Consider the following 42,484-nt stretch of genomic DNA (forward strand, 5'->3'; position numbering starts at 1 on the left):
AATTCGGTTCGGTCAAACTAACTTCTAAAAGCCGAAACGCCCTATTTTTCGTTCTCACTCTTCCTTGTCTACTGGTCTACCTGTCTTCCTTGTCTTGCCTAAACCCCCATCTTAAAAAACCTACCCTTGTGAGGCTCCCCCGGCTCCCCCAGCTCCCCCATCTCCCCATCAAACACTCACATCAGCAACCGATTTAAACCGAGCAGTCTCGGCTAAAGCTGGGTTTACTCCAAACCAACGACCCAAGTCATCGCGGTATTCATAGACAAACATACTGCGTAGCAGAGTTTGATATTCTTTTTCCCCGCGAATGGACTGCTGCTGAACCACCTGAAAGAGTAACTGCCATTCCGCATCCTCAACCGCTAACGCCAGATCGTCCCGGTATCCCTTAATCACACTCTCTAAGCATTCGCGAGAAAAGGGTGGATCTTCTTGTTGCAGGCAGTTATACAGCAGTCCCAACAAGTTGCGAATGTGACCCCCACTAATCCGACAGATGCGATCCAGAGTTTCGGGACTGTCAAAAACCTCTGGGATTAAATTTAAGCGATCTTCCGGAGCAACCTGGGGAAACGCACGGGCTAAAACCAGTTGTCGGAGTAAAGCCATTCCTTGAGGGAATTCACGACCATCTCGATACCAGATTGGTACCATAGGCAACACTTTGGGAGCAACACCCCCGCCCAAGCGATTCTTCAGAGTTTCATACTCGTTAGAGAACATCAGCGCTAAGGGGATGGTATAAACCAGATGACAGCGTAAGCGTCGCAATTGAGAGCCGCGATCGATAAACAGATACTCAGGCTGCGATCGCCCCGCATGAACGGGTCGGGGATCAACGCGATCCAAGTTGTCTATAATTACGACTAATCCTTGTTTACCTCGTTGTTTGAGCTTTTTAATCGCAGGTTCAATGATTTCAGTATTAATCGCCTGCAAAATCCCTTGAGTACGAGGCTCTAGGTGCTGTCTAAGCTGTTCGCGCAATTGAGGACTATCTTTGGTTCTGGCTGTTACCTTGGCAATACCGACGGACAGTTCAGCCGCTACATCCACATCGATAGGCGTCTGTAAAAAATCATTAATCTCATTGAAGAGTTTGTTAAAGTACCGGGGTTGGAGACGAATCCCGATCGCTTCGAGATTTTCACTCACCGAGCGAGCGATACTGAGCAAAATATCGCTAATATCAACATCTGCCATGTCCAAGTCTTGAGAGGACTCAAAATAGACAACGTGAAATTGTTCCGCCTCTAACTGAGCCTTCAAGCGAAACAATTCTGTAGACTTACCACAGCCAATATGTCCGGTAAAAAGCTGACAGGTAGGTTCATCCGGCGAAAGTCGTGCGATCGTGCGTCCTAAGGCTTCAATAATTTTGCCGCCCCGCACAGACGAAAAATTAATATAGTACTGACGATCCTCTGGATTGCCCATCACTAGAGTTCTAGCTGGGTTACAAGCTTTGAAAAAAGTAGGTAGATGCAGTTTCATAAAGCAAGACTCTTGAGTCACCTGATTCAAGTAGAGCGTAAATCATTGACCGAACCCTTATACGTAGGGGTAATACCCCCTTTAGGGTCTAATAGCTTGGATTTGATCCCTCAGGTAGAGTAGAGGGTGAGAGAGATGGGGAAGGTGAGGGAGATGGGGAAGGTGAGGGAGATGGGGAAGGTGAGGGAGATGGGGAAGATGGGGAAGATAGGGAAGATGGGGGAGATGGGGAGGTTTTTCCCCCTTGTCTACTTTCCTTACTTATCCTCCTTGTCTTGTCCCCACCCTAAAATAAAAAACCTACACCTGTCAGGAATTGTAGGGGCGGGTTTCACTATTATCGTTGGAAATGGTGCGTTACGCTTCGCTAACGCACCCTACACCCGCCCCGACTGTACGTAGCTTGCTTCTCAAGGGAGCGAGTATGACGAATGACATAAGACAAATGACGAATGACGAATAACATTGCATCAGTTTCCCAAGCCCAAATCAGTAATCGGCGACAACAGCTAAAACGTGCCCGCCGAGTTAAATTTTTTCAGGCGCTGTGGCGATCGCTTATGGTAGGCGGTATGGCTAGCGGTTTGATTTGGGCGATTACCTTACCCGATTGGGTAATTCGCCAACCGGAACAAATTGACATTGAGGGCAATCAATTTCTCTCAACTCAGGCGATTCGATCGCTGCTCCCCTTATCCTATCCTCAATCACTCTGGCGAGTGGAACCCCAAGCGATCGCAGAGTCTCTCGAAGATGCTGCACCCATTGCTGAAGCGACAGTAACTCGTCAACTTATGCCTCCGGGGTTGATCATTCAAGTCCAAGAACGCCAACCTGTTGCGATCGCCCAAGGGCAAACTCAGACAACCTCAGAACCGGGTTTTTTGGATGAACGAGGCGTCTGGATGCCCCAGAGTAGCTATCGTTCTCTCAAAGCCAATGTCGAGTTACCCACGCTGCAAGTGCGGGGTCAGAATGAACACTATCGTCCATACTGGTCGCAAGTGTATCCAGTTGTCCATCACTCTCCCGTTAAAGTCCTAGAGATTGATTGGCGCAACCCAGCCAATTTAATCTTGAAAACCGAATTAGGAAATGTGCATCTAGGATCGGATAGTTCCCAATTGGCGGAACAACTGGCAGTTTTGGATCGCATGAGACAATTACCCACTCAGCTTCAACCTAGTCAAATCGCCTATATTGATCTCAAAAACCCAGACCGTCCGGTGATTCAGATGAATACGGCAAGTGAAACCCCTAAACCGGATCATGACTAACCCTAGCGGTAATAGTGGTATAAAAGAAAATTCAGCGATGCCCATTTTGGCAACTCTTGAGGAGAGTACCCTTCAAGAGTATTTACAACAAACCGGGGTGTTCGTTGGTTTTTCAATCGACTTACCCTATAGTTGACTCAGATTGTTACATATAACTGATAAAGTTGATTATCAACCCTGACCTATTCCAATGACGCTTAATAGTAAACTAGGGCTTGTCCATCAAAGCTCTCCGATAACGCTGAATACCGATCTTTCAGTTGGAGCGGAGAATACCCATCCCTTCAGCAACTCTGGGTTGCAGTTTAGTCAACCCCATGATTATGATTCCAAAGGGATTCCCAGGGAAGACGCGAGGAGCGACAACATTTTGCCAGGTAATGTTGCCAGAATTAAAGTGGTTGGTGTTGGTGGTGGCGGCGGCAATGCCGTCAACCGCATGATTGCCAGTGAAGTGGCTGGGATCGAGTTTTGGTCAATTAATACCGATTCTCAAGCCCTTTCTCAAAACTCCGCCGCCAAACGCTTGCAGGTGGGTCAGAAGTTGACACGGGGACTCGGTGCGGGGGGAAATCCTGCCATTGGTCAAAAAGCAGCAGAAGAATCTCGCGATGAAATTGCCCAAGCCCTAGCCGAGTCTGATTTGGTTTTTATTACAGCCGGGATGGGCGGCGGTACAGGAACGGGTGCGGCACCAATTGTGGCAGAAATCGCCAAAGAAATGGGCGCGTTAACGGTGGGCGTAGTCACTCGTCCGTTTACCTTTGAAGGACGCCGCCGCACGTCTCAAGCGGAGGAAGGGATTGCCGCACTGCAAAGTCGCGTCGATACTCTGATCGTGATTCCCAATAATAAGCTGTTGTCGGTGATTTCTGAACAAACACCCGTTCAAGATGCGTTTAGAGTTGCCGATGATATCCTGCGTCAAGGTGTACAAGGGATTTCAGATATTATCACCGTTCCAGGGTTAGTGAATGTCGATTTTGCTGATGTGCGAGCTGTTATGGCAGACGCGGGTTCAGCGTTAATGGGAATTGGTGTAGGTTCCGGTAAATCCCGCGCTAGAGAAGCGGCGGTGGCAGCGATTTCATCGCCCCTGCTGGAGTCGTCGGTGGAAGGCGCTAGAGGGGTAGTTTTTAATATTACCGGGGGTAGTGATCTGACGCTACACGAAGTTAATGCGGCGGCGGAAACAATTTACGAGGTGGTTGATCCCAACGCTAATATTATTTTTGGTGCTGTGATTGATGACAGGCTTCAAGGTGAAATTAGAATTACGGTGATTGCCACGGGATTTAGTGGTGAAGTTCCACCGCCCCCACCTGTAGATGAAGTTCCCCGTTATACACGACCGATCACACCGAGACCTAATCCGCCAAACCCTGCACCAGAACCGAAAAGCCGACCGGGACTAGATATTCCCGAATTTTTGCAACGGCGTCGTTTTCCCAGAAGCTAGTACGAGAAGGGAGGGGAGCTGAGGGAGCAGGGGAAGCTGAGGGAGCAGGGGAAGCTGGGGGAGCTGGGGAAGCGAAGTATCAAACCTCAAAACCCATAACTCAAAACTCATAACTGATGCAAGTACCAGTAGCGCTGACAATAGCCGGATCAGATAGCGGCGGTGGGGCAGGAATTCAGGCAGACTTGAAAACCTATGCCTTTCACCGGGTTCATGGTGCGAGTGTCCTGACTTGTGTCACCGCCCAGAATACTCAAGGGGTCAACCGCGTTGATGCTTTGCCAGTCGCCGCCGTTGTTGCTCAAATTGAGGCAGTGGTGGGCGATATGGGGACTCAGGCGACCAAAACAGGCATGTTACTCAACGCCGAGATTATTAATGCTGTAGTGTCTCAGGTTAAGAGTTTCCAGCTTGACCCCCTGGTGGTTGATCCGGTGATGGTATCCCGCACAGGAGACCAACTGATTGATGATCAGGCGGTAACGTCTTTGCGAGAGGGTTTGATTCCTCTGGCAACGATAGTGACACCCAATCGTTATGAAGCTCAATTACTTAGTGGTTTAGAGATTCATACCCTTGATGATATGCGATCAGCTGCCCAACGTATTTATCAACTGGGAGCAAACGCTGTCTTAGTTAAAGGCGGTGCGATGAAGGGTGATCTGTGTGGGGTCGATGTCTGGTTTGATGGTTCTCAGTTCTACACCCTGAAAACGACGTTAATTGAAACCAAGAATAATCACGGCACAGGCTGTACACTCAGTAGTGCGATCGCGGCGAATTTGGCGATGGGCAAAAACCCACTCACCGCCGTGCAGAAGGCAAAGGAATATGTGACAACAGCACTCCAATACGCCCCTACCTAGATCGTTCACTACCCCACCTATGCTCATTCCATAAAAGGTATCCAGTCGCGAATTAAGATGTATTCTAATTCCCCAATTAATCCTTCTATGCAAAATCCGCCAACCGACCGTTATACCCCGTCAACCGCTGCCAATAATTATTGCCCTTCAGTGCCAATCTCTGTATACCGGGAACTGGCGGCTGAGTTACAAGCAGCCCAAGCGATGTTGGATTCCCTCAATGGTCAAAATAAGCAGTTGGTCAAACAAAATCAAAAACTGCGCCAAGAAGTGGAAAAAGTGCTGCAATCGAGCCAACATCTCCAGCAGGTAGTGGATTCATTGACACCCGTCACCGGGGTAGAAATTCCTCGACGCCAATCGATTCCCTCAGAATCCCATCCCATGCCGTCAATCCCTAAATCACCTAAATCACCTAAATCAGCTCCCTCTAGGGTAGGGGTTGAGGTTCCCCCTCCTCATCCCCAGTTAGACCCCCTTTCCTCGCCTTACAGAGAAAGTTTCGTCATTGAACAGGAAGACTCTCGTTCCCGGCGTACATCCGCCTCTGAGGGTCACAGAGAGGTCAATGGTTGGTTTTTAGTCTTAGCCATCGTGTTGATTGTACTCAGTGCCTTTGGTGCAGGTTTTCTGATTGTACGACCCTTATTAAATAACAATCGTTAATTGTCCAATGACATAAGACGAATGACGTAGCTTGCTTCTCGCGAAGCGAGTATGACAAATGACGAATGACGAATTAAAGATTCGTAGAAATTGCCTGAACCGGACAAGTGGGGATACACTGCTCACAGACAATACAACGCGATCGCGTAAAGTTGAGTCGAAAGTCATCGGGATTGAGGGTTAAGGCTTCTGTGGGACACACACCCGTACACAATCCACAATCGACACAACTGGTTTCGTCAATCAAGATTTCCCGGTCAATCAGGGATACATTGATATCGTGCGATCGCATCCACTCAATGGCAGCATCAAGCTGATCGATATCTCCTGAGAGTTCCACCACGAGTTTGCCAATTTGATTGGGGGCAACTTGAGCGCGGATAATATTGGCGGCGACATTGAAATCCTTTGCCAGTCGGTAGGTTACTGGCATTTGGACTGTGCGTTTTGGAAAGGTGAGGGTTAGCCGTTTTTTCATGGTCTTGTTAGCCTATGGACAGCATCATTTTGATGAAAATTGACAAGTTGTAACTTAAATTACGTTAAACATGACCGCGAATTCCCCAGACTCCGGCTCTCCATCTCCCCAGACACCTAAAGCAAGTCTCAGCTCTCGGCTGAGAAATTTTATAATTGCCCTAGTCGCCATCATTCTTGGCGTTGCCCTATTCTTAGGATTACAAACACAGACGGGTTCGGCTTCTCTCGATGCCCAAGCTGAGGAATCCACGCCCCTAGAAGTTGCCATGAGTAATGGCAAGCCAACCTTAATGGAGTTCTATGCTAACTGGTGTACTACTTGTCAAGCCATGGCGCAAGACTTGGGGGAATTGAAACAACAGTACACCGACTCGGTTAATTTTGTGATGCTGAATGTGGATAACAGCAAGTGGTTACCCGAAATTCTCAACTATCGAGTCGATGGTATCCCCCATTTTGTGTTTTTAGACGCCCAAGGCGAAGCCATTGCCCAAACGATTGGGGAACAACCTCGCCCAGTTTTAGAGGCGAACTTAGAAGCATTGGTCGCTGACCTACCATTACCCTATACTCAAGGCGATGGACAAGTCTCTACATTTAAAGCGCCTGTGTCATCGTCAAAGGCGTCTCCAGATGATCCTCGAAGTCATGGCAGTCAGGTTAATTAGTCAGCACCGTTTAACGTGAACGGTTAGGAGCATCATTTGTCCTTTGCCTTATGTCTTATGTAGGAGTTTGAGGGAAACCCTTTCCAAAAAAAAAATCTACCAATAGTAAAGTTTTCGTTACAGAGTTTTGGAGGCAGAGGCTTCACTCTATTATCTTGGAGATGGGAGAGCTATTAGGCTACTAGGAGGATAAGAATGGCAGATCAACACTCCCCAGCCAATTACACCAGCGCAGACTTAGAGAAGGCGGCACTCAGCCGATTTCGTTCTCTTATATCGTTTTTACCTAAAAATTGTAAATTATTTCGAGAACTCTGGAACCGTTCCACAGTATTATGCTTAGACTTTGAAAATTGCCCTAAGCTTCTTGATCAGGTTATGGGTCAATCTTTTTTACTACTACTCGTCGCCCATTACTTAGGATTAGCTGACTCTGTACTTTTCCGAAGAGGTAAAAAGGTAATGGGATGGATGACTATGATGACCTAGCGCATTCATTCAATAAGCCCAGTTAGGAGGTCACGCTGTTGATTAGCAAATCAAGCGTTATGTCAAGATTGGGCAAATTATAACCCTTACACAGGATAAATGGCAAAGGATGTAGCTTGCTTCTTGTCGAGAGCGAGTATGACGATTCCAGTTTGAACTTTAATTGTGTTTTAATTGTGTCCACTGACTTGGGTAATTGCAGAACCTGTAACGATTGCTACTGTGCTGCCTATAAGTTTAATGAACCATAGACTTGAGTTATTTCTGCTGTAGTTTTATGACGCTGATACTTTGGTCAATAACGTTACTCATTGCCTTAATAGCCTTCTACCTCAGCATTAAAGTTACTGAAGAAATAGAACGAGTTGCTGCTGTACTCACTGCATTAATCTGCCTGATATTTTGCTTATTTTTTGCTCCGTTGCCGAATTACCTGGTACTGTTAATGATAATATTGACGTGACGTAAATTAGGTAAAACGTTCAGGAGAAATCATGAATAAGAAGAATCTGCTTCGCAATATTCTCATCGGTACAGGTGTGGCTGCGGTTGGTGGTATTGGGACGAAAATGGCGGTTGATTATTTACGCAACCGAGACCAAGAAGAAGTGGTTGATGAAAGTCAAGAAGAAGCAGAACCTGCATCTGAAGAAGAAGTTGCTTATGCGACAGTCGCCACGGATTCGGTACAAAGTTTTCTCGATGCTAGCTTTGGTGATGAAGGTCGTTATACGCCCACTCGTCCGCCTAAGGTTTTTGAGTATCAGGGACAACAATATATGGTGATTTGGGCTTACGACAATCAGAAAGATAAAAATCAAATGTTGGCGTTTGCTTACACCGATGAAGGGCGGAAAATGATTGCTAGTGTGGGGTATACAGCCGATACGACGGATTATAACGTAAACTTAGAAGATACGCCATTCTGTGTTGATGTAAATGGAGAACAAGTTACATCAGGACAAGGTGAAACCTCTGGCACTGAAGATGTGGATTTTGTTTTAGCTTAAGCTAAATTGAATTGAGTCTAATATTACCAGTTGTGGTAGGATGAGGTGGTTTAAACAACCACCTTATTTAATTTATTTGTCGTTATCCTAAAAATCGAATGACCAGTGATTTACAACCTACCTTAAACGTACAAGCTGCTATTGAACAACGTCGTGCGGCGCGTTCTTTTCGTCCGGATACGATTCCGGAGGCTATTTTAGCAGAAATATTTCGCTTAGGCGTGCGATCGCCCTCCGGTTACAACTTGCAACCCTGGCGATTTGTAGTGGTGCGGGAAGCAGTGAATCGGGAAAAACTCAAAGCCTGTGCCTTTAATCAGCGTCAGGTGGGAGAAGCTCCGGTAATATTAATTTGTTGTGGCGATCGCCGCATCAACCAAAAGGAGTATATTGAGTCTGTGATTCAATTGGGACAAGAAGCTGGTGCAATGAATGACGCCTATGCTGATACACTGCGATCGGCGGTTCCTCAGTTATTTGAAAATAAACCCTGTTTTGACTCTATAGAAGCCTGGACAAATCGTCATACAATGTTAGCTGTGGCGCATTTAATGATTGTGGCAAAAAGTTTTGGCGTCGATACCTGTCCCATGGAAGGATTTACCACTGCACAAGTAAAGGAAGCGTTTAATATTCCGGCAGATGTGGATGTTTGCTGTTTGTTGGCGATGGGATATGCGGCTGAACCGTTTAAAGAATACGGCGGACGCTTTGATGTTAATCAGGTTTTTTATCAAGAAAGTTTTGGCGAATCATAAGTAGTTATTTCTGTCCGGTTAACTAAGTTTCCGAGGGCAGAGGGGGAAAGATAAGATAGTAACAATGGATATAAGAATTCAGTCTCAATCCCTCCCGATTCAAGGAGCAACCATTCATTATCGAGACGCGGGCAATCCGACAGCGCCTTCAGTGCTATTTTTGCATGGCGCAAGTTTTAGTTCCCAGACGTGGCAAGACATTGGCAGTTTAAAATTATTGGCGGAAAACGGATATCGGGCTGTAGCGATTGATTTGCCCGGTTATGGTCAATCTCAGGGAATATCTGGTTCTCCTGAAGTGTTTTTACGGGAATTCATTGAGCAATTAAACCTGCAAAAGCCAATTCTTATTTCTCCTTCCATGAGTGGCAACTATAGCCTGCCATTTCTTGGCAAGCATCCGGACATGTTAAAAGGATTTGTTGCTGTTGCGCCTGTGGGGATTTCTCGATTGAGTTCTCAATTACAACGAATAGAAGTCCCTATCCTAGCAATTTGGGGAAGTAATGATAACATTGTACCCCTGGCACAAGCCGATAAATTACTGCAAGCCATGCCCACTGGAGAAAAAGTTATTTTAGCTGAGGCGGATCATGCTTGTTATATGAACAAAACCGATGAATTTCATCACCATTTGCTTGAGTTTATTCGGGCTAATAGTTAGTGATTCATCGGTAATTACTCTCTGGAAGTCAATGCCTATTTTGAATAAATTACTCGAAATCGAAACGGAGTCAGGAATTACCATCTGTAATGTGACGCCTCACATTGAGAAGCTTTTAGCACAAACCTCTATTCACAATGGACAAATGCTTGTCTTTTCTCGCCATACAACCACAGCTTTAGCGATTAATGAAAATGAACAACGATTGTTAGAGGATATTAAGGTTTATCTGAGAAAATTAGCGCCAGACTCTGACCGCTATTTACATAATGATTTACACCTAAGAGATGTGCCAGACAATGAGCCGATGAATGCTCATTCGCATCTTATGGCAATGACACTGAGTACCAGTGAGGTAATTCCGATTGTTGATGGCAAGTTAGCACTGGGAACCTGGCAATCGGTCTTGTTTTTTGATTTAGATGGTCCGCGAAAACGGACACTATTTGTGCAAATTACTGGGGAGAGGGGATAAGAGTGTTGACTCTTCACGACCTGATATCATCCTCGCTAAGTAGTCGGACAAAAGATAACGACACTGTATTAAGTTTTGTAAATAGCCCTCCAACCTTTACGAAGGACGTAGCTTGCTTCTCAAGGGCAGCGAGTTCTCCACCGTTAGCTTTTATGGTGTCCACCTACTTACCACAACGGGAATCAGCACAGGGCAGTTTGTGTTTATCGGCGGGACAGGGCGTTTCCAGCAAGCGCAAGGTAGTGCAAACTATACAGTGAACCAGGACTCGATTCAGGAGCTTTTGACGTTGTTGCTCAAGGTAGCATCGATTATTAGCTCTTCCGACTACCCATAAGTCTCTGTGACCTAGAGAAATGATATTGTAGAGACGTTGCCTGTAATGTCTCTACTCTCAGAGAGGAAACTTATGCTGACTAAACTACAAACGCGCAAACTGACTAAATTTTTCAGTATGCACGACGCCAAGTTTGATGGCGCTTTAGCTTATCAAGATTTTGAAAATATTATAAAAAAGTTAGCCGCATTAAGACACTGGGGTTCACGCTCCCCTAGGTATCAAATTTTACTAAATAACTGTAATCGCAACTGGGAAGAATTGAAACGAGATGCAGATATAACCCACAATAAAAAAGTTAGCTTAGAAGAATGGTTATCTTATTATTCTATTATTTTAAATGATGAAGAGAAATACCTGCACAACATCCATTTCTTTATGGAATTAGTTTTCGAGGTGTTTGACAAAGATGAAGATGGAAAAATTAGCCAAGCAGAGTGGGCAGGGATTTTAAGTGTTTACAATGTGTCGCCTGTTTATGCTCCACGAGTATTTCCTAAATTAGATACTAATCAGGATGGTTTTTTAAGCAAAGAGGAAGTCCTGCAACTCATTCGTGAGTTTTTCTACAGCGACAATCCAGACATTCCAGCTAACGAGATGTTTGGACCTTATTGATGTAGAGGTGCGGGGGAACAGGGGAGCAAAAGTTTATTGCTGGTACGTAATTGTTTCAGCCGTTAAATCTCTCCTAAACTTTATGACGACAGCTATAATTCAAACTTAAAAACACAGACGTAGCCTGCTACGTCTGTACTTAATTTGTCTATTTTGCCTATCTATCCTAGACAGCGCCGGGTCCTCGACCACGCTCATCTTTTTCCATAGTCAACTCGCCTTGGCGTTCTTCATCGAGTTGTTGCAGTTCTTGGCGGCGTTTAGCCGTCTCTTGTTCTTCTTTTTGGCGCAAGTCACCCGGTTCGTTGACATACATTTCGGGTTCAACGGCAAAGTTATTCACTAAGCCTTCGTTGTCTACGGTATATCCCTCAGTGGTGTTGATACTATCAGGATTAGTTTGCTTTTCTCCCGTAATCTTGGTCTTATAGTTATCTCCTTCCCGTTCATGACGAGCAGCTATTTCCGCCGGAACCAGGTTTCTGTCGTAGTTTTCGTATTTAATTTGCTCTTTTGTTTTAGCTTGGCGATCTGAAGGATTGGTCTGAGTCATAATAAGTCCTCGAAAATCATCAATATGTATGTATTCCACTTTCCAACTTACAGAAGAATTAATTGACGTACATCCCTCTGGCGAGTTAAATTGATTCCACTTTAGAGGTGTTTAGCACAAATGCATCCCTCTATGGGCTTAAACTTTAAACAGTATCGCTTCTTTTCTAGAGATGAGAGAGATGAGTAGAGACGTGCCACGGCACGTCTGGGAGATGGGAGTGGGTTGAGTAACATCAGGCTCAATGACCAATCAGCAGAAACGTGGGGCAATTGGTGATAAAAGTTACAATAGTCCAAAGAGTCGGTCAAAAATAAGGGTTGACGTATCGGACAAGATGTGTGTAAGTAAAAACAACACTTTATTTGCTCTGCCATCCCCGTTTTGACTTATTACTTATTACTTATTACTTGCTCGTAGTTATGTCATCATCTCGAAAGCCGCCTTATATGAGAGACTTTGCTCAGTTTGAGCAACATGTGGCAACGATTTTTCAGAACGAGGGGTGGACTGTTACCACTCCCGACCCCAAGCCGCCAGAGTATGATTTAGTGGTTAGCAAAGAGGGTCAAACGGGTGCGGTTCATCTGAAATGGTTGATCAGTAATGTCCAAAAACCCCAAATCCTACGGTTTTTAGGCTTTTTAGAATCGAAAGCGGGTCAAGACTTAAACTGTGGTTTTTTTATCACGACTAAAGGCTATGGTGCGCCCGCCAATGCTTTAATTCGCTCTTGGGGGTCAGACGCTAAAATCCAATGTGGAATTGCAGCAGACACCCAAATTCTCTGGGTGAATGAGGATGAATTACCGCCGCCCGAACCCCCGAAACCGGGTAAGATTTATGTTGGCGTTTTTACCTGCAAAGGTGGCGTCGGCAAAACGACCGTATCTGCTCATTTAGCGGGTGCATTTGCCCTAGAGGGATTTAATGTGGCGCTCGTCGATTTAGACCCAGAACAAAACCTGCAAAAGCTACTAGGCGATGGGGTGGATGTTCCCCGACCTAGAGGTGTTGGCGCGAGTACCTACATCGCCGTCTATGACTGGCGTGAGTGGCATGAAGATGCCGCGCGGGATTGTAAAGTGGTCGTTTGTGATTGTTCCCCTGCCTTAGAACGTAACCCGAAAGAGCTGGTGAGTCAATTTGACTATTGCATTATTCCCACCACCTTAAATCCCTTGGGACTGAACAAACATGGTCAAGTGATTAAGGATACGGTAAGAGGAATCCGAGAACTTAATCAACAAGCTCACCTATTTGTGCTAGTCAATAATTTCAAATATCCCGGCTCTAAACGGCGATTGCGGTTGCTCCGAGATACGTTTTTGAATACGTATAATGAGGTCAAAGCCATCGATCATAAGTTTCACTGCATTGATCCCAAATACGCTTGTATTCGCTCTAGTGATCAATTGTATTATTGGGGGATTCATTTACTGGAAAATCCCGACGAAGCCCGCAGCGAGTTAGCGTTTAAACTGGTGGGCGGAATTTGTTATCCCCGCGATGATTTTATTAACCTTGCCGATTATATTGAACGGGAAGCGGGGTTAGGGATTCTCCGGAATTAAGAGCAGGGGGGGCAATGTAGAGACGTAGCATGCTACGTCTGAGAGCAGGGGAAGCAGAGGTAGCAGGGGGAGAGAATTTACCAAAGACGAATGACAAATGACGAATGACAAATGACGAATGACATTTGCTGTCAACGCAAAGAAAGACTACAGAGAGTAGCCGAGCGATCGCATAACCTGGTAAATCTGTACTCAACCCTATTTGGGGTTTAGCTGTAAATTTATAAGATTGCGATGACGACTAACGCGAAATACGTCCTAGCCCTTGATCTCGGTACCACGGGGAACCGAGCCATTCTATTTGACAAACAAGGTGCGATCGCGGGACAAGTTTATCAGGAATTCACCCAGCATTACCCCCAACCCGGTTGGTTGGAACATGATCCCCAGGAAATTTGGCGGGATACTCGCGACTGTATGCAGCAAGTCTTAAAGGATAAGGGGGTGTCAGCTTCAGAGATTGCGGCGATTGGTTTAACCGTACAGCGCGAAACCTGTTTACTCTGGGATAAAACCACAGGGGAACCCTTGCATAATGCGATCGTTTGGCAGGATCGACGCACGGCGACTCGATGTCGGGATTTAACCCAACAGGGGCATGATGCGGATATTCAAGAACGCACGGGATTAGTCCTAGATGCCTATTTCTCAGCCACGAAGTTAGAATGGCTGCTGAATTGGGTGCGCCAGGAAAAACCGGATACGAATTTCGATAATGTTTTAGCAGGCACCATTGATACCTGGATTCTCTGGAATCTCACCGGGGGCAAAGTCCACGTTACGGATCACAGTAATGCCAGCCGCACCATGCTGATGAATCTCGCTAATCAGGATTGGGATCACAGCCTTCTGGATTTATTTGGCATTCCGGCTCAGATTTTGCCCAAAATTCAACCCAGTATGGGACTGTTTGGCAAAACGGAACCCAGTTTGTTAGGGGAAGAAATTCCGATTATGGCGATTTTCGGTGACCAACAAGCGGCGCTGTTTGCCCACGGTTGCGATCGCCCGGGTATGCTCAAATGTACTTATGGTACAGGTTGCTTCTTGATTTCCTATACGGGCAAAGAACTGACGCGATCAGGCAATCGACTCCTTTCCACCGTCGCCTGGACAAATGCGGCAAATGGCAGTGGCACTGATGTAGCTTTTGCCCTAGAAGGGGCAATGTTCACCACCGGGGCTTGTATTCAGTGGCTGCGAGATGGTTTACAACTGATTGAGTCGGCTGCCGAAACTGAACCCCTAGCCCGTCAAGTCGAGGATACCAATGGCATCTATTTTGTGCCCGCCCTCAGTGGTTTGGGTGCCCCCCACTGGGATATGAGTGCCAGAGGTGCATTCCTCGGTATTACAGGCGGTGTCAAGCGGGAACACATGGTACGGGCGGTATTGGAATCAATCGCCTATCAAGTCCGAGAAGTCGTTGATGCCATGAACAAAGATGGCGACACCCCCATCGAACTCCTGAAAGTAGACGGTGGTGCGTCTCAGAATGACTTCTTAATGCAGTTTCAAGCCGATGTCCTCAACATTCCCGTCGAACGCCCCGCCGTTCTTGATGCGACAGCGCAAGGTGCGGCATTTGGTGCAGGGTTAACCGTTGGGTTCTGGGATGATTACCATAAGCTCGTTACCCAAACCGCCATCGAACGGACATTTGAACCGGGAGAAGGGGCAAAAGCTGCCCAGAATAATTTTATCGATTGGCAGAAAGCCGTTGAACGCGCCAAGAATTGGGTGGAGTGACATCTTCCCACAGCGGAATCTCTGATTCACCTGAGGGGGTGACAAGGGACTTGAGGGTACTACTGGGTGTAGGGTGTAGGGTGTAGGGTGTAGGGTGTAGGGTGTAGGGTGTAGGGTGTAGGGAAAAATTGGCGCTTCGACTCCGCGAGGGCATCAACACCGAATTTCGACAGGCTCAATTGCCGCGGAGTCGAGGTGTTGAACTTTACTCAGGAAGTCACCAAAATTGTTTATTCGTTGGCTCGCTTGGAGAGCGCTCGCTCCTTACCCTATCTCATCTTAGGGGCTTTTCTTTTGTGTTTCTCTACGATTTTCCCCACACCCCACACCCCACACCCCATACCCCACACCCTGCCTACCTTTGACGCGAGCTTGTCACCCCTTCAACTGATTCAACTTACTTAGGCTTCCCCGCCCTCACAGTCGGCGGGGTGGTTCATGTCTAAGTACAAATCATCGAACTTAATTATAAATATAACTAATGCTGATTGATCAGGGGTTTAATCCGTCAATAGCTCTAATCAAAAATCCGGTAAACCCTTGTCAACACCGTCATTGACTGGGATAATCATGCCGCACATATCTGGACACTAACGGCTTGATGGACATATAAGAATAACTGATTTAATATTCAATTAACACTTTCATTCCTAATCCTGTTTAAACTTTTTAACTTTTTTTCGTAGTATCAGAAGTGAAGCAGAAAAAGTTGCTCCAACCCGCTTAGGCTAGTTGGAGTATACTACAGCACAATTTATTCTGCTGTTTCAGACTAATAGAGAGGAACACAAATGGCAAGTTACAAAGTCACCTTAAAGAGCGAAGCTGAAGGTTTGGATACAACTATTGAAGTACCTGATGACGAGTACATTCTCGATGTGGCGGAAGAACAGGGTATTGATTTGCCCTATTCTTGCCGTGCTGGTGCTTGTTCGACCTGCGCTGGTAAACTCGTCAATGGTGAAATTGATCAGTCTGACCAGTCTTTCTTAGATGATGATCAGATTGAAGCTGGATATATTTTGACCTGTGTAGCTTATCCTAAATCTGACTGCACCATCGTCACTCACCAAGAAGAAGAACTGTACTAATTCTGTCAATATTGTTCAGGCGTTAACTCAATCGCCTAATCCATCAATAAGCCTGCTAACTATGTTAGTAGGGAAAGCAGGAACACAAAAAAACGGTGTTCCTGCTTAAAGTATATATAGCGTTTTCATTTGCGATGTGGAACTCACGATAGTAGACAAAGGGAATAGGGAATAGGAAACAGAAAACAGTCAGAAAGAGGGACAGGTGTTTTTTTATTGAGAAATTAGCATTGGATTCCATAAATGATTTGGAATTACTCTAGAAGAAGACACCACTTTCCCCTACATGAGGTGAGGATAAAAACCGTATTATTTTCGCTGTCAGCCAGACTTAGGTCAAGCTGTAGAGAGACTAAAACATCTCCAAACAGCCACCCATGAACCATCAACAATGAACAATTGTTTACCCTCCCAGTTGTAACTGTGTTTCTGTTCTGGAATGAGGTATTGCTTGAGGAATTGGTAACTCCAGGCTTCTCGGTGATTTCTTCTTAAGTTGCTGGAGTTGTTTTCGACTCGCTTTATCTTTGTTAATAAAACGGTTATTGAGAGTTTGAATCTCCTGGAATTCACTGTCGGCGGACTTAAATAACCACTTATCATCCGAGTCAAAGTCAAACATCGAGGTTAAGTGACATTGAGTAGGATGACTATATCGCATACATCCGCTATCAGAAGAGTTGACATCGCAAAAAGGGCATTGAATTTGGGAACACGTATTCATAGTAGGCTGTGACATAGGTGAATTTTTCTTCAACCTCAACAGGCACGGAAATCAAGACATTTCATCCTTACCTTAACATTTCTAGACTCATTAAGTGAGGCTTAGGTTCCGATGTCCTCAAGTCTGCTGCCATAGACTTCCCCTAGGGGGGATAGCCGTAAATCACTTATTCTATAAAAATTTCATGAACATCCCCCCGGTTGGGGTGTGCCTATAAGGGCTTGTAATCCCTTGCCTTCATGGAAGATTCACAGAATTTTACCGTTATTTTTACTCAGGCTTTAAATAAATTTTTACAGTCAATTATTCTTCTGAGCAATTAAATTAAAATGCCTCAATTATTCTCTCAAGCTATTAAATTAACTGGGAAAACTTGATGTTCAATTAAAAGCCTTAATCATTTTCTTTTGTGACTATAAACTCTAAAAAAGTAACAAGGGCTACCGAATACTCCCCATTATAACTCTTACTTTTAACAAAAATTGGCTGAATAAAGGTGAGGAAGATGGCAAAATTCGGGAAGCAGTCAATTGATCCTCCTCATTTAGAGGTTAAAAAGTTATGAGAACACTGTTCCCTGTTCTCTTCCCTCACCACAATAGTGATTCAGCAACCCCTAAGCTAAAAAACTGGATAAACTAGGTACATCTACCCAACTGTTCTCTTGATGCGATTGATGGGTTAAATCCATTAATAATTGGGAATAGACGCCTTCCGCTAGCGAAGGACTTTGATGTTTATCCGCATCAATACTTTGTACCCACTGATCCACAACCCGAATAAAGGGTGCTAAACGTCCATCCGGGTAAACTTGGGGAAATGCTAGTCGTTTAGGAATGTCTACTTCTGACAGCGATTCTCCAGCCGAGGCTGCCCAAAGCTGAAATCCATGGACATAATCGTTTTGGTTGGAACTGCCCAAAACTAACGTTCCGCGATCGCCATAGACTTCGACAAAATGCCCCCGCCCATTATAAGTAACGGAACTGATGCAAAGTTGGCAAGGTGTACCATCGGCTAATTCCAGCATCAGCAGACAGGTATCATCGGCGTCCACGGGTTTCAGTTTCCCTCCTTCACTGGGATCAGGACGTTCTGGAATTGCCGTACTCATTTGGGCGCACAACCGACGCACCGAACCAAACAACCAATTAATGTAATCAAACGAATGAGACGCCACAGCACCTAATGCACCGCCGCCCTTTTCTTTTTGGGCGTACCAGTTCCAAGCCCGTTGCGCGTTGGCACGGCTGGAGACTAACCAGTCAATTTTAATCAGACGCTTCTGACCAACATAGCCGGATTCTAAGTGTTCTGCCAAGAGTTGCCATGGGGGAACAAAGCGAAACTCAAAATCTGGCATAGCTACAACCCCTTGCTTCTTGGCGAGGTGATAGAGATCTCGCGTCTCGGTGGCTGAGAGGGTCATTGGTTTTTCCAATAACAGATGTTTTCCGGCTTGCAACACCTGCTGCGCCATGTCGTAGTGGAGAAAGGGTGGTGTAGAAATGCTCACCGCTTGGACCTCTGGCATCGCTAGTATATCCTCCAGGCGATCGCTCGCTTGGGGAATATTATGAGATTCAGCTACCGCCTTGGCTTTATCCAAATGCGGATTATAAACCGCTACCACCTGTGTGCGAGGGTGAATCTGAAAACCTGGGATATGAATTTTCTGTCCAAATCCGGTACCGATTACAGCAACTCCAATTTGATTTGTCATTTGTTGTTCGTCTTATGTCATTCGTCTTATGTCATTCGTCTTATGTCATTCGTCTTATGTCATTCGTCTTATGTCCTCAGACAAGCAAGAAAGAGGGAATGCAAATGATCGGTGATCACTCATATATTACGAGTTCCTTGGGTTTTCAACCCAGGCAATCACGTCTTTGCCTAAGCACGTACCATTAAGTTGGTCAATCTCACGGATACCCGTGGGACTGGTAACATTCACCTCGGTGAGATAGCCACCAATGACATCGATTCCCACAAAATACAAACCATCTTGTTGCAACTGTGGCTTGAGTAAAGCGCAAATTTTTTGCTCTTGCGGTGTAATTTCTGTCGCTGCCACTCGACCCCCAACTGCCATGTTGCCGCGAAATTCGCTGCCTGTAGGAATGCAATTGACTGCCCCAATCGGGTCACCATTGAGGAGGATGATCCGCTTGTCTCCCTCTTTAGCCGCCGGAAGATAAGTTTGCACCATGACGGGTTCATATCCCCATTTAGTGCTAATTTCGACTAGGGAATTAAAGTTGCGATCGCCTGCTTCTAGAAACAAAATCCCTTCCCCAGCTTTACCGCCCAAGGGTTTAAGCACGGCTGCTCCTTGTTTCTCGACGAATTTCTGGATGGTCAACTTATCCTGGCTAACAATAGTTTCAGGAATCACTTCCTTAAACTGTAGGGCATACATTTTCTCGTTCGCCCGTCGCAAACCCGTTGGCGTATTGATAACCTGAGTCTTTTTGGGGTTGATGTAATCAAGAATGTACGTCGCATAGAGGTAGGGAATTGTCACGGGGGGGTCAGTCCGCATAAAAACGGCATCCATATCCTCTAATGGAAGGGACACCGTATCCGAGATAGCGTACCAGCGTTCACTGACCACCCAACGCCCCTCAACGAGTTCGGCTGGGGTTAGCTGGACTTTCTCCAGATTTGCCCACGCTTGATTATTGACAACTGTTAGCTTTTGAGCCTGAGTAATCCAAACGTCATGACCTAAGGCTTGAGCAGCTTCCATGAGTGCCACACTCGTATCATGACTGGGATTAAGCTTTGAGAGCGGGTCAATGATAAACGCAAATTTCACGCTGGAATCCTACCTCGGTGATTAATAATCAAGTTGCGGCTAATAGTACCATTTTGGGGTTTGTAGGGGCGGGTTTAGGGACTTTCGTTTCACTATTGACGATAACGTTGGTTCAAAACCCGCCCCCAGCTTCCCCAGCTCCCCCAGCTTCCCCAGCTCCCCCAGCTTCCCCAGCTCCCCCAGCTCCCAGAACTCCCCTATCAATGACTCGCCCCTGCTCCGTCTTGCAGTAAGGTATCTAGTTCACCTTGTAGTTCTAACCCATACAGGTCGTCGCAACCCCCAATATGGTGGTCATTGATAAAAATTTGTGGCAAAGAACGGCGTCCATTTGCCCGTTGTGCCATTTGCTCTCGCGCCTGTTCATCACCATCGATACAATATTCGGTAAAGTTAATGCCCTTTTCATTGAGCAACCCTTTAGCCCGCATACAATAGGGGCAGCGGCTCCAGGTATAAATTTCGACCTTGGGTTCCATTCTCTTTTCTCAACGTCAGCAACATTTCTTAAATTTTAGCTTTCTTCGCCGGAACGTCTGCACAAAGTCATTAAGTCATTCAAGCTCAACTTGAGCTAAAACGTGATCAAAATCACATATTGGTGTTGCCTCAAATGCCTAACAAGTTTAGCTAAACTTGTTAGGCTGTGGAAAACAGTAGGTATAAACTAGAGGTAAAGCATCTCAGACCTGATGCTAATCCGTGAGGAGCTAGCATCAGATATAGTAGCTAGACCCCTTAACCTAAAAAGGAACTGGATCGCTCCCGTGCAACTACCTCCCTCAGACCACTACTGCTGAATAGCCTCGAATGTTCACCAACCTTGCCCTAAAAGGGACAAGGATTGACCAAGCCAGTTTGGACAACGTAAGAGGTGAATAGCTTTTTGAGCCTAGTCCTGGCACAGACTTCCGAATACTTCCCTAGTTCGGACTATCTCTAAGCCTAATTGGTTAGGCGTTGGGTAATGCCAAGACATCTTGGACTAGGTGAGCGAAGGGACTTATTACAGGTTTTGCTGGTTCCTGGGATTATATCCATTTAAAAACCAGCATTTAATTGTAAAGCTGTCTTATAAAGACAGGGTTTCAGACCCAAAAGAGTTTCGATGAGCGGTGTGAGCAACTCAAAAGCGTCGGGAACGGATTTATCGCGATCGCGGAAGTTATTCCCTGGTGATAAATTCCGCAGACGTTACATGTTACTTGACGTCCCTAAGCTCATCCATCCACAATCAAAACAACTGGTTCAAATCAGCTTAAACAAAAAAACTCCTAAATTACCATGACTATTCTATTTAAATCTCTCCGGGAGTTTTATTGGGTTGCCTACCGCTAGCAAGGATATGTTGATGATTACTCCGGGTCGGTGGAGATGTTAAGACTGTGGAAATTGGATGAAAAAGACTCCTCATCAACCTGAAAACACTAACAAATGGACTGTCTGAAAAAGCCTGCAAGGAAAAATTATGTCTAGTCAGCACAACGGATTCACAATTCACTTTTGGGGCGTTAGAGGAAGTATTGCCTGTCCGGGTCCAGAAACGGTTCGCTATGGCGGAAATACTCCTTGTGTGGAAATGCGAGTGGGTAGAGAACGATTAATTTTTGATGGGGGTACAGGCTTGCGGGTGTTGGGACAGTCCATGCTGTCACAAATGCCAGTGGAGGCTCATCTGTTTTTCACCCACTCCCACTGGGATCATATTCAAGGGTTTCCGTTTTTTGTGCCCGCGTTTATCAAAAGCAATCGTTTCCGTATCTATGGAGCGATCGCGCCCAATGGTTCCACGATTAAGCAACGCCTCACCGACCAAATGCTCCATCCCAATTTTCCTGTCCCGTTGCAAGTCATGCAAGCTGATTTGCAGTTCTATGACCTAGAGGTTGGTGAAAGCGTTGAGCTGGGCGAGATTACCGTCGAAAATACCCTGCTCAATCATCCCGGTGAAGCGGTGGGATATCGGGTGAATTGGCGGGGACATGCAGCCGCCTACATTACCGATACCGAACATAGACCTAGTGGTTTAGATGAAAATATCTTAAAACTGATTCAAGATGTGGATGTGCTGATCTACGACGCCACCTACACGGATACCGAATATTATTCTCCGGCAACTAGCAAAGTGGGGTGGGGTCATTCGACTTGGCAAGAAGGGATTAAGTTAGCCAAAGCCGCTAACGTGAAAACTCTGGTTATCTTTCACCACGATCCGTTACACAACGATGATTTCTTGGATCGAATTGGGGAAGAAGCCATTCAACACTTTCGCAATACCGTTATGGCTCGTGAAGGCTTGTCCATTTCTTTGGTGGAGTCGGCTGTCTCCGATCCAGTACCTCTGCAACAAGAGGCAAAAGCTTCGATTCGATAATATCCCCGACTTTATCCCTCCTACCCGATCCCTGACGTCTTGAAGAAGTTGGGGATCTAATTTAACTCGAAGCCAACGAATTGGTCAAGATCTAGCCACGACTCCGAGAATGTGTAAAAATGTAAAGCGTGTGGGTTACTTCTTCTCTTGCCACTGCTTTAACACCAACTGCTGTTGCCCTAGGAAACTTTGACGGCATTCACCGAGGGCATCAACAGGTCATTCATCCTATTTTGCAGCACTCTAGCCTTTTACCCGGTCAGTCTGAGCCGATAAATCCTCAAGAGAGGGTTAATCAGGAAGGAAAGCATATTTATCCGACTTTGGCAACCTTTTATCCCCATCCCCGTGAATTTTTTTCCGGTCAACCGTGGAAGCTATTGACACCCAAGCCCGAAAAAGTAGATCAGTTGCAGCGCTTGGGCATTGAACAACTGGTACTACTGCCCTTTGACCGAGAATTGGCAGCATTAAGTCCAGAACAATTCGTGGACAAGATTTTAATTGAACAATTGCGAGCCACCCATGTCAGTGTGGGAGAGGATTTTCGCTTCGGATATCGCCGGACTGGAACCGCGAAAGACTTGCAGGCGATCGCAGCCACTTATGGGGTTCAGGTTACCATTGTTACTATCCAAACCTGTCAAGGTGAACGAATCAGTAGTTCCTTAATTCGCCAATCCCTAGAAGAAGGAGATATCCTCAAAGCTAATCGCTTATTGGGTCGTCCGTACAGCATTATGGGTCAAGTGGTCAAAGGGCAGCAATTAGGCAGAACCCTAGGCTTTCCCACCGCCAATCTGGAATGGTTCCCCGACAAATTTTTACCCCGCAATGGGGTTTACTGTGTGCGAGTCAGTCGTCCCTCATTCCCGGATCAATGGGGTGTAATGAATATAGGAGAACGTCCTACCGTCAAAGGAACCTGCTTGACAGTTGAGATTCACCTGCTAAATTGGTCTGGTGATTTATACGGACAGACGATAACCGTGAGCCTAGAGCAGTTTTTGCGATCGGAACAAAAATTTGCCTCCCTAGATGACCTAAGGACGCAAATCCAGGCTGACTGTGCGGCGACGATAACTTTTTTTGAATCTCAGCAATAGGGAATGGGGAAACGGTAATGAGAGAACGGATTGAGCAACTCAAAGAAAATCTGGCTCAGACAATTGTCGGGAAAGCCGATGCCATTCGTTTAGTCCTGGTTGCTTTGCTCTCAGGCGGTCATGCTTTGCTAGAGGATGTACCTGGGGTGGGTAAAACTCTGCTGGCAAAATCCTTAGCACGTTCCATTGATGGGCGATTTCAGCGAATTCAATGTACACCCGACCTCTTACCTGCGGATATCACCGGGACAAATATCTGGAATCCCAGTAGCCGTGAATTTGAATTTCTCGCCGGTCCAGTCTTTGCCAATATTCTACTGACGGATGAAATTAACCGGGCAACCCCGCGCACGCAGTCAGCCTTACTGGAGGTGATGCAAGAACGGCAAGTGACGGTGGATGGGGAATCTCGTAACGTTCCCCAACCCTTTTTTGTGATTGCCACTCAAAATCCGATTGAGTATCATGGGACGTTTCCCTTGCCAGAGGCGCAAATGGATCGATTTACCCTATCTTTATCCCTGGGTTATCCGACGCCTGAGGAAGAACTGCAAATGCTGCAACTGCATCAGGGAGGAATGGAACTTTCAGAGCTTAAACCCTGTATTTCAACTGAGGATGTTTTGGAATTACAGCGTCTTTGTCAGCAGGTGCAAGTTGAACGAGAGTTACAGCAGTATATTCTTAACTTAGTACGGGCATCTCGTGAGGCGGAAGATGTGGTTTTGGGAGTCAGTCCACGGGGTACTGTGGCATTACAACGGGCGGCGCAAGCCTTCGCATTTTTGGACGGGCGAAGTTACGCGATTCCCGATGATGTGAAGATGCTGGCACCTCATGTTCTGTCCCATCGTCTCATGGCAGCAGGGGGGCGACAGGCGAAGCCGATTGTTGAACAGTTATTGCGTTCGGTGGCAATTCCGTAAGAGGAACTTGTGGAAAATTGTCATAAAAGCGACAAAATTATCTTGGTTAGGATGAAGGGTGGGTTTTGCTGTTCCATTATCGGTGGGGAAGAGGGGCGTTTTTGTTGATTTAGTTGATTTATCGGTGAGGAGTGCGGGTTTTGTTGAACATTTATTGGTGGATATCTGAATTAAGTCCCTAAACCCGCCCCTACGATTTGTCCCTAAAGGGAATTCCTAAAATTGACTTATTATTTCTGATCATTCCTAGCTAGATCTTATGTTTCCGATCAAATACCCTGTTCCTCAAAGTGATCCACCCAAATCGCCGAGGGAAACCCTACCGACGATGTATGATCTGCCTAGTGAAAATCCGGAGGAACCGGGTTTGCCTGATGAGTTCCATGATTGGCAGGCACAATTGTTGAGCCTCACGTTCTGTCCGCCCCATTATCCGGTGGAGGAGGTGTTTTGTGCTAGTGACATGAACCTTTACTATGATGTGCGTCATGCTCTATGGTACAAACGACCTGATTGGTTTGGTGTGGTGGGTGTACCACGACTTTATGATCAAGTCGATATGCGCCTTTCTTACGTGGTTTGGCAAGAGGGTATCAATCCGTTTGTGGTGGTGGAGTTACTGTCTCCTGGTAAGGAAAAAGAAGATTTAGGGGAATTGGCAGCGGATACGTTACCACCTGCGCCAAGTTCGCTGGAGGGTAATGGACAAACTATTGAGCCTCCGTCTAAGGACAAACTGCCGCGAAAATGGGAGGTTTATGAACAGATTTTACGGATTCCTTACTATATCGTTTTTAGTCGTTATACCAATCAGTTCCGAGTCTTTAAACTAGAGGGGGCGCGTTACCAAGAATTAGAGTTACCTGAATCGCGAGTATGGATAAGGGAGTTAGGATTAGGTTTGGGATTATGGCAGGGTGAGTTTCAAGGCGTTGAGCGCTTGTGGTTACGTTGGTATGATCCAGAGGGCAACTGGATTCTGACTGAGGCGGAACAAGAGCGACAGCGAGCTGAGGATGCTGAATCTAGGGCTGAGGAAGCAGAAACTAGGTTAGAATCAGTGCTTCAGCGACTGCGGGAATCCGGAATTGACCCTGATACATTTTTGGAGGGTCAAAGCTGAGGCTTAAACCCCCCTTTTGAAGGAGGGTTTGGGGGGATCTCCCAATGTTCAAGAAAAACTTCCGGTGTTCGAGTTAGGGTAAAGCCTGTGGGGTTAAAAATTCGGCAACATAAAAATCTGCGATCGCAAGCCGTTCTGTTTGGGCTGGTACTGGCTTGGAGTATCCTCCTCGGCGGCGGTATGGCAGGGGTTTTAAAGGCAACAGAAACACCCAAACCACTGAATTCAGAAACACTGGTGGCGATTGGCACCATTGACCCAATTCCAGAGCGCTATCAAACTGGATTAAAACTGTACCTGGAAAACTGTAGCAGTTGTCATGTTGCTTTACCCCCAGAAGTCATGCCAACTCAAACCTGGGAAACTCTGCTATTAGAACCCGAACAGCATTATGGACAACGGTTAGAGCAGATTCCGCGCCCGTTTATCTTCATTGTCTGGAATTATTTACGAACGTTTTCTCGTCCGTTAGGGGAAGATGAGAAAACGCCCTTTCGTGTGACTGAATCACGATATTTTAAAGCACTTCATCCGCGTGTTGATTTACCTCCAACATTGACGGCGGCTGGGTGCATCAGTTGTCATCCGGGAGCAAGAGATTATAACTATCGGCGTTTAACCCCAGAGTGGGATGATTCACCGTAGGGATGTGGAAATATTATGGATTTGATGGTCATTTTTACACTGATAGAGCCTCTGATACCAAATACACTTTGAAAACCCCTTTTTGTCTTTTTGTTGTTAAGTTATATCTCTCCCCCCAGTTCGCGTATAAATTTATTTATCTTCCTTTCAGTTTCAGCAAGTTCAGTATCTAATTTAAGAAGCTTATTACCCAAACGTTTAATCTCAGCATCAAAATTAATCACAACTTCTGAGGGTAGCACATAGCGGCTGATATTGAGAGTGTAGTCATTGGCAGCTATTTCGTCAATAGAAACAACTTTGGAGTACTCTTCTTCATCTCGAAAGTCTCGGTATACGGTAACGATATGGTCAAGATGTTGATCGCTTAAATTATTTTTAGGTCTATCCTTTTGAAATTCATTTTTGGCATCAACAAATAATATTTTGCCTTTACGGTTTGCTGATTTATTTCGGTTGAAAATCACAATGGAACAAGGAATACCAGTGCTATAAAATAAGTTAGGGGCAAGACCAATAACCGCTTCGATCAAGTCATCTTCAATAATTCCTTTGCGGATTGAGCCTTCAGAGCCTCCACGGAATAGTACCCCAGGCGCTACTACTATCCCTGCCCGACCAGTGCTGTTCAGCGTGAAAAGGATATGCTGAATGAAAGCAAAATCACCACTGCTTTTGGGGGGAATTCCATAATGAAAACGTTCGTCAAAAAATTTAGCATTTTCATAGCCCCAGTTTTTAATATTGAACGGAGGATTAGCAATTACTCGATCAAATTGCATCAACTTCCCATTCTGTATCAGTTGAGGCTCGTTGATAACATCTCCTAGGCGGATATCAAACTCAAAAATGTCGTGCAACAGTAGATTGATTTTGGCAATGACCCAGGTTTCATAATTTGCCTCTTGCCCGTAGAGCAATAGGTTATTAGGATTATCTTTCTGCTGCTTTAGTTGACTTACACATTCGACTAGGAAACCTGCCGTGCCACACACTGGATCACAAATGCTCATTTTTTCTTGTGGTTTAAGCAAGCGCACTAATAATTTTTTTACCTGACTTGGAGTATAAAACTCTCCACCTCTTTTTCCTGCATCAGCAGCATCTTTTTCTATCAGATCTTCACAAAGTTCACCTAATGCTCCTTTTTTCAGGTTACTGTTACGAAAGCTTAACCTTGAAATATGCTGAATTAACTCAACCAAATAGTAGGATGCATTCCTAGAATTTCTGGCGGCATTTTTTTGAAAGGCATCTTCAAAATTAACACTAGTAAAAACTCCTTCAAGTTCTGAGTTGTAACCTTCAATGCTTCGAGCCACTTTATTAATTTCATTGCCAATATCATATCCATTTAGATGCTGTAAGTAAGACCAGCGTGAATTCTTAGGAACGAAAAAGCGATGTATACTCGGTTCGTTCCAAGCTAAGTCGTGATCAGCCGTTTCTCGTTCAATTCTCTCAGCCTCTTCTTCAAATACGTCAGACAACCGCTTAAGGAGTAATAGTCTAAACAAATACTTCTTGTAGTCACGAACGCCAAAAGCGCCGCGTAGTAGATCAGTAGCACTCTCAATTGCGCGTTCTAAATCTTCCATTTCAATCATGACTGTCTTCCTAAAATTTTAGAGAGGATAAATTCCGTTTGCTTTTGCCGAGTCTCTATTTTTTCTAAGGTTATTCGATTGGCGCGTTCGGTGGATAGAAAAAGTTGAGCTAGTTTATCCTGAGTTGCCAAGTCAGGTAGCGGAATTTTGAGCTTGCGTAGTTGAGTGAGCTTGATCAATTGCGTACCAATAGATGGTGCGTAATATTTTTTAAGTGATCGTGCAAGCCATTCTGAACGCATCACCACTGCTAAGTACACAGGATTAACTTTCTCCTGCCTAAGACGCAAGACAGCTAGGTTTTGACCTGCTACACTACCTTGTAATTGCTCTGTAACTACTGAAGCCTTTAACGGCGTACCTCGTATCGCAATGACCACATCACCAGTATTGAGCTTATGTTTATACAGGTTAGGTACGCTAAGCTGTTCTACGCTGAGGTCTTCCGTAACGTATAGCTGCTCAAGATTGCGTAAATTAACAATTCGTTCAGGTGAACCTTTCTCATCTCGGTAGCGGCTGAGCGCAATCCCTTGGAATAGCTGCTCTGCCAGACTATCGAGAGGCATAGATGCATCACTTAGCCCTAGGTGTGTCCTAATAGGTTGTCTAGGTTGTCCCATTTTTCATAAGTATTGCTATACTATCCATAGTATAGCAATACTTTGTTACTATGGATATTTTGGAGAAGGCGAGACATAACAAGGACTTAAGCGGTCGCAATCTTAGCGGTCACGACTTCAAGGATGGCGACCTTAGAAACTTCAAACTTAGAGGCACTCAGTTTAAGGGCAGCGATTTAAGTTACGCTGATCTGGATGGCGCAGAACTGTTTGATGCTCAGCTTTGTGATGCAACGTTAATAGGAGTAAAGTTGCGCGGCGCTCTATTGTCTGATGCTAATTTAAATGGTGCTGACCTAAAACGCGCTGACTTGAGGGGTGCTGACCTGAGCCGTGCTGACTTGAGTAGTGCTAATTTGAGTGGTGCTAATTTGAGTGGGGCAAAGGTGCATGGTGCTAAATTTGGGGGTTGCATTGGGTTAACTGATGATAGGAAGCGTGACCTGGAGAAGCGAGGCGGAATTTTTCAGGATTCTGAAACTGGAGGCAATTCTCTATTGAAGAAAAATAAAAAATGGTTAATGGAGCGCGTAATTGTACCACTTATCATTACTTCTATAGGTAGCGGCGGCTTAGTCGCTATTTATAATGGTATAAAGCATGAACCCCCTTCAGTGCCAACGCCTGTCTCTCCTGCCAAGCCCACCACTCCAGGAACTTCATCACCAAAACCCACGCCTACAACCCAACCTATGACTCCAGTAAATAGCCCATTGCGCTAATCTCGACAGCAACGAATTTTGAATCTTGATCAAAACAAACCAGAGAGTCGCTTTTGTGACTCTCTCGATTATCAGGGTGCATTCACTAATACTGCGTTATCAAGCTGAAGAAATTGGCGAATAGTTAGCAACTGGAGTTGAGATGATGAAATATTGACTTAACTATCGTCACAAGCTGAGAAAGACTAACACATATCCCAAAAATTCGATTTACTGATTTTCTATCGCGGGTAAAGCGTAAAAGCCTAAGTGATTGGCAACTGGACGTTCAACCATGGGAAGTTTGGTATGAATTGGCGCATTTACTCCCATTCCGGCATAAAACTATGGAACTAAAATCTAGTAATGATAAGAATTTCAGCCATTAACAGTACCTAATCTTATAGTGGGAAGGGAGTAGTACGGGGTGGGCGTAAGCTAATCAGCCGACTATAAAGTATTAGTGGGATGGCTAAGATACCCATACCCGCAATGATGAAAAATTGCTTCCAGTTAATCCCATTTCGGTGATTCATCGTTCTCGATTCATGATTCATTCGCACCCACTAAACTTGACTAACCAAGACTTGCGAAACCGCTCTTTTAAAGGTCAAAACCTCAACGGTGCAGACTTTAGCGGTTCAGATATTCGAGGTTGTGATTTTAGCTATGCTTCCTTAAAAGGAGCCAATTTTGAGCGAGTCAAGGTGGGTCAAACACTCAGACAGATCATCTTGGTACTAGGAGTGGCGATGATAAGCTGTTCGGCATTTAAACCTTAATATCAATAATGGGGAAATCTTTGTAGTGCGAGCATCTTGCTCGCTACTAATACCCAATTTAAATGCATGACAGCTTAGTGGCATTATTAGCAGCCGATGCGATCGCGCATACAATTTTTGGGGCTTTGGGTCAGATTCCGGGAGGTTCAACTTGGGCTTATATTCTAGCCTTATATATTAGTTTGGGAATTGCTGGGGCGGGTTCGGGAGTTAGGGAGATTACGGGTACAAAGTCTAGCGTCGGACAGATCGCCACCGTGATATCGGGAACAGCATCTGGTGCTTTGCTGAGTTTCTTCTACGCCGGAACCACCACTGACAACAACTCCCAAATCGCTACGGCGGCGGCGGTGTTGGGAGGAATAGTAGCAGCGATTGCGAGTTTCAAAGTGAGAAGTCGATTCGTCGCCATTGCGATCACAGTGGCGGGAACTCTCGCGGGGTATGGGTTTGCCTTTCTGGTGGGAACGAGTGCGATCGCGTATTTAAGCGTGCAAAAGCTAACTTTGGGAGTTGTCTGGAGTTGTTTATCGGTGAGTTTTCTCTGGCTGACGATGCACTCCCTGATCCTCGCGATTCGAGAAATTAAAGAGTTTTCGGGGACATGCTTTAGAGGTACTAACTTGACGAATGCTGTATTTGAGCCAAGTCTTAGAGAAAGTGCGATCGCTCCCCCCTTTCTAACTTCCGCTAGAATATTTAGGGGTAACAATAGCGAATGTCGATGAACGTGCAACTGGTCAATTCATTGGTGCAAATTATTGAATCCCTCACCCCAGAAGAACGCCGTTTGCTCCTTGAACAACTTAGTAACCAGCGAATTCAGGTGACAGCAGGGGTATGTGGTGGACACCCGTGCATTCACAACACGCGCATCCCCGTATGGACATTGGTGGCTTTTCGCCAGCAAGGGGCGGATGATCAGGAACTTCTGCGAAATTATCCGACATTGACGCAAGACGATCTGACGGCGGCTTGGGCATATTATAAACAGCATCCAGAAGAATGCGATCGCGTGATCGCGACGGTTGATCAGGATGGGGATGGTTAAGTTTTACTCGAATGAGAATTTTCCCCTGGATATTGTCCAGGAACTCCGCCAATTGGGTTATGATGTTCTCACCTCTTATGATGCAGGGCAAGCGAATCAAGGTATCCCAGATGACGAGGTTCTTGCCTTTGCCATCCAACACGAACGAGCCGTGATTACGCTCAACCGGGATGATTTTATTGAGTTACACCGTAGCGGTATTCCTCACCACGGTATCATTATCTGTAAAACGGATCGAGATTATCGCGGACAGGCACAAGCGTTACATAGTTACCTGCAAGAAGAACTAAACAACAACCCGGTGGGAACGTTGCGCGATCGCTTAATTCGAGTGAAAAAACAGAACCAGCCTAAATCCAGCCGTCAAGTGTTTGTGATCCAAGAATATACCCGGTGAGTCTTCCTCATCGCGACGATGCATTCTACTCTGCTACTCTTTATTCCTCTCTCCCTGGTAATTGGGTTACTTACCCTAACCCCTCCCTAACCCCTGGCTATGCTACCCAGTATCAACCCCCTTCGGATAGATTCTCCGCACGTCGGATCAGGTAATCGGCGTGGGTAAGTTTACCGGAGTACCGGGGGATGGGTTTTTTACCCCAATTGCACCCCCTATCTCTCTTGATGGAGGTTGTCATCTGATTCCCCGACTATCCTAAGCAGTATCTCAGGGTAAATCCCTGTTCATTAAACATCTTTGAGGCTTTAGTTGTAATTCATGCAATATCGAACAACAATAGGGTGGTCGCTTCTTACTTCGGGAATCGTAACCCTCTTGCTCAAGAGTTTCCCAGGTAACTCCCTTTGGTGGGGAATTGGCTTTCTCGTTATCGGAACTGTTATACTCTTGGCGCGAAAAGCCGTTTAGTGTTCCCGAAACCTCGCATTATTAGGCAAGATAACATCATTTTACTTGACCACCAGCGACAAGGGAATCGACCTGACAACGACAACATCCCGGAACTGTTTCTAAGTCCGGGATAAGGCGATCGCATCAGCCGAAAACTCAATTTAAAATTAAACCTCAGGCTGACACAGCCGCTAAACTGGCTGGAATTTTTCGCCCGACGGCGGCGGCGACGGGATGTAAGCTGTGAACTAATTGCACCATATCGTCTAACGATAACGCTTGACGGGCATCCGATACGGATTTTTCCGGTTCGGGATGACACTCGATGATTAATCCATCCGCACCTACTGCGACAGCCGCTTTCGCCAACGGGGAAATTAATTCCCGTTTGCCCGTGGCATGGGAGGGATCTACAATCACAGGCAATGAAGTCATCTGCTTAAGTGCCACAACTGCCCCCAAATCTAAGACATTCCGGGTATAGGTATCGAAACTGCGAATCCCCCGTTCGCACAGCACCACTTGAGAATTTCCATGACTGAGAATATATTCGGCTGCCATAACGAATTCTTCTATAGTCGCCGCTAATCCCCGCTTCAGCAGAATCGGTTTATCAACGTTACCCAAGGCTTTGAGTAAATCAAAGTTTTGCATATTACGACTGCCCACCTGAAGCATATCAGCATGGGCAGCGACTAACTCGATTTGGCTAATGGACATGACTTCCGTCACCACCGGAATCTGATGACGCGATCGCACTTGAGATAATATTTCTAATCCCTCTACCCCTAAACCTTGGAACGAGTAAGGGGAGGTGCGGGGTTTGAAAGCACCGCCACGCAACGCTTGAACCGGGGCGCGTTGCAGTTGAGTGGCAACCGTTTCCATCTGCGATTGACTCTCCACCGTACAAGGACCGGCAATTATCACCAATTCCTCACCGCCGAAAGTGATACGATCCGACAGATGAACCAAAGTTTGGCGATCGGATTGGGTGGCAAGTGTAGCATTCACCATCAGACTAATTCCTTTAAACAATGAGTGGACAATTAAAAAACCCGGTTCCTTGTGGGTTCCGGGTTCTGAGAAAATTTAACGCAGCATCACCTACCCGGAACTGCTTCCGAACCAAAAAAAGTAAAACAAGGTAAACCAGTGATTCAGGTAGGTTGTCATAGATACTCCTTAAAAAACAAAAAGACCGCAGCTTTCGCTCTGCGGTCCACCGGGGAGGTTCCATGAGGAACTCTGCTCACCTCCGGTGAACCTCCGTAAACCAAAAATAAAAGTAGTTGTTGCAGTTGAGCATAGCTGAGGGCTTTTTATGAAACGTTAACCAGATGTCTGTTACTGGACACGATAGCAAGCTGTTGTGGCTAAGTCAATACCTGATCGGGATCAAGTTTCTGTTTCCCACGGGTAGGGAGACAAGATGTAGGTTGGGTTAAGGACGAAACCCAACTCATATATATAGCGCTACGCGCCAGGGAATAGGCAATAGGCAATAGGCTTTCTTTGAAGACAAAAGCTTACCACACCATCAGCCAGATTGAGCAGGCAGGTGGCAAAGCTCAATTCTACCAGCATGATGTTGCCTCACCAGAGGATTGGCAACGAGTTTTAAATGATTTGAAAATTTGAAAAATAATAAATATAAGACTCAAAAGCGCAAACAATGACCCGAAATTTAACCGAACATACCGAAGGCAATGCCACATTTAAAATTGGTAATGCATTTTATCGCCCAGGGACGCAAGTGGTGCGAGATTTAGGGGTTTTAGCTGCAGCCATTTATAAGTTTCAAATCGGTCACTTACGAGTAATTGATGCGATGAGTGGCTGTGGAGTGCGTTCTCTACGCTATAGTTTGGAAAGTCAAGCGGATTGGATATGGGTGAATGAGGGAAATCCTGAGCTTAAGCCGATTCTACAGCAAAATTTAGCAGGCGCGATCGCAAGCCATAAAGCCACCCTTACCCATCTCGACGCCAATCAGGTCTTTTTTGAGTGCTATAACCGCCGAGACTACTACGATTTCATCGATGTGGATTGCTTTGGTTCCCCTACTCCCTATCTGGATACCAGCCTCTGGGCGCTGAAACTAGGGGGACTCCTCTATCTCACCAGTACCGATGGGCGCAAGCTGACGGGTCATGCTTCAGAAAGTAGTTTGGGTATTTATGGGGCATATCCCCGCAACCATCCCGCCGCCCAGGAACAAGGATTACGAGTGGTGATTGGTAAACTCCAGCAGCAAGCCATTGCCAAGGGTTTGGGGATTGAGCCGATTTTCTCCCTGTTTACAGGTCAAACCTATCGCCTGATGGTGCGTTTGGTCAAAACTCAGCCGTTGACGCTGCAAAATTACGGGTTTCTGGGTTATTGTCATCACTGTGGCAATTATCAAACTGTGTCCTGGCGTCAGTTAGGGCGTGTGGTTTGTGCTTATGACCAAAAATCCCTGACCCTGAGTGGTCCCCTGTGGCTGGGACTGTTGCATAATCAATCTTGGTTAAGGCAGATGCAGGGATTAGCTCAAAAGTGGCACTGGTCAAAACGGGTACAACTCCTCAGCCTCATGGAAGCCGAAGCCGATTTCCCGCCCTACTTTTATACCTTGGCGGAAATTGGACGCCGAGGGCGTTTGGATATCCCCAAACGAGAGAATCTGATTCAAGCATTGCGCGATCGCGGATATTTCGCCTGTGCGACTCATATTACACCCGGAGCAATTAAAACCAACGCCGATATTCACACTTGTATCGCTGTCGCCCTAAATTCTGTACACTGTACTAAGAAATGTTAACAAGCTTCAAACCCTTACGAAGGACGTAGCTTGCTTCTTTTCGGGAGCGAGTAGGGCAATGACAAATGACGAATTATTACCGTTGCACAAAAAAATTAACAAAATTCTCGCTCCAAGGAAAAATCTTAACTTTCATAAACTTTTAATTCATCGTGGTGCTAGAGTATAACGCTGAGTTGAAGCAAGATGTTATCTTGGAAATCGCCCAGTCCATTACCTATTGAAAACACTACCTTGAGAGGCTTCTCACCACGATGACTGCCATTTTAAAGGTTGGCGACCAAACCATCACGGCTGAAGAAGTAATTCCCCTGTTAGCCAAATATCAATTACTCCCTCAGTTATTGCGAGAAATCATTATTGATCAAGCCATTGCCACCATAGATTGTACCGACGAAGAAAAAAATGCTGCCTGCGAGCAGTTCTATACTAAAAATCAGCTAACTTCCGAGGAAGAGCGTCAAGCGTGGCGCGATCGCCAAGACTTAAGCTTAGAACAAGTTGAAGAGTTAGCGGTTCGGGGACTGAAGCTGGAAAAATTTAAACAGGCGACTTGGGGACATAAGATTGAATCCTATTTCCTCAAGCGCAAAGGACGGTTAGATCGGGTGATTTATTCCCTGATTCGGACAAAGGAGGCGGCGATTGCCCAAGAACTCTATTTTCGTATCCAAGAAGGAGAACAATCGTTTAATGAACTCGCCCGTGATTATTCCCAAGGACCAGAGGCGCAAACAGGCGGATTAGTCGGACCTGTGGAACTGAGTACACCCCACCCCACCTTGGCGCAAATGTTAACCGTTAGCCAACCGGGTCAACTTCTACCCCCTACCCGCTTGGGGGACTGGTTTATCGTCATTCGTTTAGAAAAATTTTTACCCGTACAACTAGATGATGCCATGCGTCAGCGACTCCTAGATGAAATGTTTACCACCTGGTTAAAAGAGCAACTGCGACAACAGATATCCTTAGGTACACCCGTTCAATCCTAAACCCTGTCCAGACGTGCCATGGCACGTCTGGAACAATGCTATTCCCTGAGGCTTGCCCATGACCTACACAAAGACAACGATTCAGGATTTTCTGGCGGATATCGTTCCCTTCAATCAACTTGAAGCTTCGACCCTAACCAAGTTGGCGGAAAAAAGTCAACTACTGCGCTATCGCATGGGTCAACCGATCCTGGTGCGAGACAAAATGCCCTCTCAAATCTCGATTCTCTATGAGGGAAAGGCGCGGCTTTTAAGCTACGAACAAACCACCCAAAAACCCGTCACTCTGGACTTGTTGAAACCGGGCGCGATTCTGGGTTGGGTGAGTCTGATCCGGGGTATCCCTTGTGAAACCGCGATCGCATCGACGGAATCGGTTTGCTTAACCATCCCCACAGGTCAGTTTTTATCGTTGATGGCACAGGAACCCAACGCTACCGCCGCGTTCCAAAACCAGTGCAGTGTCATCGAAGCCTTCGAGTTAATCGGCGCGGAGTTGGTGCGCCAAGCCAGTGGGATTATGAATCTCAAAGAACTGGCAAAAAACGCTTACCCAGATGCCGAGGTGCGTTACCTCTATCCCATGACAGACGCCACGGAACTCCTGACACCAGATCGGGTGTGGTTTGTCAGTGGCGGGAGTGTCGTCAAAGATTTTCCCGTGGGAAGTCGGCTGACGCCCGAGGCAATTTCTCAGGGATTGGACATCCAAGGATCTACCCCCGCCCGGATTGTCGGGTTTCGCGAATCGGATTTAGTCGGGGAAGGTGAAACTGAACCCCCTACCGCCCCAGTTACAGTAGTTGGTGAACAAACCCCCCTCACCACCGACGATGACCCCTGGCTGGATGATACCGATGGCAACGATAGTATCCCCTATGCCCCCGATAAACCGCCAGAAGCCACCGAGGACGTCGATCAAACCTCTGACCAACGCCGCAAATATCCCCATGTCCGAGGGAAGGGACTCCTCGATGGGACCCTCGCCTGTTTCCAAATGCTGAGTAAGTATTTAGAGATGCCCTTTCGCCGCGATGTGATTCGTCGGGTACTTAATGAACAGATGCAGCGAACTGGGGGTCTTTCCTTGCCTCTATGCGGGGCGGTGGCGGATTTAATCGGTTTACATGCCCAATTGGTAAATGTACCGCCCCAATCGATTAGTCGCCTGCAAACCCCCGCCCTGGTTCCTTGGTATGAAGGCTTTGCCGTTCTCTATGAAGCCAAGCCACGGGAATTGCTGCTGGGCGTGCCAGAACTGGGGATTGTCCGCCGCAAACCTGCTGATTTACTGGATAGTTTACCGAGAAGCGAAGACGGGCAGTCACCGGAAGCGATCCCGGTGCTGCTGGTACAACGGACGAAACATACGCCGAAGCAACGGTTTGGTTTGCAGTGGTTTCTGCCGTCGCTGGTACGCTATCGCCGCGTCTTAATCTTGGTGTTTATCGCCTCGTTTTTTGTGCAGCTATTTGGATTGGCGAATCCGTTGATGATTCAGGTGATCATCGATAAGGTGATTGTGCAGAACAGTATTGATACGCTGCATGTACTGGGGTTGTTCCTGGTGATCATTGCCGTTTTTGAGGCGCTATTAACCAGTTTCCGAACGTATCTATTTGTGGATACCACGAACCGGATTGACATGCATCTGGGATCGGAGATTATTGACCACTTAGTCCGCTTACCGTTGCGGTATTTTGAACGGCGTCCCGTGGGGGAACTGGCAAGTCGAATTAATGAGTTAGAAAATATTCGGCAGTTTCTCACCGGAACGGCGTTGACGGTGGTGTTAGATGCGGTGTTTTCCGTGTTGTACATCGTAGTCATGTTTATTTATAGCTGGGTGCTAACCATTGTCTCCTTGGCGATTATTCCCCTGTTTGTGTTGTTAACCGTCATTGTTTCACCGATTGTCCGTCGCCAACTGCGAACCAAAGCCGAACGGAACGCCCAGACTCAATCCTATTTAGTGGAAGTCATGTCTGGGATTCAAACCGTCAAAGCGCAAAACATCGAGTTGCGAACGCGCTGGCAATGGCAGGAACGCTATGCCCGGTATGTATCGGCGGGGTTCAAGACGGTGTTAACGTCCACAACGGCGGGTTCAGCGAGTAATTTTTTGAATAAACTCTCCGCTTTGTTAGTGCTGTGGGTGGGGGCTTATCTGGTGTTAGATGGGCAGTTAACCTTGGGGCAATTAATCGCTTTCCGAATTATTTCCGGCTATGTTACCAGTCCCCTACTCCGGTTAGCCCAACTGTGGCAGAATTTCCAAGAAACGGCGCTATCCTTGGAACGGTTAAGTGATATTGTGGATAGCCCTCAAGAAGCGGATGAAGAGGATCGCTTAAATATTCCTATGCCGCCAATCAAAGGGGAAGTGGAGTATGAAAATCTCTCTTTCCGCTTTGGCACCAGTGGTCCTTGGCAATTAACCAATATTAACCTGCATTTTCCGGCTGGTATATTTGTCGGGATTGTCGGTCAAAGTGGTTCCGGTAAGAGTACGTTAATGAAACTATTACCCCGCCTCTATGATGTCGATTCCGGCAGAATTCTAATCGACAACTACGATATCTCCAAAGTTGAACTCTATTCTCTGCGTCGTCAGGTAGGGATTGTACCCCAGGATAGTCTGCTGTTTGATGGTACGGTACAAGATAATATTGCCCTGACCAATCCCGATGCTAGCGCCGAGGAAATCATTGAAGCCGCCAAAGTCGCTGCCGCTCATGACTTTATCATGGGCTTGTCCAGTGGTTACAATACAAGAGTCGGGGAGCGGGGATCATCCCTATCAGGGGGACAACGCCAGCGGATTGCCATTGCCCGCACGGTACTACAAAATCCGCGACTCTTAATTTTGGATGAAGCCACCAGCGCCCTTGACTATGACACCGAACGGCAAGTTTGTTTAAATTTAATTGAAGCCTTCAAAGGACGCACCGTCTTTTTCATTACCCACCGTTTAAGTACCATTCGCAACAGCGACATCATTTTAATGATGGATAAAGGCTCAGTCGTTGAACAAGGAACCCATGACGAACTGATGGCACTGCAAGGGCGCTACTACTGCCTCTATCAACAGCAAGACGCTCAACTTTAATGGTCATTCATCATGCTTATGTTAGTAGCCAGTAAGCAAATAACGAATGACAACTGACGAATGACGAATGACGAATGACGAAGGACTAACTATATCATGAATCAACGCAACGGATCATCCAGCCAACCCCTTGCCACGCGATCGCCCGCACAGTCGGTGAAAACCGCAACCAAAGCCGGAACCACCCGTCGAACCAATCAACCGCCGGAATTTGATCAACCCGTTATCCTGCAACAATCTCCCCTGTGGCCCCGAATGATTGTGGTAGCGATTATTGGGGTGACGACATTAAGCGTCGGCTGGGCGTGTTTGGCGAAAATTGAAGAAGCCATTCCCGCCCAAGGCAAACTCGAACCCAAAGCGGCTGTCAAGGAAGTCCAAGCCCCTCAAGGTGGGGTGGTTAAATCGGTGGAGATTGAAGAAGGCGATCGCGTCGAAAAAGGGGATACCCTACTCACCTTCGACCAAACGGCGGCTCAAGCTCAATTTAAATCCCTCCAGCAAATTCGCGCCGCTTTAATCCAAGAAAATCAATTTTATCAGGCTCAGATGACGGGCAAAGCCGTTCCCATTGACCCCGAAAATCTGCCAGAGAAACTCCCGCCCCAAATTGCCTCACTGACCAAAAATCGGGCGGCTTTAGTGGCAGAAAAGAACTTTTATCAAGCCCAACTCACCGGAAATCCAGCCGGATTAACTCTAGCCCAACGGCAACGCTTACAGGCAAGCCAAAACGAGTATAACTCTCGTGTCGCGGCAGCCGATTTAGAAGTCGAACAACTCAACCGACAACTGACTCAAACCCAAATCCAACTTGCCGATGCGGTACAAGTGTTAGCCTTTAACCGAGAAATTACCGATCGCCTAGAAAAACTGTGGCGAGAAGGTGCATTCGGCGAACTCCAGTATCTGCGTCAGAAACAAGACACCGACAGCAGTGCCGCCGAAGTAGCCCGTTTGAGACAAGAACAGGAACGGTTAGATAAAGCGATTCAGCAAGCCCAGGAACGCAAACAAAACACCATGGCGCTCTCAGAAGAAGAACTGCGAACGCTAATTGCCCAAAACGAACAACGGATTGCTGAAATTGACAGCCAACTCACCAAAATTATTGTTGAAAACCAAAAACGTCTCCAAGAAATCGAAAGTCAACTCAGCCAAATCCAGGTAACATTAACCAATCAGGAATTACAGGCACCTGAAGGCGGCATCGTGTTTGACTTGCAAGCCAGTCCTGAATTTGTGGCAAACACCAGTGAGCCAGTGCTGAAAATTGTGCCGAATGACACACTCGTTGCCAAAGTTTATATCACTAACCAAGACATTGGTTTTGTCAATGAAGGAATGCCCGTGGATGTCAGGGTTGATTCCTTCCCCTATAGCGAATTTGGGGATGTCAAAGGCAAGTTAGTCCAGATTGGTTCGGATGCCTTACCCCCCAATGAAGTCTACCCCTTCTATCGTTTTCCTGCCGAAATTCGCATGGATAGACAAACAATATCCGTCAACGGCAAAGAAGTTCCCTTACAATCGGGGATGTCGATAAGCGCTAATATCAAGGTACGCAAGCGCCCTGTGATTAGTATCTTCAGCGACTTGTTTATGCGGAAAATTGATAGTGTAAAAACGGTACGATAAAAAAGTTTTGAGTGTGTAGGGGCGGGTTTAGGGACTTTCTTTTCGCTATTGATAGTAACTTTTGTCCAAAACCCGCCCTGACTAAGTGCTGAGTGTGGAGTTTTGAGAAGGTTGTAGGGGCGGGTTTCACTATTAAGGTTTTTTGCCACCCGGATGTGACTAAACCCGCCCCGACTAAATTCAAAGAGCGATCCCCAGCGCTAGTATGAAAGGCAGAGCCTCCCTAAAAGCATTCCCTTCTCAAGCCTGGAAACGAGGCTACGGAGAGCTTCCCTGTTCCCTGTTCCCTGTTCCCTTAACGCATGAGCTACTGTATTAACCTCACCTGTCAATCTCCCCAAAACCAGAATGGGAGTAGGGTTTGCCAAAACTGTGGGGCAAAATTACGACTAGGCGATCGCTATACACCTATTCGCCAAATTGGTCAAGGGGGTTTTGGGAGAACCTTCTTGGCGGTGGATGAATATAAACCCTCGAAACCCCATTGTGTGATTAAACAGGTTTTTCCTCATATTCACGGAAGTCAAAACCAACAAAAAGTAGCAGAACTCTTTGAACAAGAAGCCGTGCGCTTGGATGAATTAGGTAAACATCCCCAAATTCCGGAACTCTTGGCGCATTTTGAAGCAGAGGGTTGTCAATATTTGGTGCAAGAGTTTATTCCGGGACAAACTTTAGCTGAAAAACTGGCTCAAGCGGGTAGTTTTGATGACACTCAAATTATTAACCTGTTGCAGGATTTATTACCCGTCTTACAATTTATCCACAACCAACAGGTAATTCATCGAGATATTAAACCCGAAAATATTATTCAACGTATTCCATCTTCTCCATCTCAACTGACTCAAATTTCAGCAACCTCTCAGACAGAATCTGTCACCTCTTTCCAAACGTCTGCCCCTAAACTGGTACTGGTGGATTTTGGTGCCTCTAAGTTTTCCCCTAGAACCGCCCTATCGGTTACCGGAACCGTGATTGGCAGTGCCGGCTATACCGCCCCGGAACAAGCCGCCGGGAAAGCCGTATTTGCTAGCGATATCTATAGTTTAGGTGTAACTTGTATTCATCTTTTAACCAAAACTGATCCCTTTGATTTGTATTCATTCGATGACGGGGTTTGGGTATGGCGAAATATTCTTAACCATCCAATCAGCGAACGGTTAGGTTGTATTCTGGATAAAATGTTGCAAGGTGCGACAAAGCAACGTTATCAGTCAGCGACAGAAGTTCTCCATGACTTAGAGACGATGACAAATCCGCCTTCATTATCTCTGTCTAAAACATCTTCCTTACTTCCAATAAAAAAAGAACTGATTGTCGCTAAACTGGGTGAGGCGAATTATCGACGTATCCGGGATGCGATTAAACAGGCGGAACCTCAGACGCGCATTATCGTGCGTCCCGGTTTCTATCAGGAAAGTTTAGTGATTGATAAGGACGTGGAAATTGTGGGACAGGGACAACCCGAGGATATTATTATCGAAAGTCGATACCAACCTTGTCTGCAAATTCAGACCGAACAAGCCGTTGTTCGCGGCTTAACCCTGCGTCATCAAGATTGGTTTAATGTACAACAGGCAAATGGGATGGGGCGTTTAATTGGTGAACCCTTGCTGAAGCCCTATGCCATTGATATTCCTCAAGGGCAATGTATTTTAGAGGACTGTACGATTATATCCAACGGTATTGCCTGTATCTATATTCATGGCGCGATCGCGAATCCCAAAATCCGCCATTGTCAGATCCAGGGAGGGGCAATGTATGGGATTTTAGTGAGTCAGAATGGTCAGGGATTAATCGAACACTGTACCCTCTTTGGGCATCAAACAGGTGTTTACATCCTTAAAGGCAGTCATCCCACGCTACAGCACTGCAAAATTTATAGAATGCAGCAGGATGGCGTATTTATTGGTTCGGATTGTAAAGTGACGTTAGCCGCCTGCGATATTGGCGCAAATGGGGGAGTTGGCGTCACAATTAAAAAAGAGGGTAATGCTAAGATTTGGCAATGTCAGATTAATCGGAATCAGGCACAAGGAATTTATGTCGAATCCAATGGTGCCGGTCCAATTGAAGCGTGCGATTTGAGTGGGAATCGGGGTGGGGCGTGGTATATTGCGCCCCAGTGTTCGGTAAATCGGCATGGGAATCGTGAGTAGAAGACGCGCCATATTCATGCAGCAAGCCCTATCTACTTCTCGACATTTTCCCCCTCATCCCCTAACCCCTTCTCCCACCCTCACAAGGGTAGGTTTTTTACATTGACGGTATAATGGAGGTAAGACTTGGAAGACCTGGAGGGAAAGTGGACAAGGAAGAAGACCAAAAAACCATCAAAACTCATGAAGATCTAATTATTTATCAAAAAGCGTTTGATG

At 46.2% G+C, this 42,484-nt stretch carries 41 protein-coding genes; 31 read left to right on the forward strand and 10 right to left on the reverse strand.

The window, feature by feature from the left end; all coding sequences use genetic code 11:
* Window positions 1-168 precede the first annotated feature (168 nt).
* The gene (locus RIG66_RS24395) at window positions 169-1,497 is read right to left on the reverse strand and encodes a P-loop NTPase fold protein (protein ID WP_446381284.1); all 1,329 of its coding nucleotides are present in this window, start codon (window positions 1,495-1,497) and stop codon (window positions 169-171) included.
* A 452-nt stretch (window positions 1,498-1,949) separates the two neighbouring features.
* Between RIG66_RS24395 and RIG66_RS24400 the strand changes: the two genes are divergently transcribed.
* The 5 genes from RIG66_RS24400 (at window position 1,950) to RIG66_RS24420 (ending at window position 5,765) form a co-directional block, all read left to right on the forward strand.
* Entirely contained in the window at window positions 1,950-2,774 is an 825-nt protein-coding gene (locus tag RIG66_RS24400) for a cell division protein FtsQ/DivIB (RefSeq protein ID WP_446381285.1), read from the forward strand.
* A complete protein-coding gene (locus RIG66_RS24405; protein ID WP_446381286.1) occupies window positions 2,767-2,910 on the forward strand; it encodes a hypothetical protein in 144 nt (47 codons plus the stop codon). Before RIG66_RS24400 ends, RIG66_RS24405 begins: the two co-directional genes overlap by 8 nt.
* Window positions 2,911-2,964: 54 nt before the next feature.
* Window positions 2,965-4,233 (forward strand): cell division protein FtsZ, encoded by a 1,269-nt coding sequence (gene ftsZ, locus RIG66_RS24410; protein WP_446381287.1) that lies wholly within the window; start codon window positions 2,965-2,967, stop codon window positions 4,231-4,233.
* Between the two features lie 116 nt (window positions 4,234-4,349).
* Window positions 4,350-5,099, forward strand: a complete 750-nt coding sequence (gene thiD / locus RIG66_RS24415) for a bifunctional hydroxymethylpyrimidine kinase/phosphomethylpyrimidine kinase (RefSeq protein WP_446381288.1) — start codon at window positions 4,350-4,352, stop codon at window positions 5,097-5,099.
* An 87-nt stretch (window positions 5,100-5,186) separates the two neighbouring features.
* Complete coding sequence (locus RIG66_RS24420; protein WP_446381289.1) at window positions 5,187-5,765, forward strand: hypothetical protein; 579 nt, start codon at window positions 5,187-5,189, stop codon at window positions 5,763-5,765.
* Window positions 5,766-5,838: 73 nt separating this feature from the next.
* On the opposite strand, the gene RIG66_RS24425 is transcribed toward RIG66_RS24420, so the two are convergent.
* Window positions 5,839-6,243: an NIL domain-containing protein gene (locus RIG66_RS24425; protein WP_006106245.1), complete on the reverse strand. Its 405-nt coding sequence runs from the start codon at window positions 6,241-6,243 to the stop codon at window positions 5,839-5,841.
* 70 nt (window positions 6,244-6,313) lie between these two features.
* Between RIG66_RS24425 and RIG66_RS24430 the strand changes: the two genes are divergently transcribed.
* From RIG66_RS24430 to RIG66_RS24460, 7 genes are all read left to right on the forward strand, one after another.
* Window positions 6,314-6,913, forward strand: coding sequence for a thioredoxin family protein (locus tag RIG66_RS24430; protein ID WP_446381290.1), 600 nt, complete (start codon window positions 6,314-6,316; stop codon window positions 6,911-6,913).
* 195 nt (window positions 6,914-7,108) lie between these two features.
* Window positions 7,109-7,402 (forward strand): hypothetical protein, encoded by a 294-nt coding sequence (locus RIG66_RS24435; protein ID WP_446381291.1) that lies wholly within the window; start codon window positions 7,109-7,111, stop codon window positions 7,400-7,402.
* A 494-nt stretch (window positions 7,403-7,896) separates the two neighbouring features.
* Window positions 7,897-8,412, forward strand: a complete 516-nt coding sequence (locus RIG66_RS24440) for a hypothetical protein (RefSeq protein WP_446381292.1) — start codon at window positions 7,897-7,899, stop codon at window positions 8,410-8,412.
* A gap of 98 nt (window positions 8,413-8,510) precedes the next feature.
* Window positions 8,511-9,170, forward strand: a complete 660-nt coding sequence (locus tag RIG66_RS24445) for a nitroreductase family protein (RefSeq protein WP_446381293.1) — start codon at window positions 8,511-8,513, stop codon at window positions 9,168-9,170.
* A 64-nt stretch (window positions 9,171-9,234) separates the two neighbouring features.
* A complete protein-coding gene (locus RIG66_RS24450) occupies window positions 9,235-9,834 on the forward strand; it encodes an alpha/beta fold hydrolase (protein ID WP_446381294.1) in 600 nt (199 codons plus the stop codon).
* A gap of 31 nt (window positions 9,835-9,865) precedes the next feature.
* Entirely contained in the window at window positions 9,866-10,309 is a 444-nt protein-coding gene (locus tag RIG66_RS24455) for a secondary thiamine-phosphate synthase enzyme YjbQ (RefSeq protein WP_446381295.1), read from the forward strand.
* Window positions 10,310-10,718: 409 nt separating this feature from the next.
* On the forward strand, window positions 10,719-11,264 hold the full coding sequence (locus RIG66_RS24460; RefSeq protein ID WP_446381296.1) for an EF-hand domain-containing protein: 546 nt from the start codon (window positions 10,719-10,721) through the stop codon (window positions 11,262-11,264).
* A 166-nt stretch (window positions 11,265-11,430) separates the two neighbouring features.
* Here RIG66_RS24460 and RIG66_RS24465 read toward each other — a convergent pair whose 3' ends face one another.
* Complete coding sequence (locus RIG66_RS24465; RefSeq protein ID WP_446381297.1) at window positions 11,431-11,817, reverse strand: hypothetical protein; 387 nt, start codon at window positions 11,815-11,817, stop codon at window positions 11,431-11,433.
* Window positions 11,818-12,239: 422 nt separating this feature from the next.
* Here RIG66_RS24465 and RIG66_RS24470 point away from each other — a divergent pair, with 422 nt between their 5' ends.
* The 3 genes from RIG66_RS24470 (at window position 12,240) to RIG66_RS24480 (ending at window position 16,231) form a co-directional block, all read left to right on the forward strand.
* On the forward strand, window positions 12,240-13,391 hold the full coding sequence (locus RIG66_RS24470) for a nucleotide-binding protein (protein ID WP_446381298.1): 1,152 nt from the start codon (window positions 12,240-12,242) through the stop codon (window positions 13,389-13,391).
* Window positions 13,392-13,625: 234 nt separating this feature from the next.
* Window positions 13,626-15,140 (forward strand): glycerol kinase GlpK, encoded by a 1,515-nt coding sequence (gene glpK, locus RIG66_RS24475; RefSeq protein WP_446381299.1) that lies wholly within the window; start codon window positions 13,626-13,628, stop codon window positions 15,138-15,140.
* A gap of 791 nt (window positions 15,141-15,931) precedes the next feature.
* Complete coding sequence (locus RIG66_RS24480) at window positions 15,932-16,231, forward strand: ferredoxin (RefSeq protein WP_446381300.1); 300 nt, start codon at window positions 15,932-15,934, stop codon at window positions 16,229-16,231.
* Between the two features lie 403 nt (window positions 16,232-16,634).
* Here the strand turns inward: RIG66_RS24480 and RIG66_RS24485 are convergent, their stop codons facing one another.
* From RIG66_RS24485 to grxC, 4 genes are all read right to left on the reverse strand, one after another.
* Window positions 16,635-16,892 (reverse strand): hypothetical protein, encoded by a 258-nt coding sequence (locus tag RIG66_RS24485; protein WP_446381301.1) that lies wholly within the window; start codon window positions 16,890-16,892, stop codon window positions 16,635-16,637.
* A 679-nt stretch (window positions 16,893-17,571) separates the two neighbouring features.
* Window positions 17,572-18,678: a Gfo/Idh/MocA family protein gene (locus RIG66_RS24490; RefSeq protein WP_446381302.1), complete on the reverse strand. Its 1,107-nt coding sequence runs from the start codon at window positions 18,676-18,678 to the stop codon at window positions 17,572-17,574.
* A 126-nt stretch (window positions 18,679-18,804) separates the two neighbouring features.
* Entirely contained in the window at window positions 18,805-19,773 is a 969-nt protein-coding gene (gene gshB / locus RIG66_RS24495) for a glutathione synthase (protein WP_446381303.1), read from the reverse strand.
* A gap of 200 nt (window positions 19,774-19,973) precedes the next feature.
* On the reverse strand, window positions 19,974-20,252 hold the full coding sequence (gene grxC / locus RIG66_RS24500; protein WP_006106260.1) for a glutaredoxin 3: 279 nt from the start codon (window positions 20,250-20,252) through the stop codon (window positions 19,974-19,976).
* Between the two features lie 989 nt (window positions 20,253-21,241).
* On the opposite strand from grxC, the gene RIG66_RS24505 reads away from it, so the two are divergent.
* The 5 genes from RIG66_RS24505 to RIG66_RS24525 all read left to right on the forward strand — a co-directional run bounded on the left by RIG66_RS24505 (window position 21,242) and on the right by RIG66_RS24525 (window position 25,947).
* On the forward strand, window positions 21,242-22,147 hold the full coding sequence (locus RIG66_RS24505) for an MBL fold metallo-hydrolase (protein WP_006106272.1): 906 nt from the start codon (window positions 21,242-21,244) through the stop codon (window positions 22,145-22,147).
* A 128-nt stretch (window positions 22,148-22,275) separates the two neighbouring features.
* Window positions 22,276-23,253 carry a bifunctional riboflavin kinase/FAD synthetase gene (locus RIG66_RS24510; RefSeq protein ID WP_446381304.1) on the forward strand — a complete coding sequence of 326 codons (978 nt, stop codon included), beginning with the start codon at window positions 22,276-22,278 and terminating at the stop codon, window positions 23,251-23,253.
* A 17-nt stretch (window positions 23,254-23,270) separates the two neighbouring features.
* Complete coding sequence (locus RIG66_RS24515) at window positions 23,271-24,179, forward strand: AAA family ATPase (protein ID WP_446381305.1); 909 nt, start codon at window positions 23,271-23,273, stop codon at window positions 24,177-24,179.
* Between the two features lie 259 nt (window positions 24,180-24,438).
* Window positions 24,439-25,302, forward strand: a complete 864-nt coding sequence (locus RIG66_RS24520; RefSeq protein WP_446381306.1) for a Uma2 family endonuclease — start codon at window positions 24,439-24,441, stop codon at window positions 25,300-25,302.
* 99 nt (window positions 25,303-25,401) lie between these two features.
* Complete coding sequence (locus RIG66_RS24525; protein WP_446381320.1) at window positions 25,402-25,947, forward strand: cytochrome C; 546 nt, start codon at window positions 25,402-25,404, stop codon at window positions 25,945-25,947.
* 101 nt (window positions 25,948-26,048) lie between these two features.
* On the opposite strand, the gene RIG66_RS24530 is transcribed toward RIG66_RS24525, so the two are convergent.
* Window positions 26,049-27,554 carry an N-6 DNA methylase gene (locus RIG66_RS24530; protein WP_446381307.1) on the reverse strand — a complete coding sequence of 502 codons (1,506 nt, stop codon included), beginning with the start codon at window positions 27,552-27,554 and terminating at the stop codon, window positions 26,049-26,051.
* Complete coding sequence (locus tag RIG66_RS24535; RefSeq protein WP_446381308.1) at window positions 27,551-28,123, reverse strand: restriction endonuclease subunit S; 573 nt, start codon at window positions 28,121-28,123, stop codon at window positions 27,551-27,553. The genes RIG66_RS24530 and RIG66_RS24535 overlap by 4 nt, the downstream gene beginning before the upstream one ends.
* Before the next feature lie 104 nt (window positions 28,124-28,227).
* Between RIG66_RS24535 and RIG66_RS24540 the strand changes: the two genes are divergently transcribed.
* The 5 genes from RIG66_RS24540 to RIG66_RS24560 all read left to right on the forward strand — a co-directional run bounded on the left by RIG66_RS24540 (window position 28,228) and on the right by RIG66_RS24560 (window position 31,108).
* Complete coding sequence (locus RIG66_RS24540; protein ID WP_446381309.1) at window positions 28,228-28,899, forward strand: pentapeptide repeat-containing protein; 672 nt, start codon at window positions 28,228-28,230, stop codon at window positions 28,897-28,899.
* Between the two features lie 527 nt (window positions 28,900-29,426).
* Complete coding sequence (locus tag RIG66_RS24545; RefSeq protein ID WP_446381310.1) at window positions 29,427-29,660, forward strand: pentapeptide repeat-containing protein; 234 nt, start codon at window positions 29,427-29,429, stop codon at window positions 29,658-29,660.
* 62 nt (window positions 29,661-29,722) lie between these two features.
* Window positions 29,723-30,388, forward strand: a complete 666-nt coding sequence (locus tag RIG66_RS24550; RefSeq protein WP_446381311.1) for a pentapeptide repeat-containing protein — start codon at window positions 29,723-29,725, stop codon at window positions 30,386-30,388.
* On the forward strand, window positions 30,385-30,711 hold the full coding sequence (locus tag RIG66_RS24555) for a DUF433 domain-containing protein (protein WP_446381321.1): 327 nt from the start codon (window positions 30,385-30,387) through the stop codon (window positions 30,709-30,711). The genes RIG66_RS24550 and RIG66_RS24555 overlap by 4 nt, the downstream gene beginning before the upstream one ends.
* Window positions 30,704-31,108, forward strand: a complete 405-nt coding sequence (locus tag RIG66_RS24560) for a DUF5615 family PIN-like protein (RefSeq protein ID WP_446381312.1) — start codon at window positions 30,704-30,706, stop codon at window positions 31,106-31,108. The genes RIG66_RS24555 and RIG66_RS24560 overlap by 8 nt, the downstream gene beginning before the upstream one ends.
* 627 nt (window positions 31,109-31,735) lie before the next feature.
* Here RIG66_RS24560 and aroF read toward each other — a convergent pair.
* Window positions 31,736-32,578, reverse strand: a complete 843-nt coding sequence (gene aroF / locus RIG66_RS24565) for a 3-deoxy-7-phosphoheptulonate synthase (protein WP_446381313.1) — start codon at window positions 32,576-32,578, stop codon at window positions 31,736-31,738.
* 498 nt (window positions 32,579-33,076) lie between these two features.
* On the opposite strand from aroF, the gene RIG66_RS24570 reads away from it, so the two are divergent.
* The 6 genes from RIG66_RS24570 to RIG66_RS24595 all read left to right on the forward strand — a co-directional run bounded on the left by RIG66_RS24570 (window position 33,077) and on the right by RIG66_RS24595 (window position 42,265).
* Window positions 33,077-33,202: a hypothetical protein gene (locus tag RIG66_RS24570; protein ID WP_446381314.1), complete on the forward strand. Its 126-nt coding sequence runs from the start codon at window positions 33,077-33,079 to the stop codon at window positions 33,200-33,202.
* A 34-nt stretch (window positions 33,203-33,236) separates the two neighbouring features.
* Window positions 33,237-34,367 (forward strand): tRNA (guanine-N1)-methyltransferase, encoded by a 1,131-nt coding sequence (locus tag RIG66_RS24575; protein WP_446381315.1) that lies wholly within the window; start codon window positions 33,237-33,239, stop codon window positions 34,365-34,367.
* Between the two features lie 254 nt (window positions 34,368-34,621).
* Window positions 34,622-35,359 carry a peptidylprolyl isomerase gene (locus RIG66_RS24580; protein WP_446381316.1) on the forward strand — a complete coding sequence of 246 codons (738 nt, stop codon included), beginning with the start codon at window positions 34,622-34,624 and terminating at the stop codon, window positions 35,357-35,359.
* Between the two features lie 58 nt (window positions 35,360-35,417).
* Window positions 35,418-38,468, forward strand: coding sequence for a peptidase domain-containing ABC transporter (locus RIG66_RS24585; RefSeq protein ID WP_446381317.1), 3,051 nt, complete (start codon window positions 35,418-35,420; stop codon window positions 38,466-38,468).
* A 96-nt stretch (window positions 38,469-38,564) separates the two neighbouring features.
* Entirely contained in the window at window positions 38,565-40,106 is a 1,542-nt protein-coding gene (locus RIG66_RS24590; RefSeq protein WP_446381318.1) for an HlyD family efflux transporter periplasmic adaptor subunit, read from the forward strand.
* 302 nt (window positions 40,107-40,408) lie between these two features.
* Complete coding sequence (locus RIG66_RS24595) at window positions 40,409-42,265, forward strand: right-handed parallel beta-helix repeat-containing protein (RefSeq protein ID WP_446381319.1); 1,857 nt, start codon at window positions 40,409-40,411, stop codon at window positions 42,263-42,265.
* Window positions 42,266-42,484 lie beyond the last annotated feature (219 nt).

The organism is Coleofasciculus sp. E2-BRE-01 (assembly GCF_040221695.1).
GTDB lineage: Bacteria > Cyanobacteriota > Cyanobacteriia > Cyanobacteriales > Coleofasciculaceae > Coleofasciculus.

Bases quoted from the DNA above. Each gene is read 5' to 3' on its own strand.
- RIG66_RS24455 (WP_446381295.1), top strand. From the start codon at position 9,866: ATGCCTATTTTGAATAAATTACTCGAAATCGAAACGGAGTCAGGAATT.
- RIG66_RS24425 (WP_006106245.1), bottom strand. From the start codon at position 6,243: ATGAAAAAACGGCTAACCCTCACCTTTCCAAAACGCACAGTCCAAATG.
- RIG66_RS24530 (WP_446381307.1), bottom strand. From the start codon at position 27,554: ATGATTGAAATGGAAGATTTAGAACGCGCAATTGAGAGTGCTACTGAT.
- RIG66_RS24590 (WP_446381318.1), top strand. From the start codon at position 38,565: ATGAATCAACGCAACGGATCATCCAGCCAACCCCTTGCCACGCGATCG.
- RIG66_RS24485 (WP_446381301.1), bottom strand. From the start codon at position 16,892: ATGCGATATAGTCATCCTACTCAATGTCACTTAACCTCGATGTTTGAC.
- aroF (WP_446381313.1), bottom strand. From the start codon at position 32,578: ATGGTGAATGCTACACTTGCCACCCAATCCGATCGCCAAACTTTGGTT.
- RIG66_RS24440 (WP_446381292.1), top strand. From the start codon at position 7,897: ATGAATAAGAAGAATCTGCTTCGCAATATTCTCATCGGTACAGGTGTG.
- RIG66_RS24550 (WP_446381311.1), top strand. From the start codon at position 29,723: ATGCATGACAGCTTAGTGGCATTATTAGCAGCCGATGCGATCGCGCAT.
- RIG66_RS24430 (WP_446381290.1), top strand. From the start codon at position 6,314: ATGACCGCGAATTCCCCAGACTCCGGCTCTCCATCTCCCCAGACACCT.
- RIG66_RS24560 (WP_446381312.1), top strand. From the start codon at position 30,704: ATGGTTAAGTTTTACTCGAATGAGAATTTTCCCCTGGATATTGTCCAG.
- RIG66_RS24460 (WP_446381296.1), top strand. From the start codon at position 10,719: ATGCTGACTAAACTACAAACGCGCAAACTGACTAAATTTTTCAGTATG.
- RIG66_RS24580 (WP_446381316.1), top strand. From the start codon at position 34,622: ATGACTGCCATTTTAAAGGTTGGCGACCAAACCATCACGGCTGAAGAA.
- glpK (WP_446381299.1), top strand. From the start codon at position 13,626: ATGACGACTAACGCGAAATACGTCCTAGCCCTTGATCTCGGTACCACG.
- RIG66_RS24540 (WP_446381309.1), top strand. From the start codon at position 28,228: ATGGATATTTTGGAGAAGGCGAGACATAACAAGGACTTAAGCGGTCGC.
- grxC (WP_006106260.1), bottom strand. From the start codon at position 20,252: ATGGAACCCAAGGTCGAAATTTATACCTGGAGCCGCTGCCCCTATTGT.
- RIG66_RS24520 (WP_446381306.1), top strand. From the start codon at position 24,439: ATGTTTCCGATCAAATACCCTGTTCCTCAAAGTGATCCACCCAAATCG.
- RIG66_RS24465 (WP_446381297.1), bottom strand. From the start codon at position 11,817: ATGACTCAGACCAATCCTTCAGATCGCCAAGCTAAAACAAAAGAGCAA.
- RIG66_RS24535 (WP_446381308.1), bottom strand. From the start codon at position 28,123: ATGCCTCTCGATAGTCTGGCAGAGCAGCTATTCCAAGGGATTGCGCTC.
- thiD (WP_446381288.1), top strand. From the start codon at position 4,350: ATGCAAGTACCAGTAGCGCTGACAATAGCCGGATCAGATAGCGGCGGT.
- RIG66_RS24395 (WP_446381284.1), bottom strand. From the start codon at position 1,497: ATGAAACTGCATCTACCTACTTTTTTCAAAGCTTGTAACCCAGCTAGA.
- RIG66_RS24490 (WP_446381302.1), bottom strand. From the start codon at position 18,678: ATGACAAATCAAATTGGAGTTGCTGTAATCGGTACCGGATTTGGACAG.
- RIG66_RS24555 (WP_446381321.1), top strand. From the start codon at position 30,385: ATGAACGTGCAACTGGTCAATTCATTGGTGCAAATTATTGAATCCCTC.
- RIG66_RS24405 (WP_446381286.1), top strand. From the start codon at position 2,767: ATGACTAACCCTAGCGGTAATAGTGGTATAAAAGAAAATTCAGCGATG.
- RIG66_RS24575 (WP_446381315.1), top strand. From the start codon at position 33,237: ATGACCCGAAATTTAACCGAACATACCGAAGGCAATGCCACATTTAAA.
- ftsZ (WP_446381287.1), top strand. From the start codon at position 2,965: ATGACGCTTAATAGTAAACTAGGGCTTGTCCATCAAAGCTCTCCGATA.
- RIG66_RS24435 (WP_446381291.1), top strand. From the start codon at position 7,109: ATGGCAGATCAACACTCCCCAGCCAATTACACCAGCGCAGACTTAGAG.
- RIG66_RS24470 (WP_446381298.1), top strand. From the start codon at position 12,240: ATGTCATCATCTCGAAAGCCGCCTTATATGAGAGACTTTGCTCAGTTT.
- RIG66_RS24445 (WP_446381293.1), top strand. From the start codon at position 8,511: ATGACCAGTGATTTACAACCTACCTTAAACGTACAAGCTGCTATTGAA.
- RIG66_RS24515 (WP_446381305.1), top strand. From the start codon at position 23,271: ATGAGAGAACGGATTGAGCAACTCAAAGAAAATCTGGCTCAGACAATT.
- RIG66_RS24400 (WP_446381285.1), top strand. From the start codon at position 1,950: ATGACGAATAACATTGCATCAGTTTCCCAAGCCCAAATCAGTAATCGG.
- RIG66_RS24585 (WP_446381317.1), top strand. From the start codon at position 35,418: ATGACCTACACAAAGACAACGATTCAGGATTTTCTGGCGGATATCGTT.
- RIG66_RS24450 (WP_446381294.1), top strand. From the start codon at position 9,235: ATGGATATAAGAATTCAGTCTCAATCCCTCCCGATTCAAGGAGCAACC.
- RIG66_RS24545 (WP_446381310.1), top strand. From the start codon at position 29,427: ATGATTCATTCGCACCCACTAAACTTGACTAACCAAGACTTGCGAAAC.
- RIG66_RS24480 (WP_446381300.1), top strand. From the start codon at position 15,932: ATGGCAAGTTACAAAGTCACCTTAAAGAGCGAAGCTGAAGGTTTGGAT.
- RIG66_RS24505 (WP_006106272.1), top strand. From the start codon at position 21,242: ATGTCTAGTCAGCACAACGGATTCACAATTCACTTTTGGGGCGTTAGA.
- RIG66_RS24595 (WP_446381319.1), top strand. From the start codon at position 40,409: ATGAGCTACTGTATTAACCTCACCTGTCAATCTCCCCAAAACCAGAAT.
- RIG66_RS24420 (WP_446381289.1), top strand. From the start codon at position 5,187: ATGCAAAATCCGCCAACCGACCGTTATACCCCGTCAACCGCTGCCAAT.